Annotated in this window: 51 protein-coding genes, 1 tRNA gene, 4 pseudogenes and 1 riboswitch (1 of these 57 only partly in view); of the genes and pseudogenes, 25 read left to right on the top strand and 31 right to left on the bottom strand. The window is 61.3% G+C overall.

The genetic code is table 11. From position 1 onward, the window contains the following. The 4 genes in view from rapZ to GGQ68_RS12700 are tightly spaced (at most 3 nt apart) and all read right to left on the bottom strand, a layout consistent with a single transcriptional unit that may run on beyond the window. Positions 1-345 carry the 5' end (the start) of an RNase adapter RapZ gene (rapZ, locus tag GGQ68_RS12715; protein WP_183966566.1) on the bottom strand. 582 nt of this gene lie to the left of the window's left edge, so the window shows 345 of its 927 coding nt (coding positions 1-345); the start codon lies at positions 343-345; its stop codon lies beyond the left edge, outside the window. Between the two features lies 1 nt (position 346). Next, positions 347-760 (bottom strand): HPr kinase/phosphorylase, encoded by a 414-nt coding sequence (locus GGQ68_RS12710; RefSeq protein WP_183966564.1) that lies wholly within the window; start codon positions 758-760, stop codon positions 347-349. Positions 761-763: 3 nt separating this feature from the next. Next, positions 764-2,482 carry a sensor histidine kinase gene (locus GGQ68_RS12705; RefSeq protein ID WP_183966562.1) on the bottom strand — a complete coding sequence of 573 codons (1,719 nt, stop codon included), beginning with the start codon at positions 2,480-2,482 and terminating at the stop codon, positions 764-766. Positions 2,483-2,485: 3 nt separating this feature from the next. Beyond that, a complete protein-coding gene (locus tag GGQ68_RS12700) occupies positions 2,486-3,187 on the bottom strand; it encodes a response regulator transcription factor (protein WP_183966560.1) in 702 nt (233 codons plus the stop codon). A gap of 348 nt (positions 3,188-3,535) precedes the next feature. Between GGQ68_RS12700 and GGQ68_RS12695 the strand changes: the two genes are divergently transcribed. From GGQ68_RS12695 to GGQ68_RS12685, 3 genes are all read left to right on the top strand, one after another. Continuing rightward, positions 3,536-5,134 carry a phosphoenolpyruvate carboxykinase gene (locus tag GGQ68_RS12695; RefSeq protein ID WP_183966558.1) on the top strand — a complete coding sequence of 533 codons (1,599 nt, stop codon included), beginning with the start codon at positions 3,536-3,538 and terminating at the stop codon, positions 5,132-5,134. Positions 5,135-5,264: 130 nt separating this feature from the next. Continuing rightward, on the top strand, positions 5,265-5,777 hold the full coding sequence (locus GGQ68_RS12690; protein ID WP_183966556.1) for a DUF3859 domain-containing protein: 513 nt from the start codon (positions 5,265-5,267) through the stop codon (positions 5,775-5,777). 21 nt (positions 5,778-5,798) lie between these two features. After that, on the top strand, positions 5,799-6,062 hold the full coding sequence (locus tag GGQ68_RS12685) for a c-type cytochrome (RefSeq protein ID WP_183966554.1): 264 nt from the start codon (positions 5,799-5,801) through the stop codon (positions 6,060-6,062). Position 6,063: 1 nt separating this feature from the next. On the opposite strand, the gene GGQ68_RS12680 is transcribed toward GGQ68_RS12685, so the two are convergent. The 5 genes from GGQ68_RS12680 to pobA form a co-directional block, all read right to left on the bottom strand. Beyond that, positions 6,064-6,894 carry a 3-oxoadipate:acetyl-CoA acetyltransferase gene (locus GGQ68_RS12680; protein ID WP_183966552.1) on the bottom strand — a complete coding sequence of 277 codons (831 nt, stop codon included), beginning with the start codon at positions 6,892-6,894 and terminating at the stop codon, positions 6,064-6,066. A gap of 153 nt (positions 6,895-7,047) precedes the next feature. After that, entirely contained in the window at positions 7,048-7,635 is a 588-nt protein-coding gene (pcaG, locus tag GGQ68_RS12675) for a protocatechuate 3,4-dioxygenase subunit alpha (protein ID WP_183966550.1), read from the bottom strand. Between the two features lies 1 nt (position 7,636). Further along, positions 7,637-8,365, bottom strand: a complete 729-nt coding sequence (pcaH, locus tag GGQ68_RS12670; protein ID WP_183966548.1) for a protocatechuate 3,4-dioxygenase subunit beta — start codon at positions 8,363-8,365, stop codon at positions 7,637-7,639. Positions 8,366-8,412: 47 nt separating this feature from the next. Beyond that, a complete protein-coding gene (pcaC, locus tag GGQ68_RS12665; protein WP_183966546.1) occupies positions 8,413-8,790 on the bottom strand; it encodes a 4-carboxymuconolactone decarboxylase in 378 nt (125 codons plus the stop codon). Positions 8,791-8,806: 16 nt separating this feature from the next. After that, a complete protein-coding gene (gene pobA / locus GGQ68_RS12660) occupies positions 8,807-9,985 on the bottom strand; it encodes a 4-hydroxybenzoate 3-monooxygenase (RefSeq protein WP_183966544.1) in 1,179 nt (392 codons plus the stop codon). A gap of 79 nt (positions 9,986-10,064) precedes the next feature. On the opposite strand from pobA, the gene pcaQ reads away from it, so the two are divergent. The 4 genes from pcaQ to GGQ68_RS12640 all read left to right on the top strand — a co-directional run bounded on the left by pcaQ (position 10,065) and on the right by GGQ68_RS12640 (position 12,889). After that, positions 10,065-10,970, top strand: a complete 906-nt coding sequence (gene pcaQ, locus GGQ68_RS12655; RefSeq protein WP_183966542.1) for a pca operon transcription factor PcaQ — start codon at positions 10,065-10,067, stop codon at positions 10,968-10,970. 198 nt (positions 10,971-11,168) lie between these two features. Further along, positions 11,169-11,669: a type III secretion system chaperone family protein gene (locus tag GGQ68_RS12650; protein WP_183966540.1), complete on the top strand. Its 501-nt coding sequence runs from the start codon at positions 11,169-11,171 to the stop codon at positions 11,667-11,669. A gap of 73 nt (positions 11,670-11,742) precedes the next feature. Further along, a complete protein-coding gene (proC, locus tag GGQ68_RS12645; RefSeq protein ID WP_183966538.1) occupies positions 11,743-12,558 on the top strand; it encodes a pyrroline-5-carboxylate reductase in 816 nt (271 codons plus the stop codon). Then, positions 12,551-12,889 (top strand): tRNA-binding protein, encoded by a 339-nt coding sequence (locus GGQ68_RS12640; protein ID WP_183966536.1) that lies wholly within the window; start codon positions 12,551-12,553, stop codon positions 12,887-12,889. Before proC ends, GGQ68_RS12640 begins: the two co-directional genes overlap by 8 nt. 1 nt (position 12,890) lies before the next feature. Here the strand turns inward: GGQ68_RS12640 and GGQ68_RS12635 are convergent, their stop codons facing one another. Then, positions 12,891-13,133, bottom strand: coding sequence for a hypothetical protein (locus tag GGQ68_RS12635; protein WP_183966534.1), 243 nt, complete (start codon positions 13,131-13,133; stop codon positions 12,891-12,893). A gap of 131 nt (positions 13,134-13,264) precedes the next feature. Between GGQ68_RS12635 and GGQ68_RS12630 the strand changes: the two genes are divergently transcribed. Then, entirely contained in the window at positions 13,265-14,383 is a 1,119-nt protein-coding gene (locus tag GGQ68_RS12630) for a beta-ketoacyl-ACP synthase III (protein WP_183966532.1), read from the top strand. On the opposite strand, the gene GGQ68_RS12625 is transcribed toward GGQ68_RS12630, so the two are convergent. From GGQ68_RS12625 to rimO, 5 genes are all read right to left on the bottom strand, one after another. Beyond that, complete coding sequence (locus GGQ68_RS12625; protein WP_183966530.1) at positions 14,347-14,541, bottom strand: GNAT family N-acetyltransferase; 195 nt, start codon at positions 14,539-14,541, stop codon at positions 14,347-14,349. The genes GGQ68_RS12630 and GGQ68_RS12625 overlap by 37 nt on opposite strands. Beyond that, complete coding sequence (locus GGQ68_RS12620) at positions 14,538-15,689, bottom strand: benzoate/H(+) symporter BenE family transporter (protein WP_183966528.1); 1,152 nt, start codon at positions 15,687-15,689, stop codon at positions 14,538-14,540. The genes GGQ68_RS12625 and GGQ68_RS12620 overlap by 4 nt, the downstream gene beginning before the upstream one ends. Continuing rightward, on the bottom strand, positions 15,689-16,267 hold the full coding sequence (locus GGQ68_RS12615) for a thymidine kinase (protein ID WP_183966526.1): 579 nt from the start codon (positions 16,265-16,267) through the stop codon (positions 15,689-15,691). The genes GGQ68_RS12620 and GGQ68_RS12615 overlap by 1 nt, the downstream gene beginning before the upstream one ends. A 73-nt stretch (positions 16,268-16,340) precedes the next feature. After that, positions 16,341-17,198 carry a hypothetical protein gene (locus tag GGQ68_RS12610; RefSeq protein ID WP_183966524.1) on the bottom strand — a complete coding sequence of 286 codons (858 nt, stop codon included), beginning with the start codon at positions 17,196-17,198 and terminating at the stop codon, positions 16,341-16,343. Next, positions 17,195-18,553 carry a 30S ribosomal protein S12 methylthiotransferase RimO gene (rimO, locus tag GGQ68_RS12605; RefSeq protein WP_183966522.1) on the bottom strand — a complete coding sequence of 453 codons (1,359 nt, stop codon included), beginning with the start codon at positions 18,551-18,553 and terminating at the stop codon, positions 17,195-17,197. Before rimO ends, GGQ68_RS12610 begins: the two co-directional genes overlap by 4 nt. Positions 18,554-18,632: 79 nt before the next feature. On the opposite strand from rimO, the gene GGQ68_RS12600 reads away from it, so the two are divergent. Beyond that, a complete protein-coding gene (locus tag GGQ68_RS12600; protein WP_246429359.1) occupies positions 18,633-19,529 on the top strand; it encodes a mechanosensitive ion channel family protein in 897 nt (298 codons plus the stop codon). Positions 19,530-19,578: 49 nt separating this feature from the next. On the opposite strand, the gene GGQ68_RS12595 is transcribed toward GGQ68_RS12600, so the two are convergent. Together GGQ68_RS12595 and GGQ68_RS12590 are read right to left on the bottom strand one after the other, a co-directional pair. Beyond that, positions 19,579-20,169, bottom strand: coding sequence for a GcrA family cell cycle regulator (locus GGQ68_RS12595; protein ID WP_183966518.1), 591 nt, complete (start codon positions 20,167-20,169; stop codon positions 19,579-19,581). 129 nt (positions 20,170-20,298) lie between these two features. Further along, positions 20,299-21,444 (bottom strand): ATP-binding protein, encoded by a 1,146-nt coding sequence (locus tag GGQ68_RS12590; protein ID WP_183966516.1) that lies wholly within the window; start codon positions 21,442-21,444, stop codon positions 20,299-20,301. 302 nt (positions 21,445-21,746) lie between these two features. Here GGQ68_RS12590 and GGQ68_RS12585 point away from each other — a divergent pair, with 302 nt between their 5' ends. Next, positions 21,747-22,268: an acyloxyacyl hydrolase gene (locus GGQ68_RS12585; RefSeq protein WP_183966514.1), complete on the top strand. Its 522-nt coding sequence runs from the start codon at positions 21,747-21,749 to the stop codon at positions 22,266-22,268. Positions 22,269-22,271: 3 nt separating this feature from the next. Here GGQ68_RS12585 and uvrB read toward each other — a convergent pair whose 3' ends face one another. Further along, a complete protein-coding gene (gene uvrB, locus GGQ68_RS12580; protein ID WP_183966512.1) occupies positions 22,272-24,464 on the bottom strand; it encodes an excinuclease ABC subunit UvrB in 2,193 nt (730 codons plus the stop codon). Positions 24,465-24,673: 209 nt separating this feature from the next. Between uvrB and GGQ68_RS12575 the strand changes: the two genes are divergently transcribed. The 3 genes from GGQ68_RS12575 to GGQ68_RS12565 all read left to right on the top strand — a co-directional run bounded on the left by GGQ68_RS12575 (position 24,674) and on the right by GGQ68_RS12565 (position 26,655). Then, complete coding sequence (locus GGQ68_RS12575) at positions 24,674-25,117, top strand: hypothetical protein (RefSeq protein ID WP_183966510.1); 444 nt, start codon at positions 24,674-24,676, stop codon at positions 25,115-25,117. 342 nt (positions 25,118-25,459) lie between these two features. Beyond that, on the top strand, positions 25,460-25,771 hold the full coding sequence (locus GGQ68_RS12570; protein WP_183966509.1) for an ETC complex I subunit: 312 nt from the start codon (positions 25,460-25,462) through the stop codon (positions 25,769-25,771). Between the two features lie 635 nt (positions 25,772-26,406). After that, entirely contained in the window at positions 26,407-26,655 is a 249-nt protein-coding gene (locus GGQ68_RS12565; RefSeq protein ID WP_183966506.1) for a hypothetical protein, read from the top strand. A gap of 451 nt (positions 26,656-27,106) precedes the next feature. Here GGQ68_RS12565 and GGQ68_RS12560 read toward each other — a convergent pair whose 3' ends face one another. The 4 genes from GGQ68_RS12560 to GGQ68_RS12545 all read right to left on the bottom strand — a co-directional run bounded on the left by GGQ68_RS12560 (position 27,107) and on the right by GGQ68_RS12545 (position 31,804). Beyond that, a complete protein-coding gene (locus GGQ68_RS12560; RefSeq protein WP_183966503.1) occupies positions 27,107-28,237 on the bottom strand; it encodes a sensor histidine kinase in 1,131 nt (376 codons plus the stop codon). Beyond that, positions 28,234-28,713, bottom strand: coding sequence for a response regulator (locus GGQ68_RS12555; RefSeq protein ID WP_183966501.1), 480 nt, complete (start codon positions 28,711-28,713; stop codon positions 28,234-28,236). The genes GGQ68_RS12560 and GGQ68_RS12555 overlap by 4 nt, the downstream gene beginning before the upstream one ends. Next, positions 28,652-31,000, bottom strand: coding sequence for a sensor histidine kinase (locus GGQ68_RS12550; protein ID WP_183966499.1), 2,349 nt, complete (start codon positions 30,998-31,000; stop codon positions 28,652-28,654). Before GGQ68_RS12550 ends, GGQ68_RS12555 begins: the two co-directional genes overlap by 62 nt. Before the next feature lie 417 nt (positions 31,001-31,417). Continuing rightward, the gene (locus GGQ68_RS12545; RefSeq protein WP_183966497.1) at positions 31,418-31,804 is read right to left on the bottom strand and encodes a hypothetical protein; all 387 of its coding nucleotides are present in this window, start codon (positions 31,802-31,804) and stop codon (positions 31,418-31,420) included. A 456-nt stretch (positions 31,805-32,260) separates the two neighbouring features. Next, positions 32,261-32,449, top strand: a riboswitch (cobalamin riboswitch). 102 nt (positions 32,450-32,551) lie between these two features. Between GGQ68_RS12545 and GGQ68_RS12540 the strand changes: the two genes are divergently transcribed. From GGQ68_RS12540 to GGQ68_RS12525, 4 genes are all read left to right on the top strand, one after another. After that, positions 32,552-33,562, top strand: a complete 1,011-nt coding sequence (locus GGQ68_RS12540) for an ABC transporter substrate-binding protein (RefSeq protein WP_183966496.1) — start codon at positions 32,552-32,554, stop codon at positions 33,560-33,562. Between the two features lie 2 nt (positions 33,563-33,564). Further along, a complete protein-coding gene (locus tag GGQ68_RS12535) occupies positions 33,565-34,617 on the top strand; it encodes a FecCD family ABC transporter permease (RefSeq protein WP_183967000.1) in 1,053 nt (350 codons plus the stop codon). Then, positions 34,614-35,375: an ABC transporter ATP-binding protein gene (locus GGQ68_RS12530; protein ID WP_183966494.1), complete on the top strand. Its 762-nt coding sequence runs from the start codon at positions 34,614-34,616 to the stop codon at positions 35,373-35,375. The genes GGQ68_RS12535 and GGQ68_RS12530 overlap by 4 nt, the downstream gene beginning before the upstream one ends. Positions 35,376-35,454: 79 nt before the next feature. Then, positions 35,455-35,802: a pseudoazurin gene (locus GGQ68_RS12525; protein WP_183966492.1), complete on the top strand. Its 348-nt coding sequence runs from the start codon at positions 35,455-35,457 to the stop codon at positions 35,800-35,802. Between the two features lie 254 nt (positions 35,803-36,056). Here the strand turns inward: GGQ68_RS12525 and GGQ68_RS12520 are convergent. Further along, positions 36,057-37,431 (bottom strand): annotated as a pseudogene (locus tag GGQ68_RS12520) (transposase). Positions 37,432-37,786: 355 nt separating this feature from the next. Here GGQ68_RS12520 and GGQ68_RS12515 point away from each other — a divergent pair. Then, complete coding sequence (locus GGQ68_RS12515) at positions 37,787-38,239, top strand: GNAT family N-acetyltransferase (RefSeq protein ID WP_183966490.1); 453 nt, start codon at positions 37,787-37,789, stop codon at positions 38,237-38,239. 72 nt (positions 38,240-38,311) lie between these two features. Here the strand turns inward: GGQ68_RS12515 and GGQ68_RS12510 are convergent, their stop codons facing one another. Both GGQ68_RS12510 and GGQ68_RS12505 read right to left on the bottom strand, forming a co-directional pair. Further along, complete coding sequence (locus tag GGQ68_RS12510) at positions 38,312-38,854, bottom strand: ATP-binding protein (RefSeq protein WP_183966488.1); 543 nt, start codon at positions 38,852-38,854, stop codon at positions 38,312-38,314. 143 nt (positions 38,855-38,997) lie between these two features. Next, a complete protein-coding gene (locus tag GGQ68_RS12505; RefSeq protein ID WP_183966486.1) occupies positions 38,998-39,621 on the bottom strand; it encodes a LysE family translocator in 624 nt (207 codons plus the stop codon). A gap of 572 nt (positions 39,622-40,193) precedes the next feature. Between GGQ68_RS12505 and GGQ68_RS24865 the strand changes: the two are divergent. After that, positions 40,194-40,445: pseudogene (locus GGQ68_RS24865) on the top strand (hypothetical protein); the annotation flags it as partial. Between the two features lie 106 nt (positions 40,446-40,551). Here the strand turns inward: GGQ68_RS24865 and GGQ68_RS12500 are convergent. From GGQ68_RS12500 to GGQ68_RS12485, 4 genes are all read right to left on the bottom strand, one after another. Continuing rightward, positions 40,552-41,319 carry a DeoR/GlpR family DNA-binding transcription regulator gene (locus GGQ68_RS12500; protein WP_183966484.1) on the bottom strand — a complete coding sequence of 256 codons (768 nt, stop codon included), beginning with the start codon at positions 41,317-41,319 and terminating at the stop codon, positions 40,552-40,554. A 122-nt stretch (positions 41,320-41,441) separates the two neighbouring features. Next, positions 41,442-44,627, bottom strand: coding sequence for an autotransporter domain-containing protein (locus tag GGQ68_RS12495; RefSeq protein ID WP_183966482.1), 3,186 nt, complete (start codon positions 44,625-44,627; stop codon positions 41,442-41,444). Between the two features lie 672 nt (positions 44,628-45,299). Next, positions 45,300-45,950, bottom strand: a complete 651-nt coding sequence (locus tag GGQ68_RS12490) for a LuxR C-terminal-related transcriptional regulator (protein ID WP_183966480.1) — start codon at positions 45,948-45,950, stop codon at positions 45,300-45,302. Beyond that, positions 45,947-48,118, bottom strand: coding sequence for a sensor histidine kinase (locus tag GGQ68_RS12485; RefSeq protein WP_183966478.1), 2,172 nt, complete (start codon positions 48,116-48,118; stop codon positions 45,947-45,949). Before GGQ68_RS12485 ends, GGQ68_RS12490 begins: the two co-directional genes overlap by 4 nt. A 216-nt stretch (positions 48,119-48,334) precedes the next feature. Between GGQ68_RS12485 and GGQ68_RS12480 the strand changes: the two genes are divergently transcribed. From GGQ68_RS12480 to GGQ68_RS12455, 6 genes and pseudogenes are all read left to right on the top strand, one after another. Further along, entirely contained in the window at positions 48,335-49,096 is a 762-nt protein-coding gene (locus GGQ68_RS12480; protein ID WP_183966476.1) for a hypothetical protein, read from the top strand. 8 nt (positions 49,097-49,104) lie between these two features. Further along, positions 49,105-50,295, top strand: a complete 1,191-nt coding sequence (locus GGQ68_RS12475) for a surface lipoprotein assembly modifier (RefSeq protein WP_183966474.1) — start codon at positions 49,105-49,107, stop codon at positions 50,293-50,295. Positions 50,296-50,883: 588 nt separating this feature from the next. Further along, entirely contained in the window at positions 50,884-51,327 is a 444-nt protein-coding gene (locus GGQ68_RS12470; RefSeq protein ID WP_183966472.1) for a sugar dehydrogenase complex small subunit, read from the top strand. Positions 51,328-51,376: 49 nt separating this feature from the next. Further along, complete coding sequence (locus GGQ68_RS12465; protein WP_183966470.1) at positions 51,377-52,999, top strand: GMC family oxidoreductase; 1,623 nt, start codon at positions 51,377-51,379, stop codon at positions 52,997-52,999. 534 nt (positions 53,000-53,533) lie between these two features. Next, a pseudogene (locus tag GGQ68_RS24300) lies at positions 53,534-54,472 on the top strand (ATP-binding protein); the annotation flags it as partial. A gap of 202 nt (positions 54,473-54,674) precedes the next feature. Further along, on the top strand, positions 54,675-54,962 hold the full coding sequence (locus GGQ68_RS12455; RefSeq protein WP_183966468.1) for a hypothetical protein: 288 nt from the start codon (positions 54,675-54,677) through the stop codon (positions 54,960-54,962). 10 nt (positions 54,963-54,972) lie between these two features. Here the strand turns inward: GGQ68_RS12455 and GGQ68_RS12450 are convergent. Then, a pseudogene (locus tag GGQ68_RS12450) lies at positions 54,973-56,084 on the bottom strand (IS3 family transposase). A 243-nt stretch (positions 56,085-56,327) separates the two neighbouring features. Further along, positions 56,328-56,404: transfer RNA gene (locus GGQ68_RS12445), tRNA-Met, on the bottom strand. Positions 56,405-56,421 lie beyond the last annotated feature (17 nt).

Here is a 56,421-nt window from a genome sequence, read left to right as displayed (position 1 = left end):
AGCCAGGGGGTGCCGCCGCCGCGTCTCGGAGTAGCGGCGCATCAGCACTTCGACCGAACAGTCGAGATAGAGCAGATCGATCAACCGATCCGGCGCGCCGAGCGTCTCCCGCAGTTCCAAAAGCCCGCCGACGCTGAAATCCCGGTTGCGCACGTCAATGCCCAGCGCCAACGGTCTGTTCAGCGCGTCATCCCCTTCCAGAAGCTTCGGAATGAAGCTCAGGGGAATATTGTCGATCGTCTCAAAGCCGAGGTCTTCCAGCACGTTGATCGCCGAAGACCGCCCGGCGCCCGAAGGCCCGGTGACCAGTACAATCCGTTTGGTCTCTTGTGTCGAACAGTCCATGTTACTCTCTGCGTCCCGTTCTCAGATATTGCATGAGAGCGGCAGGAAAATAGGGACCCGCGCTTTTGTGAAGCACCGCGAAGTCTACCCCAAGCACATTTCTCAATCGTTCAGGCGGAAGGCGATCTTCCTCCTCGATATCCAGGTCGAGCACGGCAACCAATTCGGCGCGCGTGCTCTTCGCGGCCAGCACGCCGATGCCACGCGCCTCGATCATCCCGCGAATGGCCTCCGGCGCCTGCATCCAGACCGTCCCGCCCTCTCGCCACAACCGCGTCTGGTCATCCGCCACCAGCTGTGCGCCCAGCGCCATCATGGCAAGCGCCAGCGAAGACTTCCCCGCCCCGGACCTGCCGCATATCAACAGCCCGCGCCCTTCGATTGCAACCGAACTGCTGTGGACCGTCTCTTCCATTTATCAGATCGGCAGGCCCACGACAAAGCGTGCGCCCAACGGTTCGGATGTCACATCGGCTTCGGTCGGTCGAATGTTTTCGGCCCAGATCACGCCGCCATGCGCCTCGATGATCTGCTTGGAAATCGCCAGACCGAGGCCGGAGTTGTTGCCGAAATCCGACTGCGGACGCGAGGTGTAGAAGCGTTTGAAGATCTTCTGCAAGGCCTCTTCGGGAATGCCGGGACCGGTGTCCTCGACCACAACCAGAACCCTGTTGTCGCGCCTGCGCGCCCAGACGCGGATCGCATCACCGTCCTCGCAGAACGATATCGCGTTGGTGATCAGGTTGACAAAGACCTGCGCCAGACGCGCCTCCAGACCATTCGTCGTGATCTTGGTTTTCGGCAGGTCGGAGATGAACTCGATCCCTTTCGACCGCGCATCTTCGCCCAGGAATTCAGAGATATTGCCGATCATCTTCAGCAGATCGAACTCTTGTTCCTCTTCCTTCACCAGTTCGGAATCGAGCCGCGACGCGTTGGAGATGTCGGACACCAGGCGATCCAGCCGACGCACGTCGTGTTCGATCACATCCAACAGCTTCTGCCGGTGCTCGTCCTTCTTGACCATACGCATCGACCCCACGGCCGATCGAAGCGAGGCCAGCGGGTTCTTGATCTCATGCGCCACGTCAGCCGCGAACTGCTCATTGGCGTCGATCCGGTCGTAAAGCGCGGACACCATCCCCCTGAGCGCCCCTGACAGGCGCCCGATCTCATCAGGTCGTGCGGTCAGGTCCGGGATGCGGATGCGCCCCGTCGTCTTGTGCTTGCGGTCCCGGTCCCGCCCGATCTCTGCCGCGTCGGCGAGGTCGGAAATCGGGTTCGCGATGGTCGAGGCCAGCACCAGACTAAGCCCGATGGACACGAGCGTTGCGATGATGAACATCTCCAACACGCGCTCCCGCTCCTTGCGAACGGCGGCATCGATCTCTGCCGCAGAGGACGCCAGCGCCACGGTGCCGAGGATCGCATCCCCCACGCGAATGGGCGAAAAGGCGTAAAAGACCGTCTCCCCTCCCCCTCCGGCCTGCACCACGCGGGTGAGTGCCGGGTCGCCGGTCTCGATCTCGCGCCGCAGGCGGTCTTCGAGCACCAGATCCGGCTCATCGGAAAAATAGGTGAACAGACCGGCAACGCCCTGCCACAGCCCGTTGAGAAAATCGGCAATCAGCGTGGGGTCATCTTGCTCGGCAGACACTTCGACCGCTGGCGGCACACGTCCGACGGCCTCGCCCACAAGAAAGGTGGCGCTGTCATAGACCAGAACCTGCATCCCCTCGCGCAGGTCGATCCCGTTCAGTGTGCTGGCCACATCGACGCTACCGCTGCTGCCCAGCGGAGCCGCATTGACCTGCATCTGGACCTCAAAGGTGTCAGCGATCAGCTCGACTTCGGACTGCAGCGCGTTGATGCGCTGTATCGCCAGGGTATCCCGTGAGGAGTTCAGCCAAAGCACCCCCGCCACCAACACGTTCAAGGCAATCAGGTTGAACGTGATGATCTTGCGGGTCAGCGGCGATCGATTAAGCGTGAAAAGACCGCGCTGCGCACGCGAGTCGCGCAGTTCCTTTTCGACGGTGCTGTCCGGGGCGACCCAATCGTCTCCCAGCACAACATCTGCATCTCGACGATTGTCATCGTCCCCATCACGCATGGGAATCCGTTCGGCCAGGGCCATCAATTACTCTTCGTTGTAGCGGTACCCGATACCGTAAAGAGTCTCGATGGCGGAGAAGTCTGTATCAACAGTCCGCATCTTCTTGCGCAAGCGCTTGATGTGGCTGTCGATGGTGCGATCGTCGACGTAGACCTGATCGTCGTAGGCCACGTCCATAAGCTGATCCCGCGATTTAACAAAGCCCGGTCGCTGTGCCAACGCCTGCAGCAACAGGAATTCCGTCACCGTCAGGGACACGTCCTGTCCCCGCCATGTCACGGCATGGCGCAGCGGGTCCATCGTCAGGGACCCACGGGTCATCAGCTTGGTTTCCTCGGTGTCCCCCACCACGTCGCCGGCGACGGCTTCCTGGCGGCGCAACAACGCGCGGATGCGTTCAACCAGAAGCCGCTGGCTGAAAGGTTTCTTTACATAGTCGTCGGCGCCCATGCGCAGACCCAGAACCTCGTCGATTTCGTCGTCTTTGGAGGTCAGGAAGATCACCGGCATCTTGGATTTCTGGCGCACCCGCTGAAGCAGGTCCATGCCATCCATGCGCGGCATCTTGATATCGAAAACGGCCATGTCGGGCATCTTCTTGTTGAAGGCGTCCAGCGCGGCTTGTCCGTCGTTATACGTCTCGACTTCGAACCCCTCGGCTTCCAAAGTCATCGAAACCGATGTCAGGATATTTCTGTCATCGTCCACTAGGGCGATCTTAGACATTTTATTGTCCTTATGCTGCTCTGTTACCTGATTTTTTCCCCAAGTATCAGCGAATTCCTGCCTTGCGGCAATCATTAAGTGCGAATCAGCAAAGCGCCGCACGCTCATGGGACCCGAATTTGGCAAAGGAATGACTAAAATGTACCACCCCTTTTGGATAGTCGGACCTCAATCTTGGCACGGATCTGCCAATGCGGGTGGGTGGTAACGCTAAACTTCATTTGGTTGCGCTAACTGCGCACTTGCGTCCTGTTACTTCCGAAAAACGTCATGCTAAAGGAACGAATACCGACGCATACCGCGCCGCAACTTTCTTTCGCGCGCAGCGCTGCAACAGGAGCAAGGCAGATGACATTTGGACGGGTCAACCCGCAGTTCAAGCTTGAGGATCAGGGGATCGAAGGGCTTGATAATGTCTATTACAACCTCATGGAGCCCGCGCTGATACAAGCCGCGCTCAAAGGCGAAGAAGGCACGCTCGGCAAAGGCGGCTCCTTCCTCGTGACGACAGGCACCTACACCGGCCGTTCCCCGAAGGACAAGTTCATTGTCCGCACCCCTTCGGTCGAGGACTCGATCTGGTGGGAAAACAACGCCCCGATGGACGCCGACGCCTTTGACCGTCTCCACGCCGACATGCTGGAGCACATGAAAGGCGGCAACTATTACGTGCAGGATCTCGTCGGCGGGGCAGATCCGGCCAACGCCATCGACGTGCGCGTGATCACCGAACTGGCCTGGCACAACCTGTTCATCCGCCACATGCTGCGCCGTCCCGACCGCGAAGATCTCGACAGCTTTGTCGCCGATTTCACGATCATCAACTGCCCGAGCTTCAAGGCCGACCCGGAAAAGCACGGCTGCCGCACGGAAACGGTCATCGCACTGAACTTCGACAAGAAGCTCATCCTGATCGGCAACACCGAATATGCCGGCGAGAACAAGAAAGCCGTGTTCACGCTGCTGAACTACATCTTGCCGGGCAAAGGCATCATGGCGATGCACTGCTCTGCCAACCACGCGCCGAACAACCCGGTCGACACCGCCGTGTTCTTTGGCCTCTCCGGCACGGGCAAGACCACGCTCTCCGCCGATCCGGAGCGCGTGCTGATCGGCGACGACGAGCACGGCTGGTCGGATCGCGGCACCTTCAACTTCGAAGGCGGCTGCTACGCCAAGACGATCAACCTGTCCGCCGATGCTGAGCCGGAAATCTACGCCACCACCGAGAAGTTCGGCACCGTGATCGAGAACATGGTCTTCGATCCGGAAACCTTCGACCTCGACTTCGAGGACGACAGCCTGACCGCCAACATGCGCTGCGCCTACCCGCTGAACTACATCTCCAACGCGTCCAAGACCGCGCTTGGCGGCCACCCCAAGAACATCATCATGCTCACATGTGATGCCTTCGGCGTGCTGCCTCCGATCGCGCGTCTGACCCCGGCGCAGGCGATGTACCACTTCCTGTCCGGCTTCACCTCCAAGGTGGCCGGGACGGAGCGTGGCGTGACCGAACCGGAGCCGACCTTCTCCACCTGCTTTGGCGCGCCCTTCATGCCGCGTCGTCCGGAGGCCTACGGCAACCTGCTGCGCGACAAGATCGCCAAGCACGGCGCAACCTGCTGGCTGGTGAACACCGGCTGGACCGGCGGCGCTTACGGCACCGGCTCGCGGATGCCGATCAAGGCAACCCGCGCCCTGCTGCATGCCGCGCTGAACGGCTCGCTGAACAACGCTCCGATGCGCAAGGACCCGAACTTCGGGTTCGAGGTTCCCACCCACGTCGAAGGCGTGCCGGACATGCTGCTCGACCCCAAGAAGACCTGGGATGACAAGGCAGCCTATGACGCGCAGTCGGCCAAACTGGTCGCCATGTTCGCCGAGAACTTTGCGCAGTACGTGCCCTACATCGACGAGGACGTGAAAGCCGCCGCAATCGGCTGAACGCCGCGCTCCTGAACGAAAGGCCCTCCGCAGCGCGGGGGGCCTTTTGCGTTTACGAAGCTGTGACAGGGGGCCGCTCGTATCTGCGCGCAGACCTGATACTCTGCGCCCCGACAGACAGGAGATTCCGATGCTGCGCTTCGCCCTAACGCTCGCCCTGCTCGCCAGCCCGCTATCCGCCCAAGCCCTCGCGCTGACCGGCTACGGGGTGATCTGCGACATCGAAAAGGGGCGCACCCGCCCAGCGCCCGACACCGTGTCAGGCGTCCTCAACGTCGTGAACCAGCATCACCCCATCGACGTCCACACCGCCACGGTTCCTGCGGAAATGGGGTTGAGCTTCGGCATCCGCGCCGACCTCCCCGAGGGGGCCAAGGGCGGCACCTTTTCGATCATCGTCACGCACCCGCCCATGGGGCCGCAGGGACAGACGGTCGAAAGCTGGACCACCACGCTGTCCCCCGGCGATCCGGCGCTCAACCTGTTCACATTCGAGTTGCCATATGAACTTGTTCAGGGCGACTGGCGTTTTCAGATTGCACGAGCAGATGACATCGTCCTGGAGCAGCATTTCACCGTCCTGCCCGCCGGAAGTGTTCCCGCCGTACAGCGCGCCTGCCGCGGCAGCGTGCCAATGTCATGATGTATTGGATCGGATGAGCCCATGAAATGCCACACCCTGCTTCTTTCGCTTGCGCTGCTGCCCATGGCAGAGGCCGCCTCCGCCCAGTCCGACATCGGCGGTGTCATCTACACCGCCGCCTGCCAGCGCTGTCACGGGGCCGACGGCGCCAAGATCAGCGGTGCCGACCTGCGCGGCCGGTCCATGGATGGCATCAAGACCGCGCATGACTATGCTCTGTTCCCGACGATCGTCGATCCGCAAAAGGATCTGACAGCCATCGCGGCCTATCTCGGCGGCCTGTAACTCAGGCCGCGCGCAGTCCCAGGATCTCGCGCGCCTGCGCAAAGGACGCCACCGGGCGCTCGTACTTTTCGCACAACTCGACCGCCCGCTTCACCAGCGCGGCGTTGGACGGCGCAAGGGTCGACCGATCAATGCGAATGTTGTCCTCCAGACCGGTACGGGTGTGCCCACCAGCGGCGATGGCCCATTCGTTGATCTCGATCTGGTGCCGGCCAATGCCCGCGGCACACCATTCCCCCTCGGGCGCGACGCGCTGCATGGTCTTGATATAGTAGTCAAAGACCTCCTTGTCGGCAGGCATGGCGTTCTTCACCCCCATGACGAACTGCACATACAGCTTGCCGGGAATACGACCGTCCTTGTTCATCTCGGCGGCCTTGAGGATATGGCTCAGGTCAAACGCCTCGATTTCCGGCTTGACGTTGTAGGTCTTCATCTCGGAGGCCAGCCAATCCACCAGATCCGGCGGGTTCTCGTAAACGCGGGTCGGAAAGTTGTTCGACCCCACCGACAGCGATGCCATGTCGGGGGCCAGCGACAGCATCCCGCCACGCGTCTGACCCGCGCCAGAGCGGCCCCCGGTGGACAGTTGCACGATCATGCCGGGGCAGTGTTTCTGGACGCCCTCCACCAGCCGCGCGAATTTTTCCGGGTCGGAGGTCGGCGTTTCATCGTCGTTGCGCACGTGCGCGTGCATGATGGTCGCCCCGGCCTCGAACGCCTCCTGCGTGCTTTCCACCTGCTCCGCGACAGAGATCGGCACAGCGGGGTTGTCCGCCTTCTTCGGCAGGGAGCCGGTGATGGCAACACAGATGATGCAGGGCTTTGTCATAGGGTCCTCGGGCGTTGGTCTGCGAATTTTGCGCAGTGTACTGCGTGTTCGTCGCACTGAGAAGCCGGGGCAAAGGGCACTGCCCCGGCAAGATTCGTTAACAAAATCATAATGTTGTCAGCTGACAATTTCCGTTCTTCATTCTCGGTATCATCAGATATCGAAAAAGATGGTCTCTCCCTCGCCCTGAAGGCGGATGTCGAACCGGTAGTGATCGCCTTCCTTGACCGCCATCAGCGTCGGGATGCGCGACTGGTGCTCGATCCGGGTCAGGATCGGATCCTCGGCGTTGGCGGTCTCTTCATCGGCAAAGTACATGCGCGTGTGCAGACCCAGGTTGATGCCCCGCGCCACGATCCAGAAGGTCACATGCGGCGCTTGCAAGCGCCCATCGGTGAACGGCACGCGACCGGGCTTCAGCGTCTCGAAGGTGAACTCGCCTGTGTCCATGTCGCCCGGCGACCGGCCCCAGCCGGTGAAACCCTCGACACCGCCACGTCCCGCGAACTTGCCAGACGGGTCGGCTTGCCAGATCTCGATCAGGGCATCCTTCAACGGGTTGCCCGTGCCGTCGAACACCGAGCCCTTGATGGTGATGCGCTCGCCCTCCGGGTTGCCGGTGATGATCGTCGTGCCAAGGTCTTCGGGAAAGATCCCGTCGATCCCCAGAAAGTTCGGCGTACAGCCGATGTGGACGTACGGCCCGGCGGTCTGCGAAGGGCTTTCCTTGTAGCGGTTCATGTCACATGCCCTCCATGCGGTTTTCGAACATGGTTTGACGACGGCCCCGCAGGGTAATGTCGAACTGGTAGCACAGCGAGTTCATCGGGATGGAACCGGGGCGGTCCAGCTTGGCCACCAGCGTCTCGATCGCCTCGCGCGTCGGGATGGTGCCCACGATGGGACACTGCCAGATCATCGGGTCGCCCTCGAAATACATTTGGGTGATCAGCCGCTGCGCGAACGAATGACCAAAGACCGAGACGTGGATATGCGCCGGGCGCCAGTCGTCCGGCCCGTTGGGCCAGGGGTAGGGGCCGGGCTTCACCGTCAGGAATTCGTAAAAGCCGTTCTCGTCCGTGATGCAGCGCCCGCAGCCGCCGAAGTTGGGGTCGAGCGGTGCGAGGTAGCCCTCTTTCTTGTGACGGTAGCGCCCGCCTGCATTGGCCTGCCAGACCTCCACCAGCGTGTGCGGCACGGGGCGGCCGAACTCGTCACGCACATGGCCCTGCACCACGATGCGCGGGCCGATTGCCATCTCTCCGGGCGCGGCGAAGTTGGTGATCAGATCGTTGTCCTTGGCTCCGAGGATATCATGGCCGAACACCGGTCCGGTTTCCTCGGACAGCGAGGTCGCGGCGCCGATGGGGGCAAAGCGCGGGCTGCGCGTCACGCTGGTCTTGTATAGCGGCGTCAGCGCGGGCGGGTGCCAGCTCCTGTCACGCGCGGCATATCCATTTGTCTTTGTCATGGTGTCCGGTCTCCTCTCCGGCAGGGGGTGCGCGTTCCCCGGGTCGGTCAGTCTTGTTCCATCTCGGCGTAAGTCGCCTTGGCCAGCTTGAAGGCATGGTTGGCCTTCGGCACGCCAGCATAGACCGCCACATGCATGAAGGCCTGCGTCACGTCTTCCTTTGTCGCGCCGGTGTTGGCGGTGGCACGAATGTGCATCGGGATCTCTTCGAAGTTTCCGGTGGCCGCCAGCAGCGCCAGCGTCAGCATGGACCGCTCCCGGTCGCTGATCGCGTCAGAGGCCCAGACATTGCCCCAGGCGGTTTCCGTGATCAGCTCCTGAAACGGCACGTCGAAGGGCGTCTTGGCGGCCTCTGCCCGATCCACATGCGCATCGCCCAGAACCTTGCGGCGCACCTGCATCCCGGTGTCATAACGGTTGGTCATAGTGATCTCCCCAAGGTCAATATGGCAGGCCGACATAGTTGATGGCCATGGTCTTTTGCATGCTTTCCGTGCTGGCGAGATGCTCGATCTCGGCGCGTTGGATATGCAGCTCGTAAGGATCAGTGTCCGGGAAGCGGTGCAGCGTCTTGGTCATCCACCAGCTGAAGCGCTGCGTCTTCCAGACCCGCGCCAGCGCCTTTTCGGAATAGCCGCCCAGCGCCTTCGGGTCCTTGTCGAGGTAGCACGCCTGCAAGGCACGGAAGAGGTAGTGCACGTCGGAGGCCGCAGTGTTCAGACCCTTTGCCCCGGTGGGCGGCACGATGTGCGCAGCGTCCCCGGCGAGGAACAGACGGCCATACTGCATGGGCTCACAGACGAACCCGCGCAACGGTGCGATGCTTTTCTCGATGGTCGGGCCGGTTTCCATCTGCTCGGCCACACGGCGGGGAATGCGGCGCTTGAACTCTTCCCAGAAGGCGTCGTCCGACCAGTCCGCGACCTTGTCGGTCAATGGGGCCTGAATATAGTAGCGGCTGAGGTTCTCGTTGCGCATGGAGGACAGCGCAAACCCGCGTTCGGAGTTGGCATAGATCAGCTCGTGGTGCGCGGGCTTGGTCTCTGACAGGACGCCAAGCCAGCCGAAGGGATACACCCGCTCGAACTCCTTTCGCTTGTCTGCCGGGATGGCCTGACGCGACGGTCCGTGAAACCCATCGCAGCCCGCGATGTAATCACATTCGATCGTCTTGCGCGTGCCCTGGTGCATGAAGGTGACGGAGGCGCCCTCGTCCCCCTCCAATGCGGCATTGTGGATCTCCACCTCGTCGACCTCGAACAGGGTGGTGCCGCCGGTCTGTTCCCGCGCAGCATACAGGTCGCGCGTCACCTCGGTCTGGCCATAGACCATGACCGCGGTGCCGGTGTGCTTGGTGAAGTCGATGCGGACTTCCATGTCCTCGAAGGAGATGACCGTGCCGTCATGGGGGTAGCCTTCGGTGCCCATGCGGGTCGGGACGCGGGCTTCCTCCAGCAGGTTGATCAGACCCTGTTCCAAGACGCCCGCGCGGATGCGGCTGAGGACGTGGTCCTTTGTCCGGCGCTCCAGAACGATGGCGTCGATGCCCGCCTGATGACATAGCTGACCCAAAAGCAGGCCGGAGGGGCCGCCTCCGATTATGCAAACCTGTGTTCTCATGATCCAACTCCCTTTGCGGGCATAATGCTGAACCAAAACGCATTGTAAATTGACGGTTTATGCGATTTAGTTTCCCAAAATGACAACTAACCGGATCAAGCTGCGCCATCTTGAGGCGCTGACCGCCATCGCGCGGCACGGCAGCCTGCGGGCGGCCTGCGCGCATCTGCACCTGTCGCCCCCTGCCCTGTCCAAAACCCTCAAGGAGCTGGAGGACACGCTGGGCACCACCCTGATGCACCGCGACCGGGCCGGCATTCGCATGACGGCGGAGGGCGCGCTGTTTCTGCGGTTTGCCAATCAAAGCCTCGCGGCATTGCATCGCGGCGTCGAAGGGCTGTCCGATCTGCGCCACGGCGGGCGCGAGACGTTGCGCGTGGGGTCGCTGCCCTCCGTGGCGGCGCGGCTGATGCCGCAGGCGGTGGCGACCTTTCGGCGCGTCGCACCGGACACCCGGCTGATGCTGCGCGACGGGGCGCATGGCGCACTGACGGCGCTGCTGCGGGCCGGAGAACTGGACATCGTTGTCGGCCGCATGGGTGGGGCGGAGACCATGCAAGGTCTGTCCTTTACCCAGTTGTACGTGGAGAAGGTGGTGTGCGTCACGCGCGCTGGCCATCCGTTGATCGAAAGGCCCGACCTCGACAGGCTGGCCGACTGGCCAGTGCTGTATCCGCCCGAAGACGCCGCAATCCGCCCCCTTCTGGACCGCTGGTGCCTGGCCCATGGGGTGCAGCCCTTTCGCGATCAGGTGGACTGCGTGTCTGGTGCCTTTGGGCGCAATTACCTGCGCGCCTCGGACGCGGTCTGGTTCATTTCCGAAGGGGTCGTGGCGCAGGATCTGGCCGACGGGCGGCTGCACGCGCTGCCCTTTGACCTGAGCCTGACCGCCGGACCGGTGGGGTTGATGACGCAGCCAGAGGCCGCCAGCAGCCGGTCACAGCAGCTTTTTGTACAATCTCTGCGTGTGGCCCTTGAATCTTAACCATTTTATCGGCGGCGAATCGCCACCTATCCACAACTTATTGCCAAAGTCACTGAATATTTCCTTTACGCCGATTCGCAGGGCAGGCACGATATGTTGTGAGGGCGCGGGACAGGCACCGCAGCCCTAGAGCAGTCTGCAAGCGTTGGGGGATTGATCCGCACCCCGCGCTAAAAATGATAAAAACGAGGTGGCGAAATGGCCCTGTCCGAGCACTACCTGACGGAAGAAATGCATCCGATCGATATCGTCGAGAGCATTGCCCAGTACAACGAGTGGGACTTTGATCGGCTCGAAGACGACCAGATCGCCATGGCGGTGGATGGCCAGTGGCGCAACTATTCCATCACGCTGGCCTGGTCGCACAACGACGAGACACTGCGGCTGATCTGCACCTTCGAGATCGATCCGCCCGCCGAACGGCTGGCCACCCTGCACGAGGGGCTGAACGCCGTGAACGACCAATGCTGGGCCGGGTGCTTCAGCTATTGGGCGCAGGAAAAGCTGATGGTCTACAAGTACGGTCTGATGCTGGCAGGCGGCAATATCGCGACGCCCGAGCAGATCGACACCATGATCGCCGCTGCCGTGACCTCCGCCGAGCGCTATTATCCGGCCTTTCAACTGATGTGCTGGACCGACAAGACGGCGAAAGAGGCGCTGCAAATCGCCATCGCCAAAGCCTACGGCCACGCCTGAGCGCCGCTGATTGCGAAGACCTGCGGTTCCGGTTACCCCTTTGTGCACCATACAGATGCAACGGGAGAGCGGGATGAAAGACGGTGTGATCGCAGAGCGCGGGCTGGTGCTGCTGGGCTGCGGCAAGATGGGCTCGGCCATGCTCGAAGGCTGGTTGAAGCGCGGTTTGCCTGCCACCTCGGTTTGGGTGAATGATCCGAACCCGTCGGATTGGGTGCAGGCGCAAGGTGTGAACCTGAACGCGCCCCTGCCGGACGCCCCCGCCATTGTCTTGATTGCCGTGAAGCCGCAGATGATGGCCGACGCCCTGCCGTCGCTGAAGGCCATGGGCAACGGCCCGACCCTGTTTTTGTCGGTTGCCGCTGGCATTTCCATCGCCACATACGAGACGCTGCTGGGCGAGGCCACGCCCATCGTCCGCGCCATGCCCAACACACCTGCCGCCGTGGGTCAGGGGATCACCGCGATTATCGGCAACGGTCGTGCCGCCGCCGAAGACCTCGACTTGTCGGAGACGCTGCTGAGCGCCGTGGGCGAGGTGGTCCGGCTGGAGTCCGAGACGCAGATGGACGCGGTCACGGGGCTCAGCGGCTCTGGTCCGGCCTATGTGTTCCACATGATCGAGTGCATGGCCGCCGCGGGCGAAGCGCAGGGCCTGTCGCCAGAGCTGGCCATGTCCCTGGCGAAGGCGACCGTCGCGGGGGCCGGCGCCTTGGCGAAGCAGGCGGACGACGATCCGGCGCAGCTGAGGCGCAATGTGACCTCGCCCAATGGGACCACGCAAGCGGGGCTGGAGGTGCTGATGGACGAGGGGACGGGTTTGCCGCCGCTTATGGTCGCGACCGTCAAGGCTGCCGCAGATCGGTCGCGGGAGCTGGCAAATGGCTGAGATTACATTCGACGATTTCCTGAAAGTCGACATCCGGGCGGGGACTGTGCTGCGCGCCGAGCCCTTTCCGGAGGCGCGGAAACCGGCCATCAAGATGTGGATCGACTTTGGTCCGGAGATCGGAGAGCGCAAGACCTCGGCGCAGATCACGCAACATTACGCGCCCGAAGATCTGGTGGGCACACAGGTTCTGGCGGTGGTCAACTTTCCACCCCGCCAGATCGGCAAGTTCATGTCAGAGGTGCTGGTGCTTGGCGTCCATGATGCTGACGGCAACGTCACACTGAGCCGCACGGATCACCCGGTGAACAACGGTGCCCGCCTGAGCTAAGTCAGCTTTGCGTCGTGTTCGAGGGGATCGGCGCATCGTGACGCGCGCTCCACGTCGGGTCATCCTTTTTGATCCGGCGGGAGATCAGCTTGCCCAAGGGCCATGCGGCGATCAAGCCCAAGGCCGCCGCGGTCACAAAAGACCAGATGCTGACCCATCCAAACACAAAGAAAGCAATTGTGGCGATATAGGCGACGCTGACGCCTGCCATATGGCCGATGAAAAAGGTGAGATTGCGATTCATGACAGCCTCCTGATGAGAAATCATGTCTGAAAAACACGTCAGCCCATGATTTGTTCCGTTAAGGCAATCGCTGGTTGGGTTGACTTGGGGCCGTGCATGGCGATTGTGGCCTGCACCCGAGGAGAACCGTCATGTACCAGCCCGCGATCACCGGCCACGGTGTCTTTACCCCCACGCAATCCATCACCAACGATGAACTGGTGGTGGCCTTCAACGCCTATGCAGATCTGTGGAACACCGAACACGCCGAGGCCATCGCAGCGGGTGAGGTTGAGGCGAAACCGCAGTCGTCGTCCGACTTCATCTTCAACGCGTCGGGGATCGAGCAGCGCTATGTGCTTGATAAGGCGGGCGTGCTGGACCCGACACGCATGTTTCCCGCCCTGCCCGCGCGTGACGACGAACAGCCGTCCTACATGGCAGAGATGGCGGTAGACGCCTGCGGCAAAGCGCTGAAGATGGCCGGGATCGACGCCGGTGAGATCGACCTTGTGATCTGTGCCGCGTCCAACCACGAACGCGCCTACCCGGCGATTGCCATCGAGATCCAGCAGTTGCTGGGCTGTGCGGGCTTCGGGTTTGACATGAACGTGGCGTGCTCCTCCGCAACCTTTGGCATTCAGGCGGCGGCGGACATGGTGCGCGCGGGTTCGGTGCGGCGCGCGCTGGTGGTCTGCCCGGAGATCTGCTCCGGCCATCTGGAGTGGCGCGACCGGGACTGTCATTTCATCTTTGGCGACGTCTGCACGGCGGTGGTGCTGGAACGGTCGGAGGATGCCAAGGGTGCGCGGTTCGACGTCATATCCACGCGCTGCGCGACGCAGTTTTCCAACAACATCCGCAACAACAATGGCTTTTTGCGCCGGACACATGACCAGATGGGCGACCGCCGCGAGATGCAGTTCATGCAAAACGGGCGCAAGGTGTTCAAGGAAGTGCTGCCGATGGTGTCGACCCACATCGCAGAGCACATGGACGATGCCGGATGGGCGGCCGGCGATCTGAAGCGGCTCTGGCTGCATCAGGCCAACAAGACGATGAACGATTTCATCGGGAAGAAAGTGCTGGGCCGCGTGCCGGAAGAGGGCGAACAGCCCAACATCTTGCAAGATTACGCCAACACATCCTCCGCCGGCTCGATCATCGCCTTTTCCAAGCATTCCGACGATCTGACGCCCGGCGACAAGGGCGTGATCTGTTCGTTTGGCGCAGGCTATTCCGTGGGATCGGTGCTGATCGAACGCGCCTGAACGCGCTTTTCAAAGAACACCCGGTCGAAGCCGTTCAAGCGGCGGCGGACCACTTCGGTGTAGCCTAGATGCGGATACATCGCCCGATTTTCGCGCCTTCCGGCCTCGGCGATCCGGGCGACACGGGCAGCGTCGTCCGGGCGGGCGGGCCGGATCATCGCCGCCGCCACACGTTGAGCATATGCACCAGTGACCCCAGCAGCAGGCCCCAGACCGCGCTGCCGATCCCGAAGAGGGTCAGCCCCGATGCGGTGAGGACAAAGGTCAGCGCGGCGGCTTCGCGGGTGTCCTCGTCCTTTAGCGCGGCCGAGGCGGAGGTCATGAAGACCGGCAACAGAGCCACCCCCGCGAGGGCGGACATGGTCATTGGCGGCGCAGAGGCGGCGACGAATGTCACCACGGCGGCGAACACGCTGAAAAGCACGTAGAACAGCCCTGCCCAGACCGCCGCCCAGTATCGCTGGGCCTTGTCCGGGTGGGCGTTTTCATCGGAACACATGGCCGCCGTGATGGCGGCGAGGTTGGTGGCGATGGCACCGAACGGGGCTGTCAGGATCGAAGCTGTGCCGACCGTGACGAACATCTTGCCGGTGGGCGGCGTGTAGCCGTTGGTTTTCAGCACCGCGACGCCGGGGACGTTCTGCGTCGCCATGGTCACGATGAACAGCGGCAGGGCAAGACCGATCAGCGCCGAGAGCGAGAAGGTCGGCGTCACCCAGACTGGCGGCGTCAGGATGTGGTCCGGCATCGGCAGCGTGCCGTTCCACCAGATCACCAGCGCCACGGCCGCCAGAACCGTCGCCGGAACGGCAAAGAGGCGCGACACGCGGGAGACCCCAAACCACGTCAGCAGGATCACCGCACCCACCACCGGAGCCTCTGCCAAGGCACGGAACGGGGCAAAGCAGATCGGCAGCAAAACGCCCGACAGCATGGCCAGGGTGATCGGGCCGGGAATGGCCTGGGCCAAGCGGACCAAGGGTTTCCAGAAGCCCGCCACCACCACCAGTGCGCCCGCAATCAGGAAGGCCCCGACCGCGCCGGAAAACCCAGCCGAGTCCGCCGCCGATCCTGCCAGCAACGCCGCGCCGGGTGTGGACCATGCACAGGATGCCGGTGCCTTGAACCACAAGGCAAGCACGATGCCCGACAGCCCCATGGCCACCCCGCCCGCCATCAGTGCCGAGGAGGCCTGCGGCGCGGTGGCGCCCATCGCCTCCACCCCTGCCAGAAAAATCGGGAAGGAGGAAAAGAACCCGACGATGGCCACGACGAAGCCCGTTGCGAGCGCCTGAATGCCACCCATTACTGCCCCACTTCCTGCCGCCAGTGACGCCGGCACAGCGACACATACATTTCGTTGCCACCGACCTGCACCTGCGCGCCGTCCATCACCGTGCGCCCGTCCGGGCCGCGGCGGATCACCATGGTCGCGTTGCGCCCGCAGTGGCAGATGGTGCGCACCTCGCGCATCACGTCGGCAATGGCCAGCAGCGCGGCGGAGCCGGGGAACAGCTCCCCCCGGAAGTCGACGCGCAGCCCGTAGGCCATCACCGGCACCCCGAGGTCATCGACCACCTTCGCCAGTTGCCAGACCTGATCGCGGGTCATGAAATGGGCTTCATCGACGAATATGCAGGCGACCTTGCCCTCGGCGAGCCGCTTTTGGATCATGTCGAACAGATCGGTGTCGGCGCCGAAGACATCCGCCGCGCGTGACAGACCGATCCGCGAACCGATGCGCCCCTTGCCTGCGCGGTCGTCAAAGGCCGCGATCAGCAGGTAGGTGTCCATCCCGCGTTCGTTATAGTTATGCGCGGCTTGCAACAGCAAAGTCGACTTGCCCGCGTTCATGGTGGAGAAATGAAAATGCAGCTTGGCCATGGTGCGCTTTTGCGACAGCCGCGCCCGAAGGACAAGATACCGGGGCCAGCGAAAAGCGCCGACCGAGGCGCGTTTACGTCACCGTGCGGTCCAGAACCCGCGATGCTGCTGCGATCAATGCCGCTTTCTGTGCCGGTTGCGCTTGACCAACGCATAGGTCCGCGACCGCCTCGAAGGCAGGGCGGCGCGCGGCAGCGTCTGCGTTGGCGGCCTGCTCGATGGCGTCCAGACGCTTCATCGTGTTGCGGAAGGAGCCAAAGGCCGCGCGCAGGGACAGGTCGTCGACGCGGCGCGGCGCCTTGAACCGCGAGAAGACCCACCAATGTTCGGAATTGTTGATCTCGATGGCGTAGGACATCAGCTTTGCGCAGCGCTCTGCCTGTTGATGCGCCGCATCGGGGCGGTGCAGAAGGGCGATGCCGACGACCTTCACGAGATTGCAGACGGAGTTGAAGAGGTAAGGCGTCATGCGCCGCAGATTCAGCGCCGCGGCCTCGTCAAAACTGATCTGCGCCAGACGGTCGCCCTGATGCGCGCCTGTGGCCAGATCGAGGTTCATCATCACGTTCAGCGCAGAGAACACCAGATGCGTGCGGTCCTTGCGCAGCCCGTAGCCGATGGGCATGGCCAGAACCTCGTCGAGCGCGACAACCATGCGATCCAGCCAGTCCGAGGACAGCGGCGAAACCTGTTCGGACAGCTTGTGCCCGCCGGCGATCAACGCATAGAGCCGGTCGAATTCCGTCAGGACGGGATCTTTCGTCAGCCCATCCAGCAGATCGAACTGTTCGCCAAGGTCGCGCGGGCGCTGGCCCTTTTTGTAGATCAGCAAGCGGGCCTGCGCGAGATGCTGCTTGCGCGGCATGGCGGCAAGCGCGGCAAGACAGTCCTGAGCGGTCTTGTCCCGGAAATCCTGACGCGTCTTGCTCATACCAGCTGGCCCCAGAGGTCATACTCCCCGGCCTCGTCGACCTCGACCCGAACGATCTGACCGGGCTTCAGGTGGCGCGCCCCTTCGTCGATGAAGAGGTTGCCGTCGATCTCCGGCGCGTCGGCCTTGGTCCGGCAGGTGGCAATGCCGTCATCGTCCACATCGTCGACGATGACATCGATTTTCTGACCGACCTTGGCCGCCAGCTTTGCCTCTGAAATGGCCTGCGCCTTTTCCATGAAGCGGTCCCAGCGGTCCTGCTTGATCTCCGGGGCGACGTGATCGGGCAGCGCGTTCGAGCGCGCGCCATCGACGTTTTCGTACTGAAAGCAACCGACGCGATCCAGTTGCGCCTCGTCCATCCAGTCAAGCAGATGCTGGAATTCGGCCTCGGTTTCGCCGGGATAGCCGACGATGAAGGTGGAGCGCAGCGTTATGTCCGGACAGGTCTCGCGCCATGCGGCGATTTCGTCCAGCGTGCGTTCGGCGGCGGCGGGGCGCGCCATGCGGCGCAGTGTGTCGGGATGCGCGTGCTGGAAGGGAATGTCGAGGTAGGGCAGGATCTTACCCTCTGCCATCAGTGGAATGGCGTCGCGCACATGCGGGTATGGGTAGACGTAATGCATCCGCACCCAGGCACCGAGCTCGCCCAGGTCACGGGCCAGATCGAGGAAGGGAAACTTGCTGTCGCGGTCCTTCCAGTCGGTGCCATAGGCGGAGGTGTCCTGGCTGATCACCAGCAACTCCTGCACCCCGGCCTCGACCAGCTTTTCCGCTTCGCGCAGGATCGCCTTGGCCGGACGGCTGGCGAGACGCCCGCGCATGTCCGGAATGATGCAGAACTTGCACTTGTGGTTACAGCCCTCGGAGATTTTCAGGTAGCTGTAGTGGCGCGGCGTCAGGCTGACCCCGGTGGCGGGCAGCAGGTCCACGAACGGATCGGGCGACGGCGGAACGGCGCCATGCACTGCGTCGAGCACCTGTTCGTATTGATGCGGGCCGGTCACCGCCAGCACGCGCGGATGCACGCCGGTGATGTAGTCCGGCTCTGCGCCCAGACAGCCCGTGACGATGACCTTGCCATTTTCGGACAGGGCTTCGCCAATCGCCTCGAGGCTTTCGGCCTTGGCGCTGTCGAGGAAGCCACAGGTGTTCACGATCACCGCGTCGGCCCCGGCGTAATCGGCGCTGATGCCGTACCCCTCGGCCCGCAGGCGGGTGAGGATGCGCTCGCTGTCCACCAGCGCCTTCGGGCAGCCGAGCGACACCATCCCGATGGTTGGCTGGCCATCACGGCGAGTTTCGGAAACGCGGGCACGCGCAAGGTCTGGGCGAAGATCAGGAGGATTCTGCATGAGCGGCGTATACGCCTCTGTCACGTCTCGGGGAACCCCCTCCGTTCTGGTCCGTTAGATGTCAAAGCAGGAGCCAACGATGGACCAAACGACAGAGATGATTACTCAGATCAAGCCGTTTCAGATCGTGACGGAACAGCTTCAGGGGTTGATACAGGGGGCGATTGCGCTGTTGCCCAACCTTTTGGCCGCGCTGGTGATTATCCTGCTGACCGGGCTGGTGGCCTGGGGGGCCGGTGCAATGGTCCTGCGCCTGCTCAATCGGTCCAAAGCGCGTGCCTCCCTGGTCGAGGCGGTGCGCAAGTTGGTGCGCCTGACGGTCTGGGTCTTTGGCATATTGATCGCAATGACCATTTTGTTCCCGAACCTGACGCCGACAAAGCTGCTGGCGGGGCTGGGCCTTGGCTCGATTGCCATTGGCTTGGCGTTCAAGGATATTTTCGAGAATTTCCTGGCAGGGTTCCTGATCTTGCTGCGCAAGCCGATGCGGCATGGCGATGACATCGAATGCGATGGCATCAGTGGCCGGGTGGAGAAGATCACGATTCGCGACACCTACGTGCGCAAGCGGTCCGGCGAGCTGATCCTCGTGCCCAATTCGCATCTGTTCAAAAATCCGGTGGAGATTCTGACGGATGAGCCGCTGCGCCGCGTCTCGATCGTGGTCGGCGTGGCCTACGGCGAGGATGTCGACACTGCGCGGAGCGTCATTGAACGCGCCATCACACCTGTGGCCGAACACGAAAGCGACAAGCCTGCGCAGGTGTTTGCGACGGAATTCAACTCGTCGTCCATCGACTTTCTCGTGCGTTGGTGGGTGAATTCCCCCCCTATCGAAGAGCATCGCAGCCGGGATAAGGCAGTGTCCGCGATCAAACGCGCGCTGGATCAGTCCGGGATCGAAATTCCCTTTCCGTATCGGACGCTTACGTTCAAGGAGCCTTTGCCGATACAGAAGGCGGACGACACCGAGTAACGCAAAAAGGCGCCCGGTGGGGCGCCTTTGTCATAGCACTGTCGGACTGTCAGCGGCGGCGGTCGCGGCGCGCGCTCATCGGCTGGAAGGCCACGCCCACATGCGCTTCGCAATACGGTTTGCCCTGTTGCACAGGCAGGCCACAGAACCAGAAGTCATCCGTGGCCGGATCGCCAACGGGCCACTTGCAGGTCCGCTCGGTCAGTTCCATCAGCGTCAGCTTCTTGGCCTTCTTTTCGACCTCGCTCACTTTTGCGAGCGCCTCAGGGCTGATTTCGTTGGTCGACGGCTGCGGCGGCAGGGGTTGGCCAGCGGGAATGATCTGCTTGCGCGCGGGAATCGTTGCAGGGGTCGCGGCGGCGGGGGCCGGTGTCTGCTCGGGCTTGGGGTCCGGCTTGGCCTCCACGGGTTTTGGCGCGGGCTTGGGCTTGGCCGGGGCGGCTTTGGGCTCTGGCTTGACCTCCGCAGCCGGGGCGGGCGCGGGTGCGGCCCCTGCCCGGTTCGACAGGCCCAACCTGTGCACCTTGCCAATCACGGCGTTGCGCGTCACACCACCCAGTTCTTTGGCAATCGTGCTGGCTGACTGGCCTTCCGACCACATCTTCTTGAGCAGTTCAACGCGTTCATCAGTCCACGACATCGGAGCTTCCTACTGAAAAAGCGGCCTCGTGTCCGGGCCGCCTGAGGGTCTGTTGTTGTCCCTATTCTAAGCATCATGGGCCGAGATACAAGGCGGCGCGGCGTTTGGGTGGCAGAGCGTCGCGCAATATCAACGTACTGCGTTCGCCGCAACCGCGTCATTGACCACCATTCCGCCGCCGCCCTCCCCCGCGCTGCACGCCACCGGCTTGGGCAGATTAAGCACGAAGGTCGACCCGACACCCACTACGGAGCTACAGGACAGGCTCCCGCCGTGGCGCAACGCGATGCGGCGACAGGTGGCCAACCCCAACCCCGTGCCCGCGAACGCTGTCTGCGTGTGCAGCCGACGAAAGGGTTCAAAAATTTCCTTGATGTATGAAGATTCGATGCCAATGCCATTGTCGGAGATTTCGATGCACCACATTTCGTCATGGTCCCTGGCGCTGATCTCCACCCTTGGGGCGTCAGATGAGTTGAACTTGAGGCCATTTCCAACCAGGTTCTGAAGCAATTGCGTAAGCTGCACGGGATCACCGCGCACCTCTGGCAGAGTATCCCGGACGACAAGTTCGGCGTTGTGCTCCATAAGATCTTGTCTTAGCGCGTCCTTCACCTGCGTTACGATATCGCTCAAGGGAACATCTTTGCGTTCGAGCGGCGCATCGGACACGTTGCAGTGGCGGTGCAAATTCACCAGCAAGCGGTCAATATGCTCCGCCCCGTTGCGTATGAAACCGAGCGTTTCAGCGTGGGTTGCCTGTGCGTCCGGCGGCAAATCCTCGAGCAGCATGTCCACCCCCCCTCGGACGGAACGCAAGGGCGCGCGCAAATCATGCACCAGAACATGTGCAAAGGTCCGAAGGCTATTTTGCTGATCCTCGATCTGGCGGGCCATGGCGGCGCGCGACAAGGCGTTTTTGATCGCGCGGCCCAGCCCGACGGGCGTAAACTTGTGCCAAGGATAGACATCATACGCGCCGCGTTTCATGGCATCTACGGCACTGTCCTCGCATCCGCCCGCCCCTGTCACGATAATCGCCAGAAAGGGATCTTTCTTCAGACAGTCCTCGAGCAGCCCGTCCTGCGATGAGCCGACCAGCTGTTCGTCCATCAGGATGCAATCAACCAACAGGGGCCCGTCGAGCAGATTGGTACAGCTTTCCGAATCTGTCGCCAGACTGATTTTCAAGCCGTCTGGCAAGGCCTCAGAGACCAGCGCCGCCGTCTCCTCCCCCCGTGACGTGTCGGTGTCGACGATGAGGATCCTGGTCATGAGCGAAGCATGTCCCGGTTGCAGGGCGTTCGGGTCGGCCCCTCTGTCGCCAAGCAGCCATTCTGCGGGTTCGAGCTCATAAACCGGTCTCCGTCACACAATATCCAGAGAGAGCAATTTTTTGCCTTGCGTCAGCAAGTCCCCCACCGCGCTGACTTTGTCGCACGATCAGGTAAGCAAAAAGTTAATGACGTTGGATTGACCCGCAAGACCTGCAACAGTTGCGTTCCGTCGACGGCAGGCTTCTGGACACAGCGCCGAAACTTCGCCATCACAGAGACACCGGATTGGGGAGATTTCAGATGGCAGACGGAACTTTTGCAGTGCTGATGCTTGTGCTCGGGCTGACCGACATGGGCGTAAATCATTGCGGCACAGAAACAGGCTGCCTTGGCAAGACGCCGACCGAAGGCCGCATCATGATCTCTGGCGGGAATGTGTTGGAGCGTCACGCCGAACCGGGCGCCGAGGTCTATCTGCGCTACGACCTGCCCCATAAACGCGGCCCCTTTGGCGAAGCCATCGGCCTGTCCATCGGTGAAGATGGTGAAACATGGGTCGGGTTCGGCCAGACGTACAAGATGCAGCTCGCCTCGACCCCGCTGTACGGTGAATTACACGCGATGCCGGGGCTGTATTTCGACAACGGCGGTTACGACCTCGGTGGGCCGATCGAGTTCCGCTCTGGCGTGGAGCTGGGCTGGGAAACGCGCGGCGGCCTGCGCATGGGTCTGAGCTATGACCACAGGTCTAACGCCGGGATCTACGACGAGAACCCCGGCATCGAAACGGTGGCCTTTCGCGTGTCCATCCCGACGCGCTGAACCTCAGCGCTTGCGGCGTTTTACCCCGCCGCGCTGACCAGGCTTGCCCGCGGTTGACCGGCCGCGCACCTTGACGGCCTCTTCGGAGGCCTTCTCCACCGCTTGTTGCCGGGCAAGCGGATCGTCGGACACCGCGAGTTCCACCGCTTCGAGGCGCTTGACCTCGTCGCGCAGACGCGCGGCCTCTTCGAATTCGAGGTTCTCCGCCGCCTTGCGCATGTCCGTGCGCAGCCCGTCCAGCACCGCCTGAATGTTCGAGCCCTGATGTTTCGGGTCGATCTTGGCCGTGACGCGGGCCTGGTCGGTGTCGCCCTGATAGAGACCGGCCAGAATGTCGTCGACGTTCTTCTTGACCGTGGTGGGCGTGATGCCGTGTTCGACATTGTACGCGATCTGCTTTTCGCGGCGGCGGTTGGTTTCACCAATCGCACGCTCCATCGAGCCGGTCATGCGGTCGCCATACATGATGACGCGGCCTTCGGCATTTCGCGCGGCGCGGCCGATGGTCTGGATCAGCGAGGTTTCCGAGCGCAGGAAGCCCTCCTTGTCCGCGTCGAGGATCGCCACCAGCCCGCATTCGGGGATGTCCAGACCTTCGCGCAGGAGGTTGATCCCGACCAGCACATCAAAGGCACCAAGGCGCAAATCCCTAAGGATTTCAATCCGTTCGATGGTGTCGATTTCGGAGTGCATGTAGCGGACCTTGATCCCCTGTTCATGCAGGTATTCGGTCAGATCCTCGGCCATGCGTTTGGTCAGAACGGTCGCCAGCGTGCGCTTGCCTTCTGCGGTGACTTTGCGGATTTCGTCGAGCAGATCGTCCACCTGCATCTCCACCGGACGGACTTCGACCACCGGGTCGAGCAGACCTGTGGGACGGATGACCTGTTCGGTGAATACGCCGCCGGATTGCTCCAGCTCCCACGCGGCGGGCGTGGCGGAAACAAAGATCGACTGCGGGCGCATGGCGTCCCATTCCTCGAACTTCAGCGGACGGTTGTCCATGCAGGACGGCAGGCGAAAGCCGTGCTCTGCCAGTGTGAATTTGCGCCGATAGTCGCCCCGGTACATGCCGCCGATCTGCGGCACGGAGACGTGGGATTCATCGGCAAAGACAATCGCGTTGTCGGGGATGAATTCGAACAGCGTGGGGGGCGGCTCACCGGGGGCGCGTCCCGTCAGATAGCGAGAGTAGTTCTCGATCCCGTTGCAGACGCCGGTGGCTTCCAGCATCTCGATGTCGAAGTTGGTCCGCTGTTCAAGCCGTTGCGCTTCCAGCAGTTTCCCCTCGCCCACCAGCTGATCGAGGCGCTGGCGCAGCTCTTTCTTGATGGAGATCACCGCCTGGTTCATCGTCGGGCGCGGCGTCACGTAGTGGCTGTTGGCATACAGGCGGATGCGCTCGAACGTGTCGGTCTTGCGCCCGGTCAGCGGGTCGAATTCGGTCAGCGCCTCCAGCTCTTCGCCGAAGAAGGAAAGCCGCCATGCGCGATCCTCAAGGTGGGCTGGCCAGATTTCGATCACGTCGCCGCGCACGCGGAACGACCCGCGCTGAAACGCCTGATCGTTGCGCTTGTACTGCTGCGCCACGAGATCGCCCATGACCTGCCGCTGGTCGTATTCGCGGCCGACAAACAGGTCCTGCGTCATCGCCCCGTAGGTTTCGACCGACCCGATGCCGTAGATGCAGGACACCGAAGCCACGATGATCACGTCGTCGCGTTCGAGCAGCGCACGGGTGGCCGAGTGACGCATCCGGTCGATCTGCTCGTTGATCTGGCTTTCCTTCTCGATGAAGGTGTCAGAGCGCGCGACATAAGCTTCGGGCTGGTAATAGTCGTAGTAGGAGACGAAGTACTCCACCGCGTTGTCAGGAAAGAAGCCCTTGAATTCGCCGTACAACTGGGCGGCCAAGGTCTTGTTCGGCGCAAGGATGATCGCGGGGCGTTGCGTTTCCTCGATGATCTTCGCCATGGTGAACGTCTTGCCCGTGCCGGTCGCCCCAAGCAGCACCTGATCCCGGTCGCCGTTGTTCACGCCCTCCGTCAGTTCCGCGATCGCCGTGGGCTGGTCCCCGGCGGGGGAGAACTCGGTCTTGAGAAAGAACTGCTTGCCACCTTCCAGCTTCTCACGCTCTCGCACGTCCGGCGCCGGCGAATGCAGGATGGGCATGGATTGCGGGCTGTTGTTGTGCATCTGAGGTGTCCTGACCGGGGCTGTCCGCATGGAAATAGGGTCAGTGGCGGCCCACGACCACCCCTGCTGCTGCCGGAAAGCGTCACGAGGGGCCTGCGATCGGTGATCCAAGGCGCGTGACGGGGCGTAATTTTTACAAGGACTGGCCCTTCAACACGCAGAAGACGATAAGCCCGACTTCTTTTCCCGTCGAATCAAGGTCTCCTCCCATGCCGTCTCAAAGCACCTTCGAGGTCAGCCTTCCCGACAGGATCGAAAGCGCGACGCCTTGCATCATTCTTTTGAGAACGTCGCCCCACCTCTTGTATGTCCGCCCACCTGTTTCGCTGAGCCGCGATGTCCTGCGGCCTCTTCTGAAGCAGATCTGTGCAACGTCGGACTATCCCGCGAATGTCGCGACACTGTGGGATCTGCGCGGCTGCGATTTCGCCCAATGCACCAGCGACATGGTTCGCACATTGGCATTTGATCTGCAAAAACTGCCGGACCGTCGTGGTGCACGACGCGGCATTCTGGTCGATTCGGATGCCGGCTTTGGAACGGGCCGCATGTTCCAGCAAACGGTCGATGGCTACAGAATCGAAGACCAGAACAATTTTATCGTTTCTTATTCTGCCGAAGAACTCATCGAAGCGCTGTCGAAGACGACATGAGACCACCGACTTTGGTCGACCACGCTTTTGCACCCGTCAGGAAGAATCGCCTTTCCTGAGTTGGTTAGAGATGATTTCGCGGGGATGGCCACCCTGCCGCCCAAAGATAAACAAGTGTTTAACCGTTGCGTGAAATCGCACCAGAGATGTATCTTTCTCAGGCAAGCAGCCGACGGCGTGCCGCCGCCACAAGACCCACCCCTCGCTCCCCGTGGCGACTGGACCGCAGCCGAAAGGCTGCTTGCGCCCTGTGACGAAGACCGTGAAAATTGGCATTGCATCAAAGGTTGCTCTCGGCTCGAGAATTTCAGATAAGCGATGATGATCACAGGAGGTGTGGACATGCGCGCACGCATCTATCAGCCCGCGAGAACGGCAATGTCGTCCGGGCAAGGCAAGACAAAACACTGGTATCTCGACTATGTGGCCGATGAGGCCAAGTCGATCGATCCCTTGATGGGTTGGACTTCTTCGTCGGACACCCAACAGCAGGTTCGCCTGCGGTTCGACACCAAGGACGCCGCGCTCGCCTACGCCAAGGAGCATGGAATCACTGCCACGGTCACGGAACCGAAGAAGCGCAAGGCCAACCTCCGCGCACGCGGCTACGCCGAAAACTTCGCCGTGGACCGCCGGACGCCCTGGACGCACTGAGCTTTGTAAATCGGGGCAAAGTTGTCTCGAAATCGGGGCAAGGATTTCGCGAAGACAATTTTTGATCAACATATAGGGCGCCCGCTGGGCGCCTTCTCCATATGTTGATATCGCCCCCCGTCTCGGATCGATCGGAGTCAATATTCGGATGAAGAGGACACATGGGGCAGCCAAGGTCTGTTTCGAAGGGCTGGGATGCATCCCATCTTTACTCGGCTTTTTAGTCACTCGTTCAGGCAGCCGGTCCAGTGAGGCGCTCGGACCGGCCATAAGATCTCGGATGGATCCGCTTAGACGGCGCGCAACCTGCGCTTGTTGACGCCACTGGACTGAGAGGCCGATCGCTTCGGCGAGGCGTAATCAGAGAAAGCAGATGAATGCGCAAGGGGTGTCGGCCGAAACGTACCGCCTGCTGTCCCTAGGCTGCTCTCTGAAAGACGGTGATAGAGGCGCTGGGGCAGACGCTCCGGCGCCTTTCGCGTATGAAGGGGAGGTGCGGTTCGTGGCATGAAGCGGCGGATCCGGCGGAGGGCCCTTGTGCCCTCCCCGTATGAACCTGAGCATGGCGCAGTGGGGCTGGGCTTGCGATAGTGAGAGCCTGGACACGAGGTCGCTTAAAAGCGGTGGGAACTTCAATGAAGACCATTAAGCCGACGCAAGCTGTCGCTATGATCCTCAGCCGATATCAGCGTCGGAGAAATTGTCAGGTGCCCGTCACAGCAACAGATGTCTACGCCGACACCGTTGCTCACGTCTCTGGAGACGACGTTGACCTCGACCCGGTTGAAAGGGGGCTCGTCCACCTCAAACGCCAGAAGGTGATTTCCGGCAGAAGACTGGTCACCCTTCTTGCTCGCCATCTGCGCGAGATCAGACCTGAGTGACGCCTCCAAGGGGCTTCCTGGGGTGCTGGGCTCAACACCAGCTACGAATACACGAAGCGTCATCGCTCTTGGGGGCGAATGGTTTCATAGTCACCGCTCACGCCCGGCGCTGCAAGATGATCTGCCCTGGCTCAAAAGGCGGATTGCGGACTTTCGCTGCATCTTGAACCAATGACCGCAACTCGCAGTCAGCAGACCGCACATAGTTACTTCATTCATGTCTAGGTGAATCTTGAACGAATGGTGGCAATTGAATGCGTGCACACTGATTGAAGGCGAACCGTCTTTACTTATCTACTATGGCCCCATTGGGGCTCCACTGTGCGGGGTAACATACGGCGGAGACAAATCGTGCCCAACGCCTGTTTTGCAAACTGGCGCCTACATAAAAGCTCTCCACTCATGCGGCCACATTTATACTTGTGCCCCAACCGATCGCCGACACTACGTTTCAAGAATCCTTTTCAATTGGCTGCAAGACCGGCTTTTCATCAGCGGTCGCTTGGCCAAGGGTGAAGCAGATCTGAAGGCCGCCGCCTGAAGCATCTTCGCACCATATTTTTCCCTTGTGACGCGAAACGATCTTGGCGCACGTGGCAAGGCCAAGTCCGGTGCCTGGAACTTTGTCTTGCGACTGGAGACGGCAGAAAGGCTGGAAGATCTTTGTATGATATTCCTTTGGGATGCCCACACCATTGTCGGTGACCGTAAAAACGGATGAGTAGCCATCCTTCTTGACACCAACACGGATCAACGGGCGATCAGGGCAGAACTTGATAGCGTTGGATATTAGATTTTGCAGCAACTGTCGGATTTCAGGCGCGTTACAATGCGCCTCCGGCATTGGCTCGACCTCAATACTCGCAGAACGCTCCGCAACAATCGGGCGCAGCATATGAACAACCTCGGTCGCAAGATCGCCCATGTCGTGCGGCTCAAAGGTGGCGTTTTCGGCAAAGCCAATGTGAACTTTCAATGCTTCGATGAGGTCGAGCTGGCGACCTGCACACTTTTGAATGTCCTGTAGCGATGCCCGCGTCTCTTCGATAGGTAGGTCACCAAGATCCTCATCCGCTGCCTCAGCCAGAAATCGGATGTTCATCATTGGTGCTTTGAAATCGTGGACCAGCATATGCGCGAAGAACTTTAGTTCCTCTGCCTGCCTCTCAGACTTGCGGCGCAGTTGCGTCACGCGGATCGCGTTCAACGCGCTGCGTTGCAGCGTCTCACCCGTGATGCGCGACTTTCTGATGTAATCCTCAGCGCCACCATGCATAGCCCTGACAGCGATTTCTTCGTCGCCACTGCCCGTGGCCACGATGATCGCGGCTTCAGAAAAGGTGTCTCGTATGTAGTTGATGCTCTCGATGCCTTCACCGTCCGGCAATTGGTTGTCGAGAACCACGAGGTCTATCATCCGCCCGCGATGCTGTTCTGCCTGTGCTAAGGTCGGCGCTTCGAACAGATCGAACATCAGACCGCTGTCGGACAACGCCCTACGGACCAAACGGCGGTCACCGACGTCATCGTCCACGATCAAGACGGCAAGCGGATCTCGCTTCATATCACTCTCGTCCTTCATGTCGCTTTTCTATTTCCCCTCCACTTCGAAACTCGGGGAAACTCAACAACGCGCCAATACGTTTCCAGCGTGGACACAAGGTGGATGAAATCCTCTCCCGCGCGTTCCTTCACGACGTATCCTGCAACATTTTGGGCATAGGCACGTTGTATGTCTTCCGTTCCCCCAGAAGTGGTCAGCATGAACATCGTTAAATCGTGCAGCTCCGGATCAGCACGGATCGCTTCGACAAACTCGTGACCGTTCATTCGGGGCATGTTGATATCGACGAGGGCGACAATGGGATTTTCGTCACCTGCCTGCTGGCGTTTGCGCAATTCCTCGAGTGCGGAAATTCCGTCGGTCACGCGGACTACTTCATTAAGAATCCGAGAGCTGCGAAAAGCGCGCAGAACGGCCTTCGCCTCGCCGTCATCATCTTCCAGCAGCAAGATTGTAAGTGCCTTGAGCTCCTTCTCGCTCCAAACCTTGTTCATCGTTTTTTTCCTTTCTGGAGTAATCAGTACCAGGGAGCGAGTTCAACGCAGGCCAGGTGAAGGTGAAGCAGCTGCCTTCACCTGGCTTTGAGTGCAGCTCCACCAAGCCACCGGCTTGGGCGACGATTTTTGACACAAAGGCCAGCCCCATGCCGGAGCCTTCCACCTCATCCCTTGGGCGCAATGTTTGGAACATGCCAAAGATGCGGTCGTGGAACTCAGGCGCAATGCCTGGCCCGTCATCCAGCACGCTGAAGCGAGCGCGTCCATCTTCCGTCCAACCGAGGTCAATGCACACCTCGCCCGCTGCCAGGTGGTGGTGCTTCACGGCGTTGGACACTAGGTTCAGCAGAACGGTGCGCAAAGGCAGCTTTGGCAAGGTCGCCCAGCAAAAGGTTTCGCTGGCGGTAATGTTGAAACAATCGGGGGCGTCGATGAGGTCACGGATCTCGTCGAGCATCTCGGCACCGGTGATCTCTTGCTCGTCCAGTTTTTCGCGGCCTATGCGGGAGTGCTCTAACAGATCGGTCAGCAATTTCTCCATGCGATCGACCCGGCTGCGCATAAGTGCGAGGTTCTCTTTTGTCTCCTCGTCCAGATCCTCGCCAATGTCCTGCTCGATCCAGCGGCCCGCGTTGCGGATCACACGCAGCGGTGCGCGCAGATCATGCGAAGCAACGTAGGCGAATTGGTCCAGCTCCGCGTTCGAGCGATGCAAGGCCTCCACTGCATTCTCAAGCTTTGCCTTCTGCTCGCGCTCGGCACTGATGTCGCGTATCACAACGAGGGAAAAGTTGCGGGCATCGTTGGTGAAGCTGGAAATTCGAATTTCGAGCGGCACGAGCCTGCCATCCGCGCGCAGGCCATGCACGATCTGGTCCTGCGCCATTCGCCGTGGGGCTTCATCGTTGGAGCTTTGGACCAGTGCCGCATGCCGCTCACGGTCTTCGACGGGCAAGAGCCCATGCAGCGCCTGCCCCTGCAACTCGCCCTCGCCATAGCCAAACAGCGCCTCGCAGGCCGGATTGGCCTGCACGATGAGGCCATTGCCGTCAGCGGTGAGCAGCCCCTCAGTACAATTGTGCCACACGGCTTGGTGATGATGCGCGTCCTCAATGATCCGGTTCACAAGCGCTTCGACACTGCGTGCGATGCTGCCAATCTCATCCATCTTGTCGTAGTTGAACGACATTTTTTGAAAAGGTGCGTTTTGCGCGCTGGCATGATCCGACAGCTTCCTCAACGGGCGCAGGTGTCGCGATGTGATCGCGATTGCTATGGCTGTAGCAAGGCAACAACCGATCAGCGTCGCACCAACCGTCTGCCATAGGCCCTGCCGCAACGGCTCGAAGAGTGCGGAACGGTCTTCAGAAGCAATAAAGCGCACGAAAAACGGTCCGGCAGGTCCCGGCAATTCTTCGGTTACCACCGCATACCCGGCCTCTTCATCGAGAGCGAAGCCATCTTGTTCCGGTAAGACGGAGAGGAAGTCCAGTCCTTGGTAGCCTGGCATGTCAGGCAAATGGAGCGTCGGAGCCCCGGAGCCCTCCGCGAATGTCAGATATGTGCCGCTGGCGCTTACTACGTCTACGCGGGTATGGGCAGCCAGTTCTGTAATAGTCGCCGCAAAAAGATCCTGTGCGAATGCGTTGATTACTACGGCCGCAGCCACCCGCCCATCCGAACCAATCAAAGGCAAAACATAGCGCAGCATCGCCGAAGCATCGGCTTCCACGCGGCCGTTCTCCCGGTTCATAGAGATACGAGTGAGGTAGCCAGCTGTCGGTGGAGCCTCTGACAGAAGAGGCTGCATGTATGCTTCCTCGCCCTTGAACTGAAGCCTGTCGGCAGGCGTGACGATCGGCCCTGATGGACCGGCGTCAACGCGCGCCAACTCCCGCGCATCCGCGGACACGCTAATCAGACGTACCTGTGCATAGGGGCTTCTCGCCTGCAGAACCCCGATTAAAAGCTGTTCCAGCGCGACGCGTTGCGGGGCGACACCGGTGTCTTCGGGATCGCCATCGAAACTTGAGGCAAAAGCTTGAACGATAGCCTGTGTCTGCGGGGCCGACGCGATAAGCACAGCGTCTTTTTGCATATCCTCGAGTCTGTCCATGACGCGCACGGCTGAGATACGCGCAACGTTGTTCAAGTGCTGCTCGGCATTGCGTTTTAATTCCGTCCAAGACGAAAACAAGTTTAGCGCACCCATGCCGATGGAGATCACCAGCGTGAGAAAAGCGACCAGCACAACCAGGCGTGTACCAAAAGACGAATGGAGCATCCGCAGAGCCCGCTGTTAAGGGGCACGGATCATCCGACAGCCCTCCATCTAGGCGGAATCTGACATGGGTTCTGTTAACAATAGCTGAATCCGGGTGGAAAAGGTCTCTTGCTCGTCCTGATAACCCGCTTCGGCACCGGCAGTGAGCGGGCGTCCCGCTCTTTTCTTTTACCATTTCCTGAATTTCGACGTGCAAGTTTCAGAAAGGAAGAAACTCGAGAGAAGTTAGGCTAGGACTGAGACCGGTTATTCGCTACGCTTGGAGCGACTGGCCGCTTTGGGCCGGTTTTAGTTCACCACACACAGCGCGGGTACGAAACCGAAGACCTGGAGGTCCCAGACATCTGGATCAGTACCTTCTCTGAGAAACCATTAGAAACGGAACGACAGAGGGCCGCAGATGCGACTGCCGCGGCCTCAACAGAGCAGTGAGACTGCGCCAAGGATTGCACCCAAAATAGAAAGCCCTAAAGCAACTGCTGCAATCCAGGCAGGTACATGGACTGCGGGATCGGGTGTCGTAAAGTACCAGCGCAACTTGCCGCATTTCCCGACCTTCTCAATCGAGAAATCAAGCTTTCCGCCTTTATCGACACCAAGCGCCCGGCGGATATCATACGGCATAAAGATTGCGCCGGCGTCGTCGTGTCCAAGGACGAGCACAAGAAGCGACTTGCCGTTTTCTGTGTTGGCGAGTTTTGCGATATCGTATCGCTCAATGCCGACTTTGTAGTGGTCGTGCACACGAACGAGAAGACGCCCGCCATCACCTGAAGGAAGCCCTTTTACTGGCAGTTTCGACATCTTCACGCTCCCATTATTCACGATTGCAATTTCCCCCGAATAGCTCCCCATCCTTGTATAGTTACGTTCGCGAAGACTACGTGTGTTTGCAAGCGTGAGAGCGAAGGTAACCTCAATGACCGCTTGGTCCGCTCTACCGACATCGGGCCGCCGGGTCATGCTGCACAGCGCTGCGAATGGCCGGTTCGGTGAACTGCATCGCCGCGTAGGCTGGCCCGATGAAGGTCCGGATAGGGCCGACACCGGTCATCATCTGTACCTGGCGTGAACGGCAGCAACGGGCCGGGAGCGACGGACGCGGGGATAAGTCCAGGCGCGTGTCCTGCTGCAACGCCGCATGACCGCTTCGAGCCCGTACTTCCATATGCTGCGGAAAGGCCGAACGGCAGCTATGGCGATCACATACGACTGGCAGCAGGCCCACTCATAATACGCTTGCGGCGGGCCGGAGACTCTGCAACTGATCTCGGCGTCGGTTTCCTTCGGGAATGAAAAGGGAATCCGTTCCGGCCTTGGCCGGTAAACGGAACTGCCCCCGCAACTGTAGGCGACGAGTGCCTCTCGAATGCCACTGGGATTATCCCGGGAAGGCGAGAGGTGCGGAAACCCGCCAGTCAGGAGACCTGCCGACGGACATGAAACTACGACCGGACGGGGTGTGCCGGGGCGGGAAACTCGACGTGGTCGTCTTGGCCTATTCTGTTTCACGTCTTGCCCCTGACGGTCCTATCTGACGGGACGGATCGGATGAGACAGACCTTGATTGCAGCCACCTTGGTGGCCAGCGCCGCACTACCCCTGCAAGCGCAGGAAACAAACTACCCCCTCAATCTCACGAATTGTGGTGTCGAAATATCCTTTGACGCCGCTCCGGACAGCGCCGTGACTATTGGCCAGTCTGCGACGGAGATCCTATATTCTTTAGGTCTTGCGACCAAGGTCTCGGGCACTACGGTCTGGTTCAATCCGGTCCTGCCGGAATTCACCGAGGTGAACGAAGGGATCGAGCGGATTGCCGATAACGATCCGAGCTTCGAGAGCGTGGTCGCGAAGAAGCCCGGCCTGGTTGCCGTGCAATACGAATGGCACGTCGGCGAAAGCGGGATCGTGGGGACGCGCGAGATGTTCCATGACATCGGCATCCCCACCTACATCATGCCGGCCGATTGTGACACCAAGGACAATTCCACCGGCGGGGACGGCACGCGGACGGGAGCCTTCGAGACGGCGTCCGTCTACAAGGGCATCCGGGAGTTGTCGGCGATCTTCGACGTGCAGGGCGCGGGCGAAACTCTGGTTGCAGAGCTTGAGGCTGTTGAGGCCAACGCGGTCGCCCAGGCCGAGGGGCTCGATTTGCCGGACGATCTGTCGGCGGTATTCTGGTTTTCTTCGGCCGATCTGGAGATCGATCCCTATGTCGCAGGGCGGCTCGGCGCGCCGGGCTACATGATGGGCGCTCTCGGCATCGAGAACGTTATCGACTCGGATGAGGAGTGGCCGACGGTCGGATGGGAGACCATTGCCCGCGCTGATCCGGACATCATGGTCATCGCATATATGGATCGCCGCCGCTTTCCGGCCGATGATGTCGAGAAAAAGCTGGAGTTCCTGCGCAACGATCCAGTGGCAAGCCAAATGACGGCTGCTCAGGAGGGGAGGATCGTGCAGATCGACGCCCATGCAATGAGCGCGACGATGCGCTCGATCTACGGGCTGGAAACGCTGTCCGAGGCGCTCTCGGAGATGTCGTTCGAATGACGATGGTGTCCGCGACGCCACAGATCGCGCCGGGGCGCAGCCTGTGGGCGTCGCCCCTGATCCTCGGTCTCACCATTCTCGCCGGGACGGCTATCGGCGAGACACGGCTGTCGTTCGCCACCGTCCTTCAAACGCTGGCGAACCACCTTTGGGGCGCAAGCTATCCCGTGGATGGGATCGAGGCGGGGATCATCTGGAGTTATCGCCTCCCTCGGGCCATCGTCGCCGCCTGTTGCGGCGCGGGGCTGGCGTTGACAGGCGTCGTGCTTCAGGCGCTCCTGCGAAACCCGCTGGCCGATCCCTACCTTATGGGCCTTTCGGCGGGAGCCTCGAGCGGCGCGGTTCTGGTAACGGTTGCAGGCGTCGGCGGCGGCGTGATTTCCATGTCGTTCGGGGCACTGACTGGTGCGCTTCTCGCATTCGGGTGTGTCGTGGTCCTGGCCCATGCCGTGAGCGGAGGCGCCGGTGGCGGCCGCGCCACACAGGCTGCGGCCGCAATCATCCTTGCGGGCATTGCCGGATCGCAGATGTTCAATGCGCTCACGGCCTTCACCATCGCCCGCTCGGCCAATGCCGAGCAGGCACGGGGCATCATGTTCTGGCTGATGGGCAACCTCTCTGGCATTCGTTGGGAAGATGTCACGGCATGCACGCTGGTCTCCCTTGCTGGGGTGGGCCTCTGTCTCTGGCACCGGCGCGGGCTTGACGCCTTCACCTTCGGGGCGGACGGGGCGGCATCGCTCGGGATCAATGTGCCGGCCCTGCGCGGTAGCCTGATCACCGCAACCGCGATCATGGTCGGCGTTCTCGTCTCGAAGGTGGGGGCAATCGGCTTTGTGGGTCTAGTCGTCCCACATGCCATGCGATTTCTCGTAGGCACGCGCCACGACCGTCTGGTGCCCGCATCTGCCCTTGCCGGGGCAGTGTTCCTTGTCGCGGCCGATGTGATCAGCCGCGTCATAGTCCCGGGTCAGGTCCTGCCCATCGGAGTGGTGACCGCGCTCGTCGGCGCCCCGGCCTTTGCGTTGAACCTCGTTCGAGGTGCGCAGCGATGAGGCTCGAAGTGCAGGCCTTGTCGGCGCGCGTGCATCGCACGCCGCTCCTTCAGAACATCACGCTCCGGATCGAGCCTGGAGAGCTGTTCGGCCTGATCGGCCCTAACGGATCGGGCAAGTCGACTCTGATGCGCTGTCTCGCCGGGCTGCGCCGGGCCTACGTCGGGCGCGTCCTGGCTGGAGGTGCGGACCTTGTAAGGATTCCGGCCCGGACGCGTGCGCAGCGCATCGCATTCGTTGAGCAGCAGGCCGACACCACGGATCGCTTGACCGTCCGCGAAGCAGTTGAACTGGGGCGGACGCCCTACCTCTCGCCGTTGCGGGGCTGGAGCGGGGTCGACGATGCTGCAGTGTCGGACGCCCTTGGCGCGGTGGAGATGACCACGTTCGCCGATCGCCTCTGGCATACCCTCTCGGGCGGCGAACGACAGCGCGTCCACATAGCCCGCGCGCTTGCGCAGACACCCGATCTCCTCCTACTCGACGAGCCCACCAACCACCTCGACATCCGCCATCAGCTTTCGCTCATGGAACTGGTCGGGAGCCTGCCGATAACCCGCGTCGTCGCGCTGCACGATCTGAACCAGGCCACGGCCTGCGACCGGATCGGGGTGCTCAAAGGTGGTCGCCTTTTCGCCACCGGCTCCCCGACCGAGGTTTTGAGCGAGCCGCTGCTTGCCGAAGTTTTCGGCGTGGCGGCCATGCGCCATGCCGGTCCGGACGGCTCGCCACGCCTCCATTTTTCTCATGCTCTGTAAAGGATCGACCATGCGACTTCTAACTGCGTTGATCACCCTACTGCCGTCCATCGCATAAGCCGAAACCCATGAAGTGAAAATGCTTACGCGCGGAGACACCGGCGCGATGGTCTACGAGCCCGCTCACCTGCAGATCGCTTCTGGCGACACGGTCCGTTTCTTGGCCACGCAGCGCGGTCACTACGCAGCGTCCATTCCCGAGATGCTACCCGAAGGTGCCGAACGTTTTATTGGAAAAATCGACGAAGAGATTTCCGTCAGCTTTGAGATCAAGGGACGCTACGGCATCAAGTGCTCACCGCATTACGCCATGGGCATGGTGATGATTATCGACGTGGGGGACGTCGACGGTGCATCGCCGCTGCCGGATGCAGTGCCGCGACGTGCGCGTGACCGGATGTCAAAGATTCTTATGACTGGCGAATGATACCCAGAACGCGGTTGTCCGTAGGTGAAGCGGACCCTCGATTATAACCCAGCGAAGGGCAGCTTCGTCCGCTATCGCTGACCTTCACCCACGAAAAATGCTGCGCGATGCACGAATGGCTGCTTCGGTGACGGTGCGTTGCCGCATCGACGGTCGCTTCGAACGGCAGGTCTGGGCCTATTCCGTTGAAAAACTCGGCTCGGCGATCGCGTTGACCCTCGCCCAGGATTTGAGGTGCCTGTGCCTGTCCTACCTCAACAGGAGACCGGTGGGGTCGGAAGGAGCTTTGCGAGCTTCCGGAGGTTCTGTGCGGTGGCTGCGAGGTGGAATTCATCTCGTGCGCCGCTCGGGCCTCGCAATCGGAGACGTCTGAGGCCCAGAATTCGCTTCAAATGCGCGAAGAGCATCTCCACCTTCTTTCGGAGCTTGCAGGAGATCGCGTAGTCGGGCATCTGAGCGATCGCACGCGCCCGATCCCGGGAGGGCTCGAAGATTGATCGGGTTACCTTTCGAGACGGCTCCTTGGGGCAGCAGCGCGCCTTCAGGTCGCAGGCATCACAATCGGCCTTGCCGGCGCGGTAGCGAAGCATGCCATCTTCATCGGGTTTTTTCTCCCGGGGTTTCGTGAAGGTCCGGCGGCTTTGCTTCAACTCTTTGCCGCCCGGGCAGATGTAGACATCCCTCTCGGCATCATAGGCGAAGTCGGCGCGCTCGAATGTCCCATCCCTACGGGCTGACTTGTCCCTCTCGGCAGATTGCTTCGCAATCGCCTGACGGGCAGTGGAACACCGGGATATGGGGTGCGATGCCGCGCTGCTGATCCAGCCAGTCCAGCATGGCGCCGGTGCCGTAGGCGGTGTCGGCGATCAGCCGTTCCGGTGCGATGCCGAATGTATCGTTCACCCGGTCGATCATCGTCCGCACCGATCCAACCTCGGCCTGGCGGATCGACCGGGTGGCCTCCACATCAAGGATCACGCCGTTGTCGGTATCGATCAGGTCGTTGGTGGAATAGGCAAAGTAGGCCGGACCTCCCCGAGCCCCGGTCCATTGCGAAGCGGGATCGGAATGGGAGGTGAACTTCGGCTCGACCGGGCTCGCTCCGCCAAAGGCGGCATCATCGAGTGTGTCCAGATATTCCCTGACAGCCCGAGGCGCGTCTATGGGATCGATGCTGCACGACTGCCAGTCCGACTTCGGCGTGGAGTTCTGCCGGTTCGCGTCAGCCGCGATAATTCTGGCGTCCGCGGCTAGGCGCTGGCCGCTGGCGAGGCCCTCCTCGAGGCAGCGCGCCACCACGGTCTCGAAGAGATGGCGCAACAGGTCACTGTCGCGGAAGCGGCCGTGGCGGTTTTTGGAAAAGGTCGAATGATCCGGCACCGGGAGGGTCAGATCGAGGCGGCAGAACCAGCGGTAGGCAAGGTTGAGATGGACCTCCTCGCAGAGCCGGCGCTCGGACCGGATGCCCATGATGTAACCCACCAGAAGCATGCGGATCATCAGTTCCGGATCAACCGACGGTCGTCCGGTGGAGCTGTAGAATGGCGCCAGGTGCTGCCGGATGCTGGCCAGGTCGACGAATTGATCAACCGATCTGAGTATGTGGTCCGGCGGAACGTGCGTTTCGATCGAGAACTCTTAGAACAGAGCGCCTTGCGCTTCCTGCCGGGACCCCATCATCGCCGTTCACCTCAAGCTGCCGCAGCCAAATTGAAGCAGCGGCCAGCTCTTCAGGCAAGCGGAGTTTTTCAACGGAATAGGCCGCGGGCCCCCGCAGGCCTGGCGCGCCAAGGCGTGTGGCCTGCTGCGCCACCGCAAGTCTGCTTGGAGCCCTCTGCCGCCATTGAAACTGGTGGCGGGGTGCCCTATGCTAGGCCCGCCACAGACGGAGATTTATGCACAGAGGCTTCGATTGACCCGCAGCTAGCGGCATCGCTCGGCACACGGATGCCGACCCTTTTTGCATGATTTCTTTGGAGTTCTCATGAAGAACGCAAACGTGGTGATCCGGCCCTTCGACGCGGCAACGGATCTGGAAAGACTGTCGACCATATGGTTCGACGCCTCGTTGAAGGCGCACCCCTTCATCGGTGAAACAAGGCTGACGGAACAGCGCAGGCTGATCGAGGAGAGGTATCTGCCAGAGGCGGAGACCTCCGTGGCTTGCCTTGACGGAGACGCTGTTGGCTTTATCAGCCTCTTGGACTGTTTCATCGGCGGAATCTTCATCGCGCCGGGCTGGCAAGGCCACGGGATCGGGCGCAGGCTTATCGCCGACGCCCTGGCCCGGAAGGACGAACTGACCCTCGAGGTATATACCGAGAATGAGCAAGCCGTCCGCTTCTACAGGCGGCTCGGATTTCAGGAGGTGTCCCGGCGCGCGGTCGATGACTCCGGCTTCCCGTTCCCGAATGCCTCCCTCCGGATCAAGGCCTGAGACCAGGGCTGGCAGGGCCATTCCCTGCCAGCCCACCTGCGCGCCGGTCGGGATCGCGCGCGTCCTGGCCCCTCAGAGCCGGTCCAGCGCAGTCGTGACCGTATCGGCCAGCACGCCAACAGGCTGTGTGCCGTCAAGCCTTAGAACCGGAGCGGCTTGTGCTTCGAGCCAGCGCTCATGCTGCGCGAGATTGCGCCCCGTGAACGACGGATCATCGTAGCGAGAGGCCCAGTCACGGAATGCCAGATGACCTTCATACATGTCGCCACCCGGGAGGATCCGATCACCATGTCTTTGTGTCTCCCGGTGCTCCAGACGGCGCAGCCGTATCTCGGACGGAGTATACAGAAAGGCGATGATCTCGACATGCTCGATCAGGCTATCCCCCCAGCCGATGAAGGAGCCTGACAGAACCCAGCCGTCCGTCCGGGATTGCCTCTCCTGGATCAGGCGGACCCGATCTTCCGGCGGGCGCTTCGTCGTGAATGGGGGATCTGTTGGCAACCAGTAGAAGTCGTCGACATCCAGCAGCGGCACGCGCAGGCGCGCCGACAGCGTCGCCCCGAGCGTCGAGACGCCCGAGCAGGATGCCCCGATCAGATATAGCCTTGGCATGTCAGATCGCCGTTCCTATTCACACCCGAGAGGGCAATGGCGGTGCGCGTCGCCGTCCACAATATCCGCGTCGTCCCGCTGTGCCGCCGCTCAGACGCGCCGCGACTGGTGGTTCCGAGCGGTCAACAGACGTAGATCAAGCGCTAGGCTGCACCTCGACCGGGTTGGCGGCTCAAAAGAAGAAGCAGCCCAAAGATAATCATACCGCTTCCGGATGCTCGCTGAAACCAATGGAGCTTCGTTGAAGCGAAGGCCACCGCGAAACGCCCGGCTGTCGCATAGATCAGGATTGCGATGGCTTCGAGTGCTATGAAGCTGGCGCCAAGAATCGCGTAGCTCGTCCAGTAGTGCGAGGTATCGATGAACTGTGGGAAGAATGCCGCGAAGACTAGGATGGCCTTGGGATTACTGACGGCCACAAGGGCTTCGCCCCGGAACGCTTTCTGGAGCGAAGGCTTCATGTCTTCGGCGTCCCAATCTGCCTTTCCCGGCGCACTTTTTAGTAGCCTGATGCCCATCCAGATGAGGTACGCAGCGCCGATAATCTTAACCGCGTTGAACACCAGTGCCGAGGCCGACAGCAGGAGACCGAGTCCCAAGGCACTCGCCGTGATCATTGGAATAAAGATACCCAGACGGGCAAGGCTTGCCGTAAACGCAAAAAGGACCCCCTTTTGCGCCCCGTGGGTCATGGCGAGAAGGTTATTTGGACCAAACGCAAGGTTCAGCGCAAAGCACACGGGCAGAAACAGGAGCAGATCGGGCATGGAATAGTTATCCTAGTTTTTCCCACTGTATGAGTGGTCGTGGCTCAGAGTGCAACGGCACGGCCTCGGGCCGATGACGAACGGCAATTTTGTCCCGCACTGCTGCACTTGGGGCCTTGGACTATGCTGCGCGGTGCCATGAAGGTCCGGTATGGGGAAGCCGCGCTGCGGCAATGCTGATCTTGGCCAATGACTGGTGAGGGCCGGTCATGTCGGCGGGCCCCTTCGGCGTGGAGCGATCAATTGCCACGGGCTGATCCGGATCGGAGCCACCATAAAGCTCAACGGTTCAACCCGGCCCTCGTCCTTGCGTCGAGTTGCTGCGCGGCGTCGGTGTCGATGAGGTCGAAGGGCGAGAACTGGCCCTCGAAGTTCCGGTCGATCTCGCACCTCTGTGCCGGCCCGGCCGATCAACCTCAATGTGTCGTCCGTCAGCGGCATTGCGAGGGTGACGCCGCCGCGACCTGCGGAATGATGTCTGCGATGCCTCTCCCTGACCCCCGAAACATAACCTGAATGTGAGTTATTTATGGATGGAAACCCCGGGTCCCTTCTGGGTGGACATCAATAATCTGGGGCGAGCACTCTGGCAAGGCTGGAGCGGGTACCACAGCTGGGGCCGCCGCGAGACACGACCTCGCGGAACATTTCCCTTGGAAACATCCTGCCGGTCAGGTGCACATTGCATCAAAATGATGGGGCAGCGGCTGCTGGCGCACGACCTTGACCTTGGCACCCCTGTCACGAAAGCCCTGGAACACATCCGTCCGGGACAGGGGAAAAGGATCGTCAGATGGTTTTCAGAACACCGGCTCTTTCTTTGACCGGTTCGCATCTTGCGTCGGCGTCAGGCCGGCGAGGCTGGTGCGAGGTCGGTGACGGGGGGCCACCGATTGGCACCGCGCCCTTCTGTCGAGCCTGAAGTGTGGCTCAACCGAGGTGCAGATCCACGCCTGCCTGTTTCGCAAGCGCCGCGATGCCCGGGGGCGGTGGGCGGTCGGTGACGATGGTATCCACGTCCCCGATGCTGCCCAGCCGGACAAGCCCGCGGTAGCCGAACTTGCTGCCGTCCGCGGCAAGCAGGACACGGCTGGAATGCTGCATGGCGGTGCGCACGCTTTCCACCTCGGCTTCGTCGTCGTCACCGAGGTCGCCGTCCTCGTCAATGCCCGAGACCGAGAGGATGGCGAGGTCGAACTTGAAGCCCGAGATGAAGGAGCGCGCCTGTTCCTGGAAGACGCCGCCGTCGACCTGGCGGACAAAGCCGCCGGGGATGGCGATGGTGAAATCGGTGACCTCGCGCAGGAAGGCGGCGATGCGCAGGCTGTAGCTGACCACGCGCAGGTTCTCGCGCACAACGAGCGCACGGGCCACGGCCTCGCAGGTGGTGCCGGTGTCGAGAAAGACAGAGGCGCCGTCCTCGACCAGGTCTGCCACGCGGGCGCCGATGCGGTCCTTGGCGAGCGAGTTGGTCACGCGGCGTCGGCGCAGCTCGCCGGGCTCGACCGAGTTGGCCAGCATGGCCCCCCCGTGAAGGCGGCGGACCTGGCCCTGACGTTCGAGCTCCATGATGTCACGGCGCGCGGTCTGCGTGGTCACAGAGAAGCGGCGCGCGATGTCTTCGATCGAGATGTATCTCTGGGCCGCGAACTGCTCCATCAGGCGCTGCTGGCGGGTTCCCTTCCTGTCTGTATCCATTGCCCGGGACTCCTGCCTCGCTATCCTGACTTGATACACGCGAGGTCTATTGCTTTTCGAGAAAAAAACGAGGCCGCGGCTGTGGGTGCCGCGGCCTCGCGTCTCGTGACGGGCGGGTACCGTCAGAAACGCATCTGCACGCCGAGGTTCACAGCGTTCGACTGGCCGTCTTCGCCGAAGGCGCCGTCGTAGCCGACCGAAAGCACCGCCCGGTCGCTCAGGTCCATGGCAACGCCAAGGCCGATCTCGAAGGCGTCCTCTGCAAGGCCGGTCCCGGCGACCGAGAAGTCGCTGCCACCGGCAAAGGCGAGGTCCGCCTCGGGGTCGGAGGCGTCGAGCACGTGGCGCCATGCCAGCGCACCCGAAAGACGCAGCGGCGTGGTGCCCGCGTCGAAGGCACTTTCGGCGCGCAGGCCGATTGTCGCGAAGCTGGCGTCGAACTCGGAGTCCTGCAACCGCAGCGCCGCCTCACCGCCGTTTTCCGAGGCGCCGTCAGTTGCAACCCGGACATGCGAGAGGCCGCCGAAGGGTTCGAGCATCGTGGTGCCCAAGGCAAAGCGGTGCGACAGTTCCGCGAAGACCTGCGTGGTGTCCGCGTCGTAGTCGGCCTTGAGCGTCTCGTCGAAGCCGGTGAAGGACACGTCGCGCCACGTGGAAACCTGGCTGCGCGTGTAGCTGGCTCCGAGGCTGAAGGCCGTGGCACCGAAGCGCTGGCCCGCCGAGAGGGCGAAGTGCAGGTCATCGGTTTCCGCCTCGCCGCGCAGACCGTCGAGGCTGGTCTCGCCCTGGCCGAGGCCGGTGGCAAAGCCGAAGGTCAGGCCGCTGTCGAGCTTGGCATTGGCCCCGAAGAGCGTGCCGTAGGCCGAGCGCACCACGTCGCGGCTGTTGTTGCCGTCGATGTCGGCGCCGGCACCATAGCCTTCGAACCAGAACTGGACGCCAGTTTCGCTGCTGTCGCGTGTGCTGCGGAGCTTGTCGGCGGCGCTGTCGGTGACTGCGGCGGACTGTTCGGCCAGCGCGCCCATGGTGGCCGCATGAAGCTCGCCCGACATCTGCTCGAAAGCGGTGTCGGCGCTGGCTTCACCCAGCATGACGACGCTGTCGAACAGCGGGTTGCCCATGCCCAGCGGTTCCAGTGCGCGGGCCGCGGCGCGGCCGTTGCGGGTGGAGGCGACGCTGTCAAAGGCGGTGTCGTTGCGATCGAGCGCCAGCGTCAGGCTGGTGTCGCCGTAGGTCAGGCCCGCGTCGAGGAAGGCCAGCGAGGAGGTCACACCGTCGAAGGTGCCGCTGATGCCGTTTTCGGCGGTCAGCACCTTGTAGGATGTGAAGGGCAGATAGGTGCCGCCCTCGGCCACCACGACGGTGCTGCCGCCCTGGATATCGACCGCGCCGGTCACGTCCACGCGGTCCGCCTCGCCCTCGGCGTTGGCTTCGATCTCGAAGGTGGAACCCTCGGCAAAGCTCAGATCACCGGCGACGGAAAGCGTGCCGATGCTGTTGCCTGCGCCCAGCGTGCCGCCCTGCGCAATGGCGAGGTTGCCGGTTGTGCCGCTGCCGCCAAGACGTGCGCCGTCGTTGACGGTGGTGAGCGCGGAGGCCGCGGTGGAGCCGTTCACGATCAGCGCGCCACCGTCCACGGTGGTTTCGCCCGTGTAAGTGGTGTCGCCCGCGACGATCAAGGCGCCCGCGCCGTGCTTGGAAAGCGCGCCGGTGCCGGAAATGTCACGTTCCGTGGTCACGGCTGCCGCCGCGTCGCGGATGTCGAGCCAGCCGCCGGTGCCTTCGAGCGAGATTTCGCGGTCGAGCGCACCCATCTGTGCGCCTTCGACGGCAAGCCCGCCGTTGTCGAGGCGCAGGCTGGCATCGGCATCCCCAAGGGCCGCGTCCTCGGTCACCACGACGGTGCCGCCGGCGGTCACGAAGGTTTCGCCGATGAAGCTGTGGTCATCGATGCAATATTCGGCGACGGCGGCCTGCAGGCGCGGGTCGTCGGTGGTGCAGTCGAGCAGCGTCTTCTTTTCCTCGGCGGTCAGCCAGTCGAGCACGGGTTCGCCGTTCTCGTCGGCGATCTGGCCGAGGTAGACGTCGTCGCGCATGTTGTTGCGGGTGAGAACGAATTCGCCGCCGGTTTCGTCGAAGGTGGTGGCCTCGTCGCTCCAGACAAAGCGGGTCTGATCTTCGCCGTCTGCGTCGTAGGTCTCGAGCTTGGGGCCGACCCAGCGCAGGTCATGGGCGACAAGTTCGTGGTCGGTGTAGGCTGTGCCGTCCTCGGTCACGTCGACTTGGTCGAGCGTGCCGGTGTAGGCATCGTCGGCTGCGTCGGCCACCTTGTACCACTTGCCGAAGGGGCGCGAAGCAAGGAAGTGGTCGATGCGCACGCGGTCCCAGCTGGGCCATGTGTTGGTGGCGTCCTCTCCGGCCGAGGGCCAGGTGGTGACGCCGTCGTCGAAGTCGTGCGGTTCAAACCCTTCGCGGACGTCACCGTGTAGGAGGATGAAGTCCTTCTTCAGCAGGTTGAGCGTGACCGGTGTGTTGTGCTCGACCGGATAGGTTTCCTCCGCGAACAGATCGTCCGGGATGTCGTCGAGCGACAGGCGCGCGCCGCGGTTGGCGTCGATGAAAGCCTGCATGGCGTCGGCATCGACGGCATATTCGTCGAGCAGTGTCTCGTAGAAGCTGTTGCCGCTTCTGAGGTAGTTCTGGAGGATCAGCTTCTGCTGGGAGGCACGGTGCAGGCCGCGCTCGGACGTGTCACCGGCGTTCCAGTCGCCGGTCAGGATGACCGGGCCACCGGTCGACTTCGCCCACTCGGTGATGCCGCGCACTTCGTTCAGGCGGGTCTGCGAGGGGTCGCGATAGTCGAGGTGGACGGAGCCAACAACCGTGTCGGGCACGCCGCCACCGGGCTGCGCCGTCTGGTAGGCCACCGAGTCGCCCTGCGTGTTCGTGCCGAACGCACCGCCGACGCGGCTGAGCACACCTGTATCGCCCTGTTTGATGAACTCATATTCGCCGAGACCCTCGTCGCGCAGGATCTGCTGAAGGCCGGTGAGGTACTGTTCGCTCCTCAGTTCCTGAAGGGCGATGATATCGTAATTGCCGTTGACGAAAACGTCCCTGATGGCATCGAGGTCGTTCCGGAACTGGTCGTTCCATGTGTTCATGGTGAGCACGCGCAGCGTGCCCTGATCCTGCGCAATCGCAGGCGATGTCAGAAAAGCGACAGCGGCGACGCTACCGAGAAGCCCGGCGCGGCCGGCGCGCGTGAGCCGCCGTGCGGAGCGTGAAAAGGAGAATTTGTTCTGCATGGTATCCATCGGGATTGGAAAAATTGGACCGGGCTGGTGGGGCCCGTGCGATTCCATCGCGAGCGGAGGATTGCCATGCTGATATGTCGGTTAGGTGACAAAATGTAAAACTACAGACATTTCCTTTATCGCCTGTCTGTCGGCACTGATGATTGGCTGGAGGGCGCCATGTTCACATGCCAACACGGGGGGGCTCAGGGGAGAGCCGTCGGGCACCGCAGGGACCCTGAGGTATGATGCCACCGTCACCGTGAATGCCTACGGTGCCCTCAAGGTTTTGCAGTGACAGCTATGCCTGTCAGCGAGGCGCCAAACAGTTAGAGCACATGTTTACCGACATACAGGAGGAGCTGACCTCAGGGTTTCGCCATGCAGGAAAACCCGAAGTCTGTGCCATTCATGTTGACGTCGGATCCTTGGGCGCTGTCCGGAAATCTGCCTGAACCCGCTCACAAATTTCGTCTATCAAGCCCACTTCGGCAGGCTTTTTCCGTTATGTCATGTGGTTCGCCGGAACTTCGCCCGATTTTAGCGGGGAACTTGAGCGCGCCTTGAAATGACGCAAAACAAGATATTGCTTTTCGGGCTCTCGAGACAGCTCCATCCCGGTTGCCACGTTTGACAACCAACAGGCAACTTATCAGGACGTTGCTGATTCAAGATCAGCGTCCTTCAGTCCTCGACCGGTCCGCCCGAGCGTAGCCCAAGTTGCGTCGCGTGCCACGCGGCTTCAGCGCGCGAACTGATGCCAAGCTTGCGGTAAACAACCTTGATATAGCCTGCGACGGTGGACTCAGCGATGCTCATCACATGCGCCACTTCGGCGTTGCGCAGTCCGCTGGCGATAAGGGAAAGGACCTCGGTTTCTCGTGCGGTCAGACGATCTTCGATGGTGGTGACAGGGCCGGTCAGACGAAAATGTTGCATGATACGCCGGGCTATCGCTGGCGAAATTGCGGGGATACCGTGCCCCAGTTGCTGCAGCTGCTGCACAAGCATCGAAGTTTTGCTTTCCTTCAGCAGATAGCCGTCGGCTCCGGCTGCCAGCGCCGAGACGATACTTGCATCGTCGCCCATGACCGTGGTCACGACCTTGATTGCAGCAGGGTTGCTCCGTCGTAAAATGCGCAAGACCTCTAGGCCGGATCCGTCGGGCAGGCCCAGGTCGATCAGGGCGAGGTCGATCGGTTGCAGGGCGAGCGTCTTGGCGACCGCAACGCGTGACGCCGTCACGACCTCCGCCTGCGGATAGATTTCAAGGACGATCCTTTCCAGCCAATTTCGGGCTTCGGCAATGTCCTCAAGGATCAGGATACGCTTCAAAGCTCAGCACTCGCTTCTTTTGGAACCAAGGGCAGTCGTGCTGACAGGACCGATCCGGTGGTCGTGCGTTCCAGATCAAAGGTGCCAGATACCTGCGACACCCGTTCGGCGAGGTTTTTCAATCCGCTGCCGGGGCGAGCAGCCTCAGTGCTGAAACCGGATCCGTCGTCGATGATCATTACGCTCAGGTCTGGCGCATCATATGTGATACGGAACATGACCTGAGTTGCGCCGGAATGGCGTATCACGTTGTTCGTGCCCTCCAACATCAAAGCGCGCAGGGTTTGAACGAGGGCTGTGTTCAGTTCGACATGCGGGAAAGGCCCAGCCTGCCACTCAGCCGCAATGCGGGCGTCTTCAAGATGTCTGGACACTTGCGCGCGAAGATCCGCAACAATGTGGCCGAGCGGGTGGGCATCCTGATCCGGGTTGGAGACGATCTCACGCAGGTCGAAAAGTGTTTGCCGGATCAGATCGTTTTTTCTTTCCTGACTGTCGGAACGCAAGGCACCGATCAGCAATACGCCAATGTTGTCGTGCATGTCGCGATTGATGCGCCTCCGTTCAGAGGCGATGGCATCCAGGTATGTCTGGTTCTGCCGCAGGCTCGTGTCCATGAATGCACTCAATGTCCGGGCCCGCTGAAGATCCCGCGACGAGAACAGCCGCGTGCCTTTTCTGGCCCATGAGAGCCGCAGTGGCGGCAGCCCGAAGACCGGAGCCAGCGCGAGCGCCGCCCCATCCTGTTCGAGGCGGCAGTCGCCCGGGGCCTCAGACGTCACTGTGTCGATCGAGAGCGGATCAAAGACGTCCTGCCAGAAGTTCAGGCGTTCTTCCTGCTTCTTCTGGGGGGCCATGGCGTGAGAAATCTCCGTGATACGTCGGTAAATCACTTCCGGCGGCATCGTCCGGTCGCGGCTTAACCACGCGCCGGCACGTTCTCGCAGGGGCAGATACACCGCCCCTATGATCGCAAGAGACATCCCCAAGGCAGGGGCGCGATCCACGGAAAGACCAAAGATCAGTGCCGCGTCCAGCAACAGCAGCAGAACAACGCCAACCCCGTAGAACAACATCCGAAAGGACCAGATCGGAAGGTCGAACAGTCGATAGCGCGCGACGCCAAGTGCAATGCCCACGTATATGATCAGAAAAAACAGGAACGCCGTGCTTTGCGCCAGCCAGACGCTTTGGCCCAACATCGTCGGCAGAATTGCCGTTACGACAAACCCGCCTGCTCCGACAGAGACGGCCACGCCCAGCCATCCCAACATGGCACGGGCGGTCGGAGTGTGACGGTTGACGAAAACCTGCACCGCAATCGCGATGAGCAACGCAAGCATGGTCGCGGCGACCGAATCCTGTAGCAGACCGACATGGCGCGGCCAATCGTACACCTGAATGAAGATTATCATACCGCCGATCGCGAGGGTGGGCAGAAGGACAAGCAGGCGGGGCACGATCCGCCTGGGATAGATCAGGAACAGGGTCAGCATGCCAATCCCGAACACCAGCGTCCCCACGCCGTTGATGTGGCTGGCGATCTTGAAGGTCGCATAACCCAGCGCGATTTCGCGGGTGCTGTAGACACTGGCAGTCCAAGCCGCGAGCGCAAGCCCGACCCCGGTCAACAAAACCATCCACGCAGCAAGATCGCGGATGCGCAGGCTTACAAGCCAGAACCCGATCACCAAGCCGACGACACCCACGCCAAGCTGCGTCCAGAATTTCAGCGGCAAGCTGCTGAGGGGGCGGGTCTGCTGGACCTCTACCACGACAGGGATCGTGGTGTCTGCAGCGCCCGGCGCGCGGAAGGCAAGTGTCACCTCCCCGGTCAGGAGCGCCCGAAATATCGCGCCCTGATCGGTGTAGAATTTGCGGAGGCCCTCGAAGGTAGCGATCATGTCAGGCTCTTCGATCAGCGTGTCTGGCGTCACGGAGATCGGATTTTGACCCGCAGCCTGCACGCTCGCCAGGTCGAACCCGATGAAGTCCTCGGGAACGGGGCCGCTGGCGTGAAGAGTAACAGCGCCGCGGCTGTTGTCTGTGGCCAGCGAGAGACCGATCCACGGCTGTGACATCGCGACATACGCGACAAATGCCGCGAGCACGAAGCTGACCAATGTGCAGGCCAGAAAAAGCAGCCCTGGGGTGTGAAAAAACTTCAACTCGTCTGACCTGAATAAAATGACACATCCACGTTAACGCAAATGAAACATTCTTTTCGACGTCGATAGCAACTGTTTTCGGGAGCCCCCCTGAACAGGGGAGTGCCAAAGGCAAGCAGTTGGCGGCAAGCAAGTACCAGCGCCCGCAACGAGAGGCGCCGGATTCGCGGCGCCAGCGACGGGCGCTTCAGGCAACACTGTGGGGAGACAGGTAGCATGAACCATTTGAAAGTGATGACTATAGCGGCGGCAGGTGTGGCGTTGATGACGCTTGGCGCGTGTGACGGAAGCAGTGGATCGCCCGGCGGGCTGGCAACCGCGGTTGGCGGGGGGACAACATCGGGCGGAGGCGGCACATCGAGTGGCGGCGGCACGACATCGGGCGGAGGTGGCACATCGACCGGCGGCGGCGGCGGCACGACATCGGGCGGCACGCCGACCGGGACCGGCAGCCTCGCCGCTTTCGATGCCAAGGCTCTGAACTACAACCTGCTCGTGCCTACAGCGACCGGACTCACTGGCACCGCTGATTACGCCGGCGAAATCTCCATGCTGACCCAGGCGAATGCGGGCAACACAGCCGAAGCCGTCGTCGGTGACCTGAACATGACCGTGAATTTCGATGCCGGCGCAACCAACCCGGTCACCGCGACGGCCGGAAACTTTGCCGGTGAGGTGAACGGCACCGCGACCTCCATCGGAGGCACACTGAGCACCGCCAACGCGATTGCAGGCGATGTAAATTCGGTGACTGCAACGTCGACTGGCGCGGGGACTCTAACCAGTGCCACGGCGACCCTGCGCGGTACCTTGAGTGATCCGACCGGATCCTTGTCGGGGGATGCGCGCATGATCCTCAGCGGCAATTTGAAAGAGGCCGGCGGCGCCAAGATGGGCGGCGGTCATCAGACCACGATCACACCCTTCGGTGGAGGTTCGACGATCGCCACCGGCGGCAGCCTTTGGGCTGACAAGTAGTGGGCACCATGCGGCGTCTGATTGCCATTCTGCTTCTGGGGCTGGGTGCGATTTGCACTCAGCCCGACGGGGCAACGGCCGCGCCGGATACCTGGACTACCGCACTGGAGCTTATGGAAGCCGGGCAGACGCGCGCTGCTCTGCCTTTGCTGGAGCAGCTTGTCTCAGCGCACCCCGACAACAAACACTATCGTTTTGAGCTGGCGCTCGCTTTATACAGGCTTGAGCGCCCATTCCGGGCCAAATGGCAGCTTGAACAAGTGCGCGGCGCAAGCCTGACTCCTTCCGAAGCGCGATTGGTGACCCAATTTCTGGCAGCCATAGAAGCGAAAAGCGCCTGGTCAGGGGCGCTGAGCTTTGAGATGAAATCGGAATCCAACGCCAATGGACAAACCCGTGATCGAACGGTCGCCGCAAACGGGATGCAATTCGTTCTGCGACCCGATTCGCGGGCAAAGCCCGGCGCCAGCCTGATCACAAATGCCGAAATCGGTTACACGCAGGCGCTCTCGGAAAAGTGGAGCGGCCTCGTCTCGCTGTCTGCATACGTGAAACACAATGAAGAAAGAAGTCTGCGGGACACGCAGCTGACCGGCCGGGCCGGTTTTCAGTACCGTCCCAACCAACGCACCGCCTTTGCATTTGGTTTGCTACATGGCAACCGTTGGGTGGCGGACGACGCCTATTCCAGCTCGACCGGTGTCTGGGCCGAGTACAGCCAATTGATCGGCAGTCGAAGTAGATTGAATGCTGGCGTCGAGGTCAGCAAGATCGAAGCCTTCACCATGCAACCCGACAGCCATCGTACGCTGTTGTACGGTGGCTACACGCTGGCGCTGAACGGCAACGCGCGTCTCGACCTTGCAGGATACCTCGAAGACACAGGCGGCGGTCTGCCCACGCTCACCGGTCAACGCGCGGGTATTGCCGCCACGGCCCTCTATGCCTGGAAAGGCGGGTTGATGACCTCGGTCGAAGTTTCCCACCACCTGGACCGACGCCGGGGAAAAGAACCTTTCTTCGACGTCGCCCGTGAAGACCGCAAGACCGCGATTGCGCTTTCTGTCTACCACCGCGATTTTCGGATCGGCAGTTTTGCCCCAAAACTGATCCTCGGCGCAGGAAAGAACCAGTCGAACATACCGCTCGCGCGCCATGACAATCAGTACCTGTCCATAGGTTTGACAAGGAATTTCTGAGAAGCTGGACCAAAGCTGTCGTCATTCACCTCGTTTCCCCTGAGCTCTGGGTACGCTGATCTCGGTCGCGATGCGTGGCTTTTGGATATGAATACAGACACTTGCTGTTGCCTCAGCCATATTACTCCGAAGTGTTGAGTCTGCAGCGGCCGTCAGCAGGGGACATTGTTCCTTTGTTCCTGACTGCGCTGCTTGCATAAGCCGAGCGCGATGGTGGCGTTCACCCGGTCTGCACAAGACCTCTCAACGTTGAGCAATCTCAGCGCATAAAATAGCACTCCAGTCATCGTCCGTTTCACCGAACGGTAGAAGCTGCAAACTTGGATGCGCGTGCTGCCTGATGCCGGACATTTCGCTCTGAAATACAGGGCGGTAGTCAGGCAGGTCGGGGATGCCAAGAGCATTGTCGGCCCTTAGACGGCCACGCTTGCCTGTCAACGCGGCATCCCGGGTCATCTCGGGGTAGAACCCAGTTTTCAGCGAGCTCCGGCGCTCAAGTGCTTCATTCGGAACGAATGTTGGCTGACGCGCGTTGTTTTACCAGGCGCATTGGGCGCTGATCCGAGAACCAGATAAGGGGTGAGACGCATGTCACGAACAGACGCCGCGCAGTCAGGAACCATCACGCGCAGGGGTCTGCTCTCCGCTGCCTCGGCACTGCCCGTCATGGCTCTTTCGCAATGGCCGGCCAAAGCCTTCGCGGCAGAGTTCGACGTCGACGCATTTCTGCGCCTCTCTGAAGAACTGACCGCTCGCGATCAGCTGTCCGAAAGCATCGGGACCGACTTTTTCAAAGCCTTCACCGCGACGAACCGCGCGGAGGATCTGGCCAAATTGGCGGACGGCGCGGAGGATCGCGACCTCGCCAATTCCGTTGTGGCCAGTTGGTATTCGGGCGTTTCCCCCGATCCTGACGATCTAAAGGTGGTGAGCTATACCGACGCCTTGATGTGGGACGCGATGGATTTCACCAAACCGCAGGCCGTCTGCGGCGGCGAAATGGGCTACTGGGGAAACGCGCCAGACGCGTGATGCGCAACCTTCGCCCAACCCAATACACTCACATTCAAGGCTTCTCATAATGGCTAACGATATCACGGCAGACGTTCTGATCATCGGCACCGGCATCGCCGGCGCTTTGGCTGGCGCGAAACTGGCTCAGAAGGGCCTCAAGGTCGCATTTCTGGAAAGCGGAAAGCGCATCGACCGTTACGATGCGGTCGAGAAATTCTGGAACGCCAAGATCAAGGTCCCTGAATCCGCCTACCCGAATGACCCGACGGCAGAACACCCACTTACCCACAAGCCGAATGACTTCTACAATCAGACCGGTCCGGAGACGTTCAAATCCACATATATCAAGGTGGTTGGCGGTACGACCTGGCACTGGCTGGGGACGACCTTGCGCAACGTTCCCGCCGACTTCGAGTTGAACTCGCTCTACGGTCAGGCGGTCGACTGGCCTATCAAGTATGACGCGCTGGAGCCGTTCTATCTGGCGGCCGAACAGGAAATCGGCGTCGCCGGCGACAGCAGCGAAGATCTTGGCTCGCCGCGTTCCGGAGATTATCCGATGGAACAAATTCCAGTCACATATCTCGACAAGCATGTCGGCGCTGCGCTCGACGGCACGAGGTTCAAGATGCGCTCCACGCCGCAGGGAAGGAACTCGGCATTTCACGCGAACCGCCCGGCCTGCTGCGGCAACGCCTCGTGCATTCCCGTGTGTCCCATTCAGGCCAAATACGATGCGACCGTCCACGTGCGCCTTGCCGAGGATGCCGGGGCAACTGTGCATGACGAAACCACCGCGACGCGGCTGAACCTCGGGACTGATGGCAGGATCGCATCAGTCGATTTTCGCCGCTCAGATGGCAGCACGGGCACGGCCTCGGGCACTGTTGTCGTTCTGGCCGCCCATGGCATCGAGACGCCGCGCCTTTTGCTGAACTCCGCTCAGGAGGGGGCTGCGAACGGCGTCGCCAACAGTTCCGATCAGGTGGGGCGCAACCTGATGGACCATCCCTCGAAGCTCAGCTGGGCGACGACGGCCGAGCCGGTCTTTCCCTTTCGCGGACCGCTCTCAACCTCCGGCGTCGAGAACTTGCGCGATGGCGATTTTCGAAAGGAGCGGGCGGCGTTCCGTATCGAGATCGCAAACGACGGTCACAGCTGGCCCACCGGCGCGCCCGAGTCCACGGCGGCAGACCTTGCCAATTCCGGCCTGCGTGGAGCCGAGCTTGACGCCGCCATACGGGAGGCGACCTCGCGGCAGATCCGCATCAGCTCACTGGTCGAGCAGTCGCCCGATGCCGAAAACCGCGTGACGCTCGATGAAGATAGACGAGACGCGAACGGCGTGCCGATGCCGCGCATCCATTACGATTATTCAGATTACACCTTGGCCGGCCTCGCCGCGGCTCAAGAGGCACATGACGAGATCTTCGAGGCCCTGAATGCGTCGGACATCCACCATTCTCCTGCTGTTGAAGGCGCGGGTCACATCATCGGCACGGTGCGGATGGGCTTGGACGCGCAGACATCGGTTGTGGATGCCGATCTGCGCAGCTACGATCACAAAAACCTCTTCATGCTGGGATCGGGCACGTTTCCCACGTCCGCGACGGCGAACCCGACCCTGACGATTGCTGCACTGTCGCTGCGCGCGGTCGATGCAATCGCAACGAGCGTCAAGGATCTTTGACGCTCGCCATCCCGAAACAGCGAAGCTGAAAACGGCACTGAGCACTGCGCCGTTTTCAGTTCGTGCCTGTCTTTCCAGTGTCACCTTGCCTTTGGCATCGGTGACACTGGTTGCACACGCGCGAAGTGAACATGCAGTTCGGCGAGATATTTGGTTATTTATTCTTGATTGCCCCTGAGAGCTAATCCGGTAGCCCCATAAATTGTCACTGAGAGCTGACCCATGTGAACACACTTCTCCGACGGTTTTGGTGGGGGGGGGAATTTGGAGTGATCGACATGGGATTCTCGAGTGTCATTCGACGCTGGGCATTGCGTGACAAAATGCCAATCCTGGAGCTTGCCCGGCGGACGGGTTTGTCTCGGAACGCGATCACGAAGTATCTGCCTGAAGGTTTGGTGAAACCGAAGGTCAAGACGTCCAGACCGACAGATCCCCCCGAGGTCGATCCGCCGGACGCTCTGGCATTGCAAACAACGCCAGAGGCCGACGTCGATCGCCATGACGGGTTGCGACAGACTGAGGAGAAGCGCCATGCATCATGGCCCGGCAGGGCCTCTATCGTCATCATGGTTCACGCAGTCTTAAGCTCTATGGCATAGCACATGCGATTGAAGACTTGGTTGCCCAGGGCGCGCCAGCGTTCGAAGCTGCCATGCCAATGCTTTCACAGCTGCTCAAGGCCGAGATTGCCGAACGCGAGGTACGGTCTATCGCCTATCACACGCAGGTCGCCGTTCGGCGGGAAAACAGTCCCCCGGACTGTTTTCCCGCCTTACCCCAGCATACAAGGACCTGACGGGCTTCGACTTTGCATCGAGTGAGATCAACGAAGCGACAGTGCGGCAGCGACACCGATGCGAGTTTATCCATAGCCCGTCTCATCGTTTGCAGTGCAAACGATGAGACGGGAAGCGGCCGAGAATGTCGTTTTGATCGGCGGCCTGTCGTCCATTGGGCTCGAACCAATGGCGCCTCAACAGACGACCGGGCAAGAGCCACACAGCCACGGCAATCGGCGTCCAAGCCATCGAACATCACCGGCGTAAGGTGCGCTTCTTCTCGACCGTGGAACTGGTCGACGCGCTGGAGCAGGAGAAGGCGCTTGGAAAGGCAGGGAAACTGGCTGAGATGCTGACGAAGGTCGACTTGGTCATCCTGCCCTTTCGGCAGATTTTGCGAGCAAAATCGCCTGCCGGGTAATAGGCGAACTCGGCTAGCTGCCGTTCAGTTCATCTGGCGGGGCGCTGCTTTCCCATCTGCTCAGCAAGCTCTACGAGCGCACCAGCGTCATCATCACCACAAACCTCAGCTTCTCAGAATAGGCGCAGGACTTCGGCGACGCAAAGATGGCCCCCACTCCTCGATCGGCTCACACACCGCTGTCACATCCTCGAAACCGGAAACGACAGCTACCGCTTCCAAGCCAGTTCCGAGGCAGCAACGAAAACTGCAAAGGAGACGAAAGCATTAATGCGTCATAAACCACGACGCATAATTGAGGGTGGGTCAAATCTTGGTGAAAATACCGGGTCAGTTCTCTATGAAAATCAAGAGCGCTGAGCCACCACCTGATGGATCCAGAGGCGCTTGCGGTCTTTAGCGAACCCATGCCTAAGAACGCAATCGGCTGCGCCGAGAGGCAGAGGGCGCGAGAGAGACCCTGGAACGCGCCTTGGCCCAGACCAAACGTGATCACCGAAAGCTGGTGGATGCCATTATCGCAGGTGTTCCGGCGGAGCAGGTCAAAGACCGGATAATCGAGCTGGACCAGCAAAGTCAAAGGCTGGAGAGGAGGCTTTCCGCCTCCCCTGCCCCGGATTCGATCCTGACCCACCCGTCGATGGCTGTGACTTACCGCGAGCATGTGGCGGCGTTGATCTCGGGTCTGGGCAACAGGTCAGAGATGGGCGCTGCCAAGGACGCGCTGCGGACACTGGTGGACCGTGACCTGCTCCCCTGAGAGTCCCCGATTATGAGTTAGCTCTGTTCAGGTTTTGGTCTTCCTTTGACCGGTTAGCATATTCCCACGGTGTCATGCCAGCGAGGCTTGAGTGTGGGCGGTGGTGGTTGAAGTCGTCGCGCCATGCCGCCACTAAATTGCGGGCATGGCGCAAGCTGTCGAACAGGTGCTCGTTCAGCAGTTCATCGCGCATGCGGCCGTTGAAGCTTTCAACGAAGCCATTCTGCATCGGCTTACCCGGCGCGATGTAGTGCCAGTCGACCTTGCGGTCCTCCTGCCATTTCAGGATGGCGTTGGAAGTCAGCTCCGTCCCATTGTCGCTGACCACCATGCAGGGATAGCCTCGCATCTCTGCGATCCGGTCCAGTTCCCGGCCAACCCGGATGCCGGACAGCGATGTGTCGACGACGGCCGCCAGACATTCCCTGCTGAAGTCGTCGATCACGTTCAATATCCGGAACCGGCGGCCGCAGGACAGGCTGTCGGAGACGAAGTCGAGGCTCCACCGCTGGTTTGGCCCCTGTGGGATCGCCATCGGGGATCTGGTGCCCAAAGCTCGCTTCCTGCCACCACGTTTGCGCACGGTCAGGCCCTCCTCTTTTTAGATCCGGTAGAGTTTCTTCCAGTTCAAAGACCAGCCTTCGCGCCGCAGCAGAAGATGCAGACGCCGATACCCGAACCGCCGCCGCTCAGATGACAGCTCCTTCAACCGTGCCCGCAGGTCAGCATCTTCCGGTCGGGTTGGCAGTCGCCGATAGACACGCGGATCGAGCCCCGCCAAAGCGCAGGCCCGCCGCTGACGGTATCCCTTCTGTGTCATGGCCCAGTCCACGGCACGCCGCCGCGCACCAGGCCTCAGAAGTTTTTTCCCAGCATTTCCTTCAACGTGGACACGTCCATCATCTGTTCGGCCAGCAGCTTCTTGAGCTTGGCATTCTCGGCTTCCAGCGCCTTCAGCTTCTTCGCATCTGACACTTCCATGCCGCCAAATTTGGCACGCCATTTATAAAAGGTCGCATCGCTGACGCCGTGCTTGCGACACAGCTCCTTCGCGCCAAGCCCAGCCTGATGCTCCTTCAATACCCCGATGATCTGTTCTTCCGTGAACCTTGATCGCTTCATCGTCTGTCTCCTTCGATAGGAACAGACTAACCCAAAATCGCGGACTTTTCAGGGGAGCAGGTCAACCGGCTTGTGCTGACCCCGTCGGATGGGAGCACAGGCGTTGAGATCGAGTTGGAGGGGGATCTTGCGGCGCTGTTGCGCCTTGCGACGGGGTCGGCAGGGGTCATAAAAAACGGCGAAAGCCGCGCACTCGGGTGAGCGCACGGCTTTAAGGTTCTGATAGTATTGAAAAATTATCTTTGGTTGCGGGAGTAGGATTTGAACCTACGACCTTCAGGTTATGAGCCTGACGAGCTACCGGGCTGCTCCATCCCGCGCCAATGGTCGGACAAGG

Origin of the sequence: Sagittula marina (assembly GCF_014196795.1) — a bacterium.
In the GTDB taxonomy this organism is placed as follows: Bacteria; Pseudomonadota; Alphaproteobacteria; order Rhodobacterales; family Rhodobacteraceae; genus Sagittula; species Sagittula marina.
This window is presented reverse-complemented; position numbering and strand designations above follow the sequence as displayed.

Excerpts from the sequence above, each read along its gene's own strand:
- GGQ68_RS12585 (WP_183966514.1), top strand. The coding sequence starts at position 21,747 with ATGGCAGACGGAACTTTTGCAGTGCTGATGCTTGTGCTCGGGCTGACC.
- GGQ68_RS12640 (WP_183966536.1), top strand. The coding sequence starts at position 12,551 with ATGGCTGAGATTACATTCGACGATTTCCTGAAAGTCGACATCCGGGCG.
- pcaC (WP_183966546.1), bottom strand. The coding sequence starts at position 8,790 with ATGACCAACCGTTATGACACCGGGATGCAGGTGCGCCGCAAGGTTCTG.
- GGQ68_RS12525 (WP_183966492.1), top strand. The coding sequence starts at position 35,455 with ATGCTTACGCGCGGAGACACCGGCGCGATGGTCTACGAGCCCGCTCAC.
- GGQ68_RS12465 (WP_183966470.1), top strand. The coding sequence starts at position 51,377 with ATGGCTAACGATATCACGGCAGACGTTCTGATCATCGGCACCGGCATC.
- GGQ68_RS12515 (WP_183966490.1), top strand. The coding sequence starts at position 37,787 with ATGAAGAACGCAAACGTGGTGATCCGGCCCTTCGACGCGGCAACGGAT.
- GGQ68_RS12615 (WP_183966526.1), bottom strand. The coding sequence starts at position 16,267 with ATGGCCAAGCTGCATTTTCATTTCTCCACCATGAACGCGGGCAAGTCG.
- GGQ68_RS12600 (WP_246429359.1), top strand. The coding sequence starts at position 18,633 with ATGGACCAAACGACAGAGATGATTACTCAGATCAAGCCGTTTCAGATC.
- GGQ68_RS12540 (WP_183966496.1), top strand. The coding sequence starts at position 32,552 with ATGAGACAGACCTTGATTGCAGCCACCTTGGTGGCCAGCGCCGCACTA.
- GGQ68_RS12500 (WP_183966484.1), bottom strand. The coding sequence starts at position 41,319 with ATGGATACAGACAGGAAGGGAACCCGCCAGCAGCGCCTGATGGAGCAG.
- GGQ68_RS12685 (WP_183966554.1), top strand. The coding sequence starts at position 5,799 with ATGAAATGCCACACCCTGCTTCTTTCGCTTGCGCTGCTGCCCATGGCA.
- GGQ68_RS12595 (WP_183966518.1), bottom strand. The coding sequence starts at position 20,169 with ATGTCGTGGACTGATGAACGCGTTGAACTGCTCAAGAAGATGTGGTCG.
- pcaQ (WP_183966542.1), top strand. The coding sequence starts at position 10,065 with ATGACAACTAACCGGATCAAGCTGCGCCATCTTGAGGCGCTGACCGCC.
- GGQ68_RS12495 (WP_183966482.1), bottom strand. The coding sequence starts at position 44,627 with ATGCAGAACAAATTCTCCTTTTCACGCTCCGCACGGCGGCTCACGCGC.
- GGQ68_RS12470 (WP_183966472.1), top strand. The coding sequence starts at position 50,884 with ATGTCACGAACAGACGCCGCGCAGTCAGGAACCATCACGCGCAGGGGT.
- GGQ68_RS12510 (WP_183966488.1), bottom strand. The coding sequence starts at position 38,854 with ATGCCAAGGCTATATCTGATCGGGGCATCCTGCTCGGGCGTCTCGACG.
- GGQ68_RS12550 (WP_183966499.1), bottom strand. The coding sequence starts at position 31,000 with ATGCTCCATTCGTCTTTTGGTACACGCCTGGTTGTGCTGGTCGCTTTT.
- GGQ68_RS12705 (WP_183966562.1), bottom strand. The coding sequence starts at position 2,482 with ATGGCCCTGGCCGAACGGATTCCCATGCGTGATGGGGACGATGACAAT.
- GGQ68_RS12680 (WP_183966552.1), bottom strand. The coding sequence starts at position 6,894 with ATGACAAAGCCCTGCATCATCTGTGTTGCCATCACCGGCTCCCTGCCG.
- pobA (WP_183966544.1), bottom strand. The coding sequence starts at position 9,985 with ATGAGAACACAGGTTTGCATAATCGGAGGCGGCCCCTCCGGCCTGCTT.
- GGQ68_RS12635 (WP_183966534.1), bottom strand. The coding sequence starts at position 13,133 with ATGAATCGCAATCTCACCTTTTTCATCGGCCATATGGCAGGCGTCAGC.
- GGQ68_RS12575 (WP_183966510.1), top strand. The coding sequence starts at position 24,674 with ATGCCGTCTCAAAGCACCTTCGAGGTCAGCCTTCCCGACAGGATCGAA.
- uvrB (WP_183966512.1), bottom strand. The coding sequence starts at position 24,464 with ATGCACAACAACAGCCCGCAATCCATGCCCATCCTGCATTCGCCGGCG.
- pcaH (WP_183966548.1), bottom strand. The coding sequence starts at position 8,365 with ATGACAAAGACAAATGGATATGCCGCGCGTGACAGGAGCTGGCACCCG.
- GGQ68_RS12710 (WP_183966564.1), bottom strand. The coding sequence starts at position 760 with ATGGAAGAGACGGTCCACAGCAGTTCGGTTGCAATCGAAGGGCGCGGG.
- GGQ68_RS12695 (WP_183966558.1), top strand. The coding sequence starts at position 3,536 with ATGACATTTGGACGGGTCAACCCGCAGTTCAAGCTTGAGGATCAGGGG.
- GGQ68_RS12535 (WP_183967000.1), top strand. The coding sequence starts at position 33,565 with ATGGTGTCCGCGACGCCACAGATCGCGCCGGGGCGCAGCCTGTGGGCG.
- GGQ68_RS12630 (WP_183966532.1), top strand. The coding sequence starts at position 13,265 with ATGTACCAGCCCGCGATCACCGGCCACGGTGTCTTTACCCCCACGCAA.
- GGQ68_RS12570 (WP_183966509.1), top strand. The coding sequence starts at position 25,460 with ATGCGCGCACGCATCTATCAGCCCGCGAGAACGGCAATGTCGTCCGGG.
- GGQ68_RS12590 (WP_183966516.1), bottom strand. The coding sequence starts at position 21,444 with ATGACCAGGATCCTCATCGTCGACACCGACACGTCACGGGGGGAGGAG.
- GGQ68_RS12480 (WP_183966476.1), top strand. The coding sequence starts at position 48,335 with ATGAACCATTTGAAAGTGATGACTATAGCGGCGGCAGGTGTGGCGTTG.
- GGQ68_RS12555 (WP_183966501.1), bottom strand. The coding sequence starts at position 28,713 with ATGAACAAGGTTTGGAGCGAGAAGGAGCTCAAGGCACTTACAATCTTG.
- GGQ68_RS12565 (WP_183966506.1), top strand. The coding sequence starts at position 26,407 with ATGAAGACCATTAAGCCGACGCAAGCTGTCGCTATGATCCTCAGCCGA.
- GGQ68_RS12625 (WP_183966530.1), bottom strand. The coding sequence starts at position 14,541 with ATGATCCGGCCCGCCCGCCCGGACGACGCTGCCCGTGTCGCCCGGATC.
- rimO (WP_183966522.1), bottom strand. The coding sequence starts at position 18,553 with ATGCAGAATCCTCCTGATCTTCGCCCAGACCTTGCGCGTGCCCGCGTT.
- GGQ68_RS12620 (WP_183966528.1), bottom strand. The coding sequence starts at position 15,689 with ATGGGTGGCATTCAGGCGCTCGCAACGGGCTTCGTCGTGGCCATCGTC.
- GGQ68_RS12475 (WP_183966474.1), top strand. The coding sequence starts at position 49,105 with ATGCGGCGTCTGATTGCCATTCTGCTTCTGGGGCTGGGTGCGATTTGC.
- GGQ68_RS12545 (WP_183966497.1), bottom strand. The coding sequence starts at position 31,804 with ATGTCGAAACTGCCAGTAAAAGGGCTTCCTTCAGGTGATGGCGGGCGT.
- GGQ68_RS12530 (WP_183966494.1), top strand. The coding sequence starts at position 34,614 with ATGAGGCTCGAAGTGCAGGCCTTGTCGGCGCGCGTGCATCGCACGCCG.
- GGQ68_RS12610 (WP_183966524.1), bottom strand. The coding sequence starts at position 17,198 with ATGAGCAAGACGCGTCAGGATTTCCGGGACAAGACCGCTCAGGACTGT.
- GGQ68_RS12690 (WP_183966556.1), top strand. The coding sequence starts at position 5,265 with ATGCTGCGCTTCGCCCTAACGCTCGCCCTGCTCGCCAGCCCGCTATCC.
- pcaG (WP_183966550.1), bottom strand. The coding sequence starts at position 7,635 with ATGAACCGCTACAAGGAAAGCCCTTCGCAGACCGCCGGGCCGTACGTC.
- GGQ68_RS12700 (WP_183966560.1), bottom strand. The coding sequence starts at position 3,187 with ATGTCTAAGATCGCCCTAGTGGACGATGACAGAAATATCCTGACATCG.
- GGQ68_RS12650 (WP_183966540.1), top strand. The coding sequence starts at position 11,169 with ATGGCCCTGTCCGAGCACTACCTGACGGAAGAAATGCATCCGATCGAT.
- proC (WP_183966538.1), top strand. The coding sequence starts at position 11,743 with ATGAAAGACGGTGTGATCGCAGAGCGCGGGCTGGTGCTGCTGGGCTGC.
- GGQ68_RS12505 (WP_183966486.1), bottom strand. The coding sequence starts at position 39,621 with ATGCCCGATCTGCTCCTGTTTCTGCCCGTGTGCTTTGCGCTGAACCTT.
- GGQ68_RS12560 (WP_183966503.1), bottom strand. The coding sequence starts at position 28,237 with ATGAAGGACGAGAGTGATATGAAGCGAGATCCGCTTGCCGTCTTGATC.